The 57,671-nt window shown below is 53.1% G+C and carries 30 protein-coding genes and 4 pseudogenes (1 of these 34 running past the window's edge); 18 read left to right on the top strand and 16 right to left on the bottom strand.

All coding sequences use genetic code 11. The annotated features are described in order from the left end of the window. The 4 genes and pseudogenes from N5923_RS14645 to N5923_RS24810 all read left to right on the top strand — a co-directional run. Positions 1-1,126, top strand: a pseudogene (locus N5923_RS14645) (integrase domain-containing protein); it begins 81 nt to the left of the window's first position. Between the two features lie 1,345 nt (positions 1,127-2,471). Next, positions 2,472-7,979, top strand: coding sequence for a DUF3320 domain-containing protein (locus N5923_RS14640; protein WP_267142506.1), 5,508 nt, complete (start codon positions 2,472-2,474; stop codon positions 7,977-7,979). 134 nt (positions 7,980-8,113) lie between these two features. After that, a pseudogene (locus tag N5923_RS24715) lies at positions 8,114-8,491 on the top strand (restriction endonuclease); the annotation flags it as partial. Between the two features lie 29 nt (positions 8,492-8,520). After that, positions 8,521-8,924: pseudogene (locus tag N5923_RS24810) on the top strand (transposase). 171 nt (positions 8,925-9,095) lie between these two features. Here the strand turns inward: N5923_RS24810 and N5923_RS14630 are convergent. From N5923_RS14630 to N5923_RS14620, 3 genes and pseudogenes are all read right to left on the bottom strand, one after another. Continuing rightward, a pseudogene (locus tag N5923_RS14630) lies at positions 9,096-9,322 on the bottom strand (transposase); the annotation flags it as partial. Positions 9,323-9,435: 113 nt separating this feature from the next. Continuing rightward, positions 9,436-9,858 carry a hypothetical protein gene (locus N5923_RS14625; protein WP_267142504.1) on the bottom strand — a complete coding sequence of 141 codons (423 nt, stop codon included), beginning with the start codon at positions 9,856-9,858 and terminating at the stop codon, positions 9,436-9,438. Next, positions 9,858-10,556 carry a hypothetical protein gene (locus tag N5923_RS14620; RefSeq protein WP_267142503.1) on the bottom strand — a complete coding sequence of 233 codons (699 nt, stop codon included), beginning with the start codon at positions 10,554-10,556 and terminating at the stop codon, positions 9,858-9,860. The genes N5923_RS14625 and N5923_RS14620 overlap by 1 nt, the downstream gene beginning before the upstream one ends. Positions 10,557-11,165: 609 nt before the next feature. Between N5923_RS14620 and N5923_RS14615 the strand changes: the two genes are divergently transcribed. Continuing rightward, positions 11,166-11,372 carry a hypothetical protein gene (locus N5923_RS14615; RefSeq protein ID WP_017799460.1) on the top strand — a complete coding sequence of 69 codons (207 nt, stop codon included), beginning with the start codon at positions 11,166-11,168 and terminating at the stop codon, positions 11,370-11,372. Between the two features lie 121 nt (positions 11,373-11,493). After that, on the top strand, positions 11,494-12,228 hold the full coding sequence (locus N5923_RS14610) for a 4'-phosphopantetheinyl transferase family protein (protein WP_267142502.1): 735 nt from the start codon (positions 11,494-11,496) through the stop codon (positions 12,226-12,228). Between the two features lie 27 nt (positions 12,229-12,255). On the opposite strand, the gene N5923_RS14605 is transcribed toward N5923_RS14610, so the two are convergent. After that, positions 12,256-12,420 carry a hypothetical protein gene (locus N5923_RS14605; protein WP_267142501.1) on the bottom strand — a complete coding sequence of 55 codons (165 nt, stop codon included), beginning with the start codon at positions 12,418-12,420 and terminating at the stop codon, positions 12,256-12,258. A gap of 203 nt (positions 12,421-12,623) precedes the next feature. On the opposite strand from N5923_RS14605, the gene N5923_RS14600 reads away from it, so the two are divergent. The 5 genes from N5923_RS14600 (at position 12,624) to N5923_RS14580 (ending at position 16,926) form a co-directional block, all read left to right on the top strand. Then, on the top strand, positions 12,624-13,622 hold the full coding sequence (locus N5923_RS14600) for an LLM class flavin-dependent oxidoreductase (protein WP_267142500.1): 999 nt from the start codon (positions 12,624-12,626) through the stop codon (positions 13,620-13,622). Between the two features lie 124 nt (positions 13,623-13,746). Next, on the top strand, positions 13,747-14,688 hold the full coding sequence (locus N5923_RS14595; protein WP_267142499.1) for an ABC transporter substrate-binding protein: 942 nt from the start codon (positions 13,747-13,749) through the stop codon (positions 14,686-14,688). A gap of 10 nt (positions 14,689-14,698) precedes the next feature. Next, positions 14,699-15,211: a GNAT family N-acetyltransferase gene (locus N5923_RS14590; RefSeq protein WP_267142498.1), complete on the top strand. Its 513-nt coding sequence runs from the start codon at positions 14,699-14,701 to the stop codon at positions 15,209-15,211. A gap of 10 nt (positions 15,212-15,221) precedes the next feature. Continuing rightward, positions 15,222-16,148 (top strand): amino acid ABC transporter permease, encoded by a 927-nt coding sequence (locus N5923_RS14585; RefSeq protein WP_267142497.1) that lies wholly within the window; start codon positions 15,222-15,224, stop codon positions 16,146-16,148. Then, on the top strand, positions 16,132-16,926 hold the full coding sequence (locus N5923_RS14580; protein ID WP_267142496.1) for an amino acid ABC transporter ATP-binding protein: 795 nt from the start codon (positions 16,132-16,134) through the stop codon (positions 16,924-16,926). The genes N5923_RS14585 and N5923_RS14580 overlap by 17 nt, the downstream gene beginning before the upstream one ends. 188 nt (positions 16,927-17,114) lie before the next feature. On the opposite strand, the gene N5923_RS14575 is transcribed toward N5923_RS14580, so the two are convergent. From N5923_RS14575 to apbE, 4 genes are all read right to left on the bottom strand, one after another. Further along, entirely contained in the window at positions 17,115-17,936 is an 822-nt protein-coding gene (locus tag N5923_RS14575; protein ID WP_267142495.1) for a hypothetical protein, read from the bottom strand. A gap of 27 nt (positions 17,937-17,963) precedes the next feature. Continuing rightward, positions 17,964-19,616 carry a multidrug ABC transporter permease/ATP-binding protein gene (locus N5923_RS14570; RefSeq protein WP_267142494.1) on the bottom strand — a complete coding sequence of 551 codons (1,653 nt, stop codon included), beginning with the start codon at positions 19,614-19,616 and terminating at the stop codon, positions 17,964-17,966. Between the two features lie 204 nt (positions 19,617-19,820). After that, a complete protein-coding gene (gene alkB, locus N5923_RS14565; protein ID WP_267142493.1) occupies positions 19,821-20,462 on the bottom strand; it encodes a DNA oxidative demethylase AlkB in 642 nt (213 codons plus the stop codon). Between the two features lie 32 nt (positions 20,463-20,494). Further along, on the bottom strand, positions 20,495-21,532 hold the full coding sequence (gene apbE, locus N5923_RS14560) for an FAD:protein FMN transferase ApbE (RefSeq protein ID WP_267142492.1): 1,038 nt from the start codon (positions 21,530-21,532) through the stop codon (positions 20,495-20,497). 492 nt (positions 21,533-22,024) lie between these two features. Between apbE and N5923_RS14555 the strand changes: the two genes are divergently transcribed. From N5923_RS14555 to N5923_RS14545, 3 genes are read left to right on the top strand one after another with little or no spacing between them, the layout of a single operon-like run. Further along, positions 22,025-23,044, top strand: a complete 1,020-nt coding sequence (locus N5923_RS14555; RefSeq protein WP_267145241.1) for an ABC transporter substrate-binding protein — start codon at positions 22,025-22,027, stop codon at positions 23,042-23,044. Positions 23,045-23,054: 10 nt separating this feature from the next. Then, positions 23,055-23,819: an ABC transporter permease gene (locus N5923_RS14550; protein WP_267142490.1), complete on the top strand. Its 765-nt coding sequence runs from the start codon at positions 23,055-23,057 to the stop codon at positions 23,817-23,819. Continuing rightward, a complete protein-coding gene (locus tag N5923_RS14545) occupies positions 23,816-24,604 on the top strand; it encodes an ABC transporter ATP-binding protein (RefSeq protein WP_267142489.1) in 789 nt (262 codons plus the stop codon). Before N5923_RS14550 ends, N5923_RS14545 begins: the two co-directional genes overlap by 4 nt. Positions 24,605-24,642: 38 nt before the next feature. Here the strand turns inward: N5923_RS14545 and N5923_RS14540 are convergent, their stop codons facing one another. After that, the gene (locus N5923_RS14540) at positions 24,643-25,101 is read right to left on the bottom strand and encodes a nuclear transport factor 2 family protein (protein ID WP_267142488.1); all 459 of its coding nucleotides are present in this window, start codon (positions 25,099-25,101) and stop codon (positions 24,643-24,645) included. Positions 25,102-25,191: 90 nt separating this feature from the next. Between N5923_RS14540 and N5923_RS14535 the strand changes: the two genes are divergently transcribed. Then, positions 25,192-25,758, top strand: coding sequence for a TetR/AcrR family transcriptional regulator (locus N5923_RS14535; protein ID WP_267142487.1), 567 nt, complete (start codon positions 25,192-25,194; stop codon positions 25,756-25,758). Positions 25,759-25,778: 20 nt separating this feature from the next. Here N5923_RS14535 and N5923_RS14530 read toward each other — a convergent pair whose 3' ends face one another. The 7 genes from N5923_RS14530 to N5923_RS14500 all read right to left on the bottom strand — a co-directional run bounded on the left by N5923_RS14530 (position 25,779) and on the right by N5923_RS14500 (position 52,311). Beyond that, on the bottom strand, positions 25,779-26,063 hold the full coding sequence (locus tag N5923_RS14530; RefSeq protein ID WP_267142486.1) for a type II toxin-antitoxin system RelE/ParE family toxin: 285 nt from the start codon (positions 26,061-26,063) through the stop codon (positions 25,779-25,781). Then, a complete protein-coding gene (locus tag N5923_RS14525; RefSeq protein WP_267142485.1) occupies positions 26,060-26,323 on the bottom strand; it encodes a type II toxin-antitoxin system ParD family antitoxin in 264 nt (87 codons plus the stop codon). Before N5923_RS14525 ends, N5923_RS14530 begins: the two co-directional genes overlap by 4 nt. A 338-nt stretch (positions 26,324-26,661) precedes the next feature. Beyond that, a complete protein-coding gene (ompC, locus tag N5923_RS14520) occupies positions 26,662-27,765 on the bottom strand; it encodes a porin OmpC (protein WP_267142484.1) in 1,104 nt (367 codons plus the stop codon). Between the two features lie 604 nt (positions 27,766-28,369). After that, positions 28,370-29,539, bottom strand: a complete 1,170-nt coding sequence (locus N5923_RS14515) for an HlyD family efflux transporter periplasmic adaptor subunit (RefSeq protein ID WP_267142483.1) — start codon at positions 29,537-29,539, stop codon at positions 28,370-28,372. Further along, complete coding sequence (locus tag N5923_RS14510) at positions 29,536-31,686, bottom strand: type I secretion system permease/ATPase (protein ID WP_267142571.1); 2,151 nt, start codon at positions 31,684-31,686, stop codon at positions 29,536-29,538. Before N5923_RS14510 ends, N5923_RS14515 begins: the two co-directional genes overlap by 4 nt. A 37-nt stretch (positions 31,687-31,723) precedes the next feature. Then, positions 31,724-33,076: a TolC family outer membrane protein gene (locus tag N5923_RS14505; RefSeq protein ID WP_267142482.1), complete on the bottom strand. Its 1,353-nt coding sequence runs from the start codon at positions 33,074-33,076 to the stop codon at positions 31,724-31,726. Positions 33,077-33,603: 527 nt separating this feature from the next. Then, positions 33,604-52,311 carry an Ig-like domain-containing protein gene (locus tag N5923_RS14500; protein ID WP_267142481.1) on the bottom strand — a complete coding sequence of 6,236 codons (18,708 nt, stop codon included), beginning with the start codon at positions 52,309-52,311 and terminating at the stop codon, positions 33,604-33,606. 804 nt (positions 52,312-53,115) lie between these two features. Between N5923_RS14500 and N5923_RS14495 the strand changes: the two genes are divergently transcribed. Genes N5923_RS14495 through rcsB form a run of 3 tightly spaced genes read left to right on the top strand, consistent with a single transcriptional unit; the run spans position 53,116 to position 57,603 of the window. Next, complete coding sequence (locus N5923_RS14495; protein WP_267142480.1) at positions 53,116-54,270, top strand: MFS transporter; 1,155 nt, start codon at positions 53,116-53,118, stop codon at positions 54,268-54,270. Positions 54,271-54,293: 23 nt separating this feature from the next. Continuing rightward, positions 54,294-56,951, top strand: a complete 2,658-nt coding sequence (gene rcsD, locus N5923_RS14490; RefSeq protein ID WP_267142570.1) for a phosphotransferase RcsD — start codon at positions 54,294-54,296, stop codon at positions 56,949-56,951. Position 56,952: 1 nt separating this feature from the next. Continuing rightward, positions 56,953-57,603, top strand: a complete 651-nt coding sequence (gene rcsB / locus N5923_RS14485) for a response regulator transcription factor RcsB (RefSeq protein WP_017799486.1) — start codon at positions 56,953-56,955, stop codon at positions 57,601-57,603. Positions 57,604-57,671 lie beyond the last annotated feature (68 nt).

The following is a 57,671-nucleotide window of genomic DNA, read 5'->3' as shown; positions in this document are numbered from 1 at the left end:
GGGGACGGTCTGGAGTTGCAGGTAACATCCTAAGGCTCAAACTCTGGCGTTTTTGTTACACAAACCCTTTACTCGCAAACGAGCCATGATCAGCCTTGACTCATACCCTTCCGTTTCGCTTTCCGAAGCCCGCCAGAATTGTGAAACAGCCCGCGCTCTTCTCAGCAAAGACATCGATCCTCAAGAGTACAAAAAGGCGGAGCAGCTTCGTCAGAAGAGTGTGTGTGCAAGTACTTTTGAAAAAGTTGCAGCGGAGTGGTTTAAGACCAAAGAGGCAGCCGGATTAGCGACTCACACTCTTAACGATATCTGGCGTTCAATGAGTAAATATGTGTTCCCACATATCGGCTCTGTACCCATTTCTGGCATTACTGGCCAACAGTTCATTAGAGCCTTAGAACCCACACATGCAGCAGGAAGACTCGAAACCGTAAAACGGTTAAGTCAGCGTATCAATGAGGTTATGGATTACGCTTTGAACTCTGGCTTAGTCACTTCAAACCCAGCAGCAAAAATCGGTAAAACATTCCATAAGCCAAAGGTAAAACACCGCCCCGCCCTCTTACCTGAACAGCTACCTCTGCTTATGACAACTATCGCATTTGCAGGTATTGGCAGACAGACGCGCTGTCAGCAGCTGCTTACAATGACACGGCCAGCAGAAGCTGCTGTGACACGCTGGGATGAGATCAACTTTGAGGCAAAGGAGTGGCGTATACCTGCTGGACGCATGAAAATGAAGCGGGAGCATGTCGTTCCGTTGTCAGAGCAGGCACTTGCAGTATTGGAAGTTATGAAGCCTATCAGCCTACATAGACCGCATGTTTTTCCTGGTTACCGCAATCTGCTGGAACCAATGAACAGTCAGACAGCCAATATGGCCCTTAAGCGAATGGGCTTAAAGGATCTGCTTGTAGCACATGGAATGCGTTCCGCCCTGAATGAGAAAGGGTTTCCACCTGACGTGATAGAGGCAGCACTGACTCACATTGATACTAATGAAGTCAGGAGAGCCTATAACCGTTCTCAGTATCTTGATCAACGAAGAGAAATGATGTCTTGGTGGGGCAAACATGTTGAACTGTCAGCAAGCGGTAATTATAGCTTTTCCTCTGGCTTAGATTAAAACCAAGAGTGTAATCGAGGAATAATCCAAGGTAATCATTTAAAAGCCAAATCAAATCAGCAGTAAACGACACATGTTAATCAGATTTAGCATTAAACTAAACAGTAAAGATACTGTTAACCAAGACCTGAGGACAATAGTATTAAATACCACAAAAGGAAGTTTGCGGGCATTGCTTCGAAACCAAGACTGTGATCAAAAGGCGTTATTGAGCAAAAATGAACCGCCAACAATGCGAACTTATCTTTAATCATCTCTGTAAAACATTTTTCTACATGTAAACCAGTGAGTTAGGTAATCGCTCAATAGTTATTTTTATTGTAATATTATGGAGTTTCTGGAAAATAAAATATAAAAAAGCCCCGAAAGGCTTTTTTTATATTATGTACTTCTTAGGAACGTAACTATGGTTTGGAATTTTTACTAGGTTTTACCTTTGGGTTATTTCCCGGAGTTTTTTTGTTATCACGTTGGCGCTGATCAGGTTGTCCTGTTGAATCAGCAATTCGCTTTGGACCAGGCTTAAGTGCCATAGTAATTATCCTTTGAACGTTTAAGAGGGAAACCCTCCTATTTAAAATATGCTCAACTATTAGCTATATCAAGAGATCTTTTTTACAAACTGAAGGGTACTTGATCATTGTCTAATTATTAATAGTCTCTAGCAAGATAAACATGGATAGTACTAATGGTAAATTTCGTTTCGGCTGGGATAAGCTCTGATTACCGCGTTGCTTGTCTGTTGGATTGCACTCGCATACAGCCAAGTTTAAGTCATAGCAAATCTGAGTAGTGAACCAACATACCTAGAGTTATACGTAACTCGCTTCTAGCATCACTACCAAGTCGTCGAAATTCCTTCTCGGAATTCAACAATAAAATCATCAAGTTAATCAATAATTTGTGCAGGCTAACTTTGGTTGCATATGGAAACCTATTCTTTATGATTATCTAAAGCATTCAATAGATTACCTAAAAATGTATCTGTACCTACACTATGCATAAATTTTCTCAGCCCAATTTTCCCCACTCAATTCCTGCTCTGAACGTTATGATATGTTGATATGAGCAAAGTGCAATTCGGATGCCTAGTTTTGGACCTCTCCAAAACCAAATCATCAACCCCACTTGTGTAAATATCTTTTTATGGTAATCTCAATCTGCAGCTATACATTTAACTGTATGATTTTTAACGAATTATAAAACCCCACCTAACATTAATTAGAAAATTCTTAATTTTCATACTAAAACACTCTAATATGTATAGAAAAATTTAAGTTGCTTAACTGTCAAGGCGTAATGCACTGATAATAAAGTAAAATTCTCAATTCAAAGGTTATGCGTAATGGATGAAAATGAAGGTTCACTTTACAAAAACTCTAATCTGTCACTCAGCCAGAAACTTGAAAAGTCGCGAGCAGAATTACTCGATCTGACAGCAAGGAATCGTTTACTTCACATACCAAAATCAAAAACCACAAAATTCCTAGAAGTTGTTAATGAACGTTCAGACATCCTGTTTAAAATGCTTTTTGAAGAAGGCAAGCCGTTCACTTTTCTTCATGGTCGAGAAGATAAAAAAACAGATGAAAACAGTGAGACAGACTCAGACTCCGAAGATATTATTTTTTTAGATGACTCAGAGGCTAACCATACTGATACAAAACTTCAGACCAAGCTCACGCCCAAGACATTACAAAAAAAATTATTAGATTTGTATTACGATTCAAAAACCCTTGAAGAAGAGCAAGGCGTAAACATCCTGTTCCTATCTCTAGGATCACTTAAATGGATAGATCCCAACAATAAAGCAAACATACGCTATGCTCCTCTTTTATTACTACCAGTTGAATTAATGCGAGCTAAAGTAGGAGAACGCTTTAAAATAAAAGTTAGGGATGAGGATATTATTAGCAATCTTTCGCTTGAGACATTCCTTAATCGTATTCATCAAATTATCTTACCTACTCTAAATATTGATGACGAATTTTCCTTAACGGATTACTTTGCTGAAATTAAGCAAACCATTTCATTGAAAGTAGGCTGGGAAGTATTAGAAAATGAAGTGAATTTAGGACTTTTTTCCTACGCTAAATTCATGATGTATACAGATTTAGATCCTGATAACTGGCCCTTAGATTCAAAAATTACAGATCAGGAAGCAATAAGGTGCCTTTTGGAAACAGGGTTCTCTGGTGGAGAATTAATTTCTGACGACATTGTGATTGATTCAGTCATTCCTCCCCGTGAAATGCTACATATTTTGGACAGTGATAGCTCACAGACTCTTGCCATTCACGAAGTACGTAATGGTAAAAGCTTGGTTATTCAAGGTCCTCCAGGAACTGGCAAATCTCAGACAATAGCAAACATCATAGCTTCGGCTGTCGCAGACGGTAAAAAAGTACTGTTTGTTGCTGAAAAAATGGCGGCCCTTGAAGTAGTTAAGCGCAGACTTGATCAGGCGGGTGTCGGAGATGCTTGTATAGAACTGCATAGCAACAAAACCAACAAAAGAGCATTTCTTGAAGAACTGAAGCGAGTTTGGGAACTTGCTTCCCCCCGAGGAGAGTTTCCAGATACATTAGTCAATAATCTCTCAGAAATCCGGGATATCCTTAACACTCACCCCATAAGAATTCATAAAAAATACATGCCATTTGGGTTAACGCCATATAAGGTTATGGCACAACTGATACGTCTCAGACAATCAGGTTATAATCCAAACGATTATAACCTCAGCGGGTATGAATTATGGAGAAGCGACGATTTCGATAAAAGACATGCACTTATTGATGAGTTAATTGAAAGAATAAGTGATATCGGCATTCCTGATTCACACTCATGGAATGGTATCAATAGAACTGAGATACTTCCCAGTGAAGTTGAAAGATTGACTGCTTCATTGACAAACCTGAAATCTGAATTTTCAGATTCTATTGAAGAGTCGGCCAATCTTTCGAAACTAACAAATAAAGTCTATAGTATAGAATCATTAAATGAGTTACAGGAATTCATCCGAATTGCTGAATTAATTAACTCAGCACCTAAGTTATCACCTGAATCGTTAAGCTCATCATTATGGGCTACTTCTAAAGATGAGACAAAATCCTTGATTGAAGCCGGATTCTCGTTTAAAGAACTCTACAGCGAACTTGAAAGCCAATTACATACAGATAAATTCAACACCGAGGTTGTCAGCCTCACTGAAGACTATCGAAAATTACCTGCCGATATTAATATCATTGCTTTCAATGCTGCGTATAAACTGAAGGCACTTACACCTAAAATCTTAAAAGAGTCTTCAAGGTTACAGCAAGAGTTAGGTTCGAAAATAGGATTTTCTAATTTAAATGAGATTGAAAGTCTTATTGAGTTGGGAGAGAGTATTACTCAAGCGCCCAATGTAAGTCCAGAAGCATTCATCGCCACTGTCTGGGAGGGTGGCATTGAAAAAGCGGCAAATTTGGTTGCCGATATAAAACAACTTAGCATTTATAAAGAAAAGATCAATGTTATCTTCGTTGAAAAGGCTTGGAAAATAGATGTTGAAAGCGCCAGAAACAGCTTAGAAAATAAAACTGGTGCTTTTAAATTCCTTAATAGCGAGTGGCGAAAGTCCAAAAATCTCACTCTTTCATTAATATATGATAAAAGCTTAACGATCCCTCAGCAGGTTGAGTATCTCGAACTATTGATTAAAGCACAGAAACTAAGACAATCTATCAATGATATGAATGACTTCGGACAGTCAGCATTTAGTTCTGACTGGCGGGGAGAGAACAGCGATAGTGAGTTACTAAAATCGCTTGTTGAATGGATGCGTACCTTGCGTGGTATCAACTCTGAAGCGAGAACCATTGCAAGTCGCCTTTCCAACAAAGACGCCTTAGCATATCAAGTGAGTCAACTTAAAAAACTTATCCATGAAATTTTAGATGAAATCCGTATACTTTGGGATTCATTGGGAACCACCCCAGAAGAATATTTTGATAACTGTTACTCAGTTAAAAACATCCCTTTGGAATCCCTTTTACAAAAATCTGATTTGCTGAGCACTATCGACTCCGCATATAACGAAATATTCGTAAATAATGAATTATCAGTTTCTGATCGTATTGAACTACTGAATCAATTATCAAGAACCCAACAAAAACTCAAAGTTATTCATTCTTTTGATAGCATAGCTCAGTTAACAATGTATCCATTTTGGTTGAAAGAAAATAGTGATTGGGAGTTGTTATTCGAGGCTTATTCATGGATTGAAGCCAATAATGATCTGAGAATCATAGCGTCTAAAATAGATGACAAACAGGTTTTAGTTGATAAAGCCAGAAATTTGAGCGAGTCTATTCAAGCGCAGTTTGCCAAACTCACATCAACAATTAGTTCCCTTTCATCTTCCTATGAAGCAATTTTCAACAATGAAAACATTCATGAAATAACATTCAAATCAGTCTATGACAAGATTACTCTCTGGATAGATAACTCTGAACAGCTTTCAAAATGGGTAGCCTGGCAAAACCGTGTAGAGTTAGCGAAAAAATTCGGTATTTATCCCTTAGTCTCCGATTTAAGTAGTGGCGTTCTTTCCTCGGAACGTTTACTGGGTACTTTTGACAGGACTTATTTCGACTCGATTCTGTCTTTAATGGTCGAAGATGAGCCAGAACTGGCTCGTTTTGACGGCGATTTGCATTCAAGAAGAGTTGCAAGCTTCGCCGAGATGGATCTGCGAAGAATCAAAGCCTCTAGTTTCGAAGTTGTAAGAGCTCACCACAGAGCAATTCCTTCTAAAGTTGGCGTAGGCCCTGTGGGTGTATTGCGGGGGGAGATGGCACGCAAACGTGGTCATATGGCTATTCGACAGCTCATGATAAAAGCTGGTGCAGCTATTCAGGCCTTAAAGCCAGTTATGATGATGAGCCCTCTTTCAGTTGCTCAATTTTTAGCCCCAGGCAAGCAGTCGTTTGATTTACTTGTAATGGATGAAGCTAGCCAGATACAACCTGTGGATGCATTAGGAGCTATTGCACGAAGCAAGCAGATAGTCGTTGTCGGCGACGAACGCCAGTTACCTCCGACTTCTTTCTTTGCGAAAATGACAGGTTCAGCAGATGATCAAGATGACGATGACTCAACACAGGTGGCAGACATTGAGAGCATACTCGGGCTTTTTGTTGCCAGAGGATTGCCTCAAAAAATGCTTCGCTGGCATTACAGAAGCCGTCACCAATCATTGATTGCTGTTTCGAATAGCCAATTTTATGAAAACAAGCTTTATATAGTCCCCAGCCCTTACACACAAGAAGCAGGTATGGGGCTACGATTCCATAAAGTTGAAGATGGCGTATTCGAATCTGGAAGCAATGCAAACGAAGCAAAACGTGTAGCAACGGCAATCCTTGAACACGCAAGAAGCCACCCTAATTTATCTTTAGGTGTTGCTACCTTTTCTGTTACCCAGAGAAGACGTATTCAGGACGAGCTTGAAGTGCTTCGCAGGTTGAACCCTGAGTTCGAGGACTTTTTCTATGCGCATCCAAGCGAACCGTTTTTTGTAAAAAACCTTGAAAACATTCAGGGTGACGAACGCGACGTCATTATCATTTCTGTAGGATATGCCAGAAATCCACAAAACTACATGGCGATGAGATTTGGTCCTCTTGGAGCTGAGGGCGGTGAAAGACGTTTGAACGTTCTTATTAGTCGAGCCAAAAGGCGCTGCGAAGTCTATGCCTCTATTACTGACGAAGATATTGACCACGAAAGGGCTAAAGGCAGAGGTGTATTCGCTTTTAAACTATTCCTGCAATATGCAAGGACAGGACGCTTGTCAGTAGCAGAACAGAGTTGCCGTTCAATGGAGAGTGTTTTCGAAGAACAGGTTGCAAATGCTCTACAAAAAGAAGGCTATCAAGTTCACCCTCAAGTCGGTATCGCAGGTTTCTTCATTGATTTAGCTATTGCCGATTCTGATATGCCGGGCCGCTACCTTATTGGGATTGAATGCGATGGTATGACTTACCACTCCTCTCGTTCTTCTAGAGAAAGAGATCGTCTACGTCAGGCAGTGCTTGAGGATCATGGATGGATAATTCACAGGATTTGGAGTACGGACTGGTTCCAGCGTCCCGAAGAGCAACTTCAGAAAACTCTATCTGCTATTCAGGCTGCTAAGAAGGAGCTAGAAAATCGTTCTGAAACTTCGCTATCTCGTTCAAGAGCTGTACCTGTCGAGATAGTGACAGTGGAAAGGGAGACTGTCACAGAAATTGGTCTAGAGACAATTAGAGGCAGCTTCAATGAAGCCGCAGCATACATTGAGTCGGTTCCTGAGGTTGACACAAGATTCCAGATTCATGAGACCCCAGTTGGCGTACTCGCCAAGATAGTCGAGCAGATTGTTCTTGTTGAAGCCCCGATACATGTGAATGAGGTGATCATCCGTATTAGATCAGCATGGGGTCTACAACGTGCAGGAGCTCGTATTGAAGCCATTGTCAAAGATGCAATAAAAATTACAACCTCAAATATTTCGATTTCACTGGAAGAAGACTTTTTATACAACGATAGTCTTTCCATAAAATTGAGAGACAGAACGAATATTAAATCAGCAGGATTAAGAAAGCTGGAAAACATATCTAATAAGGAAATGGAGGCAGGAATTATTGATATTATCAATAAAAGCTTCGGTGCTACCCAAGACGAGTTGGTCAATTCTGTATCAAGGGCCATGGGGTTCAAGGCTACAAGCGGTACTTTGAAAAATATTATCACATCCATAATTGAAAAAATGGAAAGTGACAATAAGATTGTTTACAAAGAACCTATGTATCACATCGAACAATAATTTAATTGGCGGCTTACATCGTTAAGCCGCCAAGCAACACGAGAGTGGAGATAATAGACTATAATTTTCGTGTATCAATTAATAAAAATCACAGACACCCCCTTAGTTTTGACAAAAAATACGGACATAGCCTAATGATATATCAGTGTTGCTCATGCAATAAAACGTCATTTGAGATCAACTATCCTTGGTGCTCTGGAGGAGTCCCAACTGCAACGAATACATGGGGTGTGAAAACGGCAGCACCCGTAAATTCAGAACAAATGATCCCTCTCAATCCATCTTTTTATCCAGAATTGCAATACCAATCAAAAGGAATTTTGAAAGATTTGTTTGGGAAAAAGAAAGAACTATCTCTGCTAAATCAACTTTTGCAGGATGTTCTAGATAAATAAGCAGCATTTAAGGATCCATATTTTACAAACTTTATTTATGCAACCAAGTTTTCGCATGAAAATAAGTCTGAAAAAGATTTATCAAAAGATAATGGTACTTATTCTGATTTTGTGCTCCCGGTGTAGGAAAGTTGACAGCGATAGCAATGACGGCGTTTGTCGGCAATGGTCAGCAATTTAAATCAGGGCGAAATTTAGCAGCCTGGCTTGGTCTGGTCCCTCAACAGGAGGCAAACAACGTTTATTAGGGATGAGTAAGCGTGGTAATGCATACCTGAGAAAATTGCTTATCCATGGTGCACGAACCTGTGTTCTGCATTTAAACAGAACAACAAATTTTCTGGGGCAGTGGATACAAATTATGGAGGAGTGCGGGGTGCACCGCAATAAGGTTGTTGTCGCACTGGCGAACAAGATTGCCCGAATTATCTGGGCTGTCATAACACGACCAAGCACTTTTTATTTACAACAACGAGATATCAGAAATCGCTTAAAATCTTACCAGTTTGCAGGGTATGTGATGACAAAACTGTGCAATGGCGTCTTGTAAACCCGGGACAAAAAAGCGGCTTTAGCAGCCGAAGAAGCTTATTGGGAACCTGACGCGCATATTCCATCATGGCCTTGCTGCCAAAAGCAGCTGACTTGCAAGAGGCCGGATACATTAACGCAAACAGCTTTTATCATCCCGTGCTTGCAAAACGGGAGCGAACCATACATTTTTTTCAATAACGTCTTTCAGTGCGCGGCACTCAAGACTCAGATCCGCAAACATCTGTTTCAGCCGGCGGTTTTCATCTTCGAGGTATTTCATCTTTTTGATATCGGAGGCTTCCATACCGCCGAACTTCGCTTTCCAGTTGTAATACGAGGCCTCAGAGATCCCGGCTTCGCGGCAGACTTGAGAACGGCGATGATCTGGTGTTCGGTGAATCGTGCTTTGCGCATGGCGATCTCCTCCGGGGACATAATCAGTATGCCGGAAGATCTCTAAAAGTGAATGGTACGGTTTATCAGGATGCTTACAACCTGACCAGACAAAAACCAGCGATTGCTCCTGGTTAATGATTAATCACTTTAGTAAGCTCCGCCTCACCAGTAGCGGCATTAAAGTACAAGTAAAAGAGGTCACTGTTTGTCTGTGCTGGTTTTGACCATATTTCTTTCTCACCCAAACTACGCCGCTCTTTGGTGTACCCCAGACCTTTCAGATAATCTTCCAATCTGGCAATGCCCGAGGCCTGCTTAAAAATAACGGTATTTGATGGTGCATACCCGTCCCCAGGGTGAGATTCAAAGTAATAGTCATGAGATATACGGGGAGCCTTTTCAATCTCTTTATCCGTCAGACTGTGGTAATTAAAAAAATCACTTTCAGTATAAACTGTCGTCTCATCAACACCGGAAGCGATGACACGAATAAACAGCCACCCCATAAGCAGCAGTGTGAAGACGGATAAGGTAATCCACTTAAGCAACTTCATTACTTTGCGCCTCGAAACTCAAGCGATGTTCCGTTATCTGAGATTACCTTCACGACACCGGATGTAAAGTCATCCCACGGACGTAGCCACGTCATAAAATGAGGAAGATTAATGGTATACGGCTGGTGTCTTACACAGGGATTATCCGGGTCAGGAAAAATAATCGGGCGAAACCCGCTATTTTTATGTGAGCCAATAGCCCCGTAATAATCCCATCGACGGACGGCAGCATCATAACTTACGGGCTTAAGGCGATAACCATATCGCCCTGGTATAATAGCCCGGTAGAAACCGAACAGATCAGAAACCAGGTCCTCACCGCTAAAGCCACTATCGGTGTACCACGAGAACGTCCGAAGACTTTGCAGTCCTTCAAATCGGGAAGCGGTATTCATCATCATTGCCAGCATTATTCTGTTAATTTCTTCTGCACTGCGACCGCGTTTTACTTCCCAACGGGAAAACTTGCCGACTCCAAGCCGCGAGCTGAATGTTGTAAAGCGCATATCTTGACGATACATCACAGTATAGGAAGGATTGCTGCTACGCTCCCCGCTGAGGAATTGGCTTTTAAGTGAGTAGATATCATTACCACGAGCATGCCCCATATCCAACCAACCCAGGACTTCTGTATACACAAGTCCCCTGTCCAGCACGTCGAATTGCGCTCCGTGCGTTATGTCTTTTCTGGTGCTCATTCGTCAATCTCCTTATTGACCCGAGCTACCAATGTTATAGGCGATTTTGGAGTCAGTCCAGACAGCGGGCCACCAGTACCTGTCCCTTAACGCCGTAATAATTACACCCGCCGGACTGTCAGGGGGAAGCTGATTTGCATACTGATTTTTTAGGCCTGAATGTAGTCACGCAGCAAAACCACAGTGGCGGGCCAAAAATCTTGTTCTAAAATCAGTATCAGGCCAACCATAACGGGATGATTGCATGAGCAAAATCGTTGTTTCCGTAAATATAATGGCGGTAAGCGCCCTTATTCTGCTGATGAACTTTAAATACGACTGGTGGTAGACCCGCAGCTCACCTGACACCAGCGTTCAGCTGACCAGACAAAAACCAGCCATTACAGCTGGTTTTTTTATTGCCGCTCACTGCCAGCCATCACAATTGAACGCCCCTATATCATGCTGTCCGCCGCCAGGTAGTATGTAATAATGGCCGTTTGCCGCACAAAGCGTGCGCTGTATTGCAAACTATGCTGGCATTAATCTTATTTCATCGGCCTGAAATAAAATTGTCATATAAATTACTTATTCTGGCGTCTCAAAATTGCCAACACGGAACCATCAACCATGGTTGTTATGAAAGCAAAAAACGACAAAGACGCAGAAGAATTGTTGCATTCAGGGATTAATAAAGTCGAACTGGCCTATGATATTGGCAGCGACGATTTCTTCCGCCTCGCCAGCCGCTGGTGTGAAAAAGGCGCCAAAATCAGCAAGGGAAGCCAGCACTTTATTGTGTCACTTAAAGGCTTCGCCATTCCGCCAAACGACTAAGCTGTCCCCTGCTTTATGACTCAGGAGTTCGCTCCTGAGTCACCTCTCTTCCGCCACTTGATTGAATTTATCGGTTATTGCTGCTGTAATTTGCCCACCGCTTACTCACCCTGTTCAGGCCATGCTCAACGATTTCATTTCCCTGTCTTATCCGCCGACGCCATTTATCCACACTTTGCGTCAGATAACCGTGCCGCAGTTCCCGTGGCTGCGGCTGACAGAGATACGTTTTGCGCTACACCATTTCGACGATTCGCTGTTCGCCCTGCTGGCGATCGATCCCCCTGCCCATCTCGGCAAGTCGGTAAAAAAGCGCCGGGCGGAATACCTTGCCAGCCGCTATGCCGCACGCAGCGCGCTGGCCGCCGCCGGGGTTGATGATTTTCTGCTGCTGAATGATGAGCAGCGCGCGCCGATCTGGCCGCCAGGGTTCTGTGGCTCGCTCAGTCATACCTCACAGCGTGCGGTAATTATCACTGCAGCAGCACAACCGGGACGCCGGATTGGCGTGGATGCGGAACAGACGATGCAAGCGGAGAGCGCACGCGAGCTGAGCGAAATGATTGTCTCCGCCAGCGAATTGCAGCGGTTAAAGCAGTGCGGCTTGCCGCTGGCGCAGGCGCTGACGCTGACCTTTTCATTGAAAGAGAGTTTGTATAAGGCGTTGTTTCCGGTGCTACGGCAATTTATGGATTTTCACAGTGCGGAAATTGTCGGGCTGGAGGGAGAAACTGGCCGCGCGCAGCTGAGGCTGACGCGCGATTTCAGTGCCGAACTGCAGGCCGGGCGCCTGTTCAGTGGCTATTTTCAACAACAGCAGGATGAGATCACCACGTTAATTATCGATGAGCTCTGACCTGCCGTCGCCTGAACCCCGCTGCAACTAGCGAGGTTCAATATCGTCGCGCTGCGAAGGCAGCCCGTGAATATCGACACCATACAGCTCCACCATCGGCATCATTGCTTCAATGACCCGACAACTGTCCAGCGTTGCCATACCAGAGGGTACATGGAACATACGGGTAAAATGCAGCCATAAACCTTTCATCGTCACACTCCTCTGTAAATGAAGGTCCATTAAAACCCGCGTATCCGCCGCCGACAAATGCCAATTTGTGCCAACCAAATCTGCCAGCATGCAATAGTGCTAATCCCGTTTAATCGCTACATAAAGCAAAATTTGTTGTTTTACAGGAATTGTTAGCGACTTCAATAATTGCCGACACCAACAGTAATTAAGGAATCGCTATTATGGCCTATCGACTGAGCCTGCTGGATAAAAGCCCGGTTGCTGACGGTGAATCACCGTCGCAGGCGTTAGCCCGTACCCTGGAGCTGGCAAAGCGTGCTGAAGAGTGGGGTTTTCACCGTTTCTGGCTGGCTGAACACCATAATACCTCAGCACTGGCCAGCCCGGCGCCCGAAGTGCTGATTGCGTGGATTCTGGCGCACACCCAGCGTTTACGCGTCGGTTCCGGCGGCGTCATGCTGCAACACTACAGTCCGTATAAAGTGGCGGAAAACTTTAACCTGCTGGCTTCGCTGGCGCCAGGCCGCGTTGATCTCGGCGTAGGCAAAGCGCCCGGCGGTCTGCCGCTCTCCACCCGCGCGTTACAGCAGGGTTTACATCAGTCGGAAAAAGGCGATTTTGCCGCCCAGCTGGAGCAGCTCGACCGCTGGCTACGACCTGACAACAGCGCGCCCGAGCAGGACAAACTACAGGCTACGCCGCTGCCTTCACATCCGGCGCAACGTTTTCTGCTGGGAGCCAGCGAAAACAGCGCCCGCCTGGCAGCCAGTCTCGGCTGGCAGTTCGTCTTTGCTGCCCATATTAATGGCGATATTGACGAGCTGGCACGCTCACTGGAGACATACCATCGCCACAGCGATGGTAAGCGTGCTTTGCTGGCGGTACAGGTCATTGCTACCGACTCAGCGGCGGAGGCAGAACGTCTGGCCAGCGACCTGCAACATTATCGCGTACAGACCGCTGACGGCCAGAGTGTTACCGTCGGTAGCCTGGAGCAGGCAAACGCCTATATTCGCCAGTCTGGCGCAGAAGATTACCGTATTGAACCACGCGTCTCCTCGGTAATAAAAGGCAGCGCCACTGAAGTGCATCAACAGCTGGATGCTTTACAGCGCCGCTTTAATATCGATGAATTTATTATCGACACCCCCATCAGTGACGGAAAGAGCCGTATCAAATCTCTGGAATTACTCGCCGGACACCAATTAGTCACCGCATAACGATAAATAAAACCCGTCCGGGATATTTAATTATTACGGCAATGCGTTGCCGTAATCAGCGATACGCCCGGCGTAACACTATTCACCTGCTGCTCTCCCCTTCGCACAATAAGAGTCTGACATTATGAAAACGAATCCATTATTCACCCTCGCGCTACTCTCTGCATTGCTGATTAGCGGCTTCAGTGCTGCCGAAGAGGTTAATCTCAATGGCCAGGGCGTCAGCGTCGAAGCTAATAAAGCGCCGGTTAATACCGATAAAAATCCGCAGGCCATCGCCAGCATTCCGGCTGGCCACCGTTTTGCGGTGCCGGGTAAATTTACCGTGGCGATCGCCGGGCTGAACTCGCCACCGTTAACGCTGTTTTCCGATGACAATAAAACCCTGCTCGGCAGCGAGGCTGATATCGCCCGTCTGGTGGCTGACAGCCTCGGCCTTGAGCTGAATGTGGTCGCCACCTCGTGGGAGGACTGGCCGCTGGGCGTGGCATCCGGCAAATATGATGCTGCCATCACCAATGTAACGGTGACAAAAGATCGCAAAGAGAAATTTGATTTCGCCACCTACCGCAAAGATTCACTCGGTTTTTATGTCAAATCCACCAGCAAAATCAGCGCCATCAACAAGGCGGAAGATATTGCCGGGTTGCGGATTATCGTCGGCTCCGGCACCAATCAGGAGGCCATTTTGCTGGCGTGGGATCAGGCCAATCAGGCTAAAGGGCTGAAAGCCTTCACCCCGGTTTACAGCAAAGATGATGCGGCGCAAACGCTGGCTCTGCAGTCCGGCCGCGCTGACGCTTACTTTGGTCCGAATGTGATTGGCGCATGGAAAGCCGCACTGACCGGCCAGACAAAACTGGTCGGCAGCGTTGACGGTGGCTGGCCGAAAGCGGCGCATATCGCCGTCACCCTGAAAAAGGGCAATGGACTGGTGGATCCGGTCAATATTGCGCTGAATGGCGTAATTAAAAATGGCAGCTACGACAAAGTGCTGAACCGCTGGGGCGAGGGTATTGAGCGCCTCGACCATTCCGAAATCAATCCACCAGGCCTGGGCGATTAAGGGGACAACCATGAGTCAGACACAATTTCGCGAGCTGTCACCGGAAGCGGAGGAGCTGCAACCGATTCTCAGCGGTCTGTTTGGTGAATATGAAGCACGTTACGGCGACTTTTTTTCTGCACAAAAGGAGCAGGAGCTGACCGAGTGGTACCTGCCACCGCAGGGCCTGTTTATTGTGCTGGAGCGCGACGGCGAGATTATCGCCATGGGGGCTTATAAAGCGTACGACGCACAAACCGCCGAGCTGAAACGCATCTGGACGCGCCAGGATGTACGCCGTCAGGGGCTGGCGCTGGTGGTAGTACAGGAGCTGGAGCGTCGCGCCCAGCTCGCCGGTTATCAACAGATCTTTCTGACCACCGGTTTCCGCCAGCCGGAGGCGGTACGGCTCTATCTGGCACATGGCTACCAGCCACAGTTTGATATTACCCGCGACCCGGAAAGCTACGCCCTGCCGCCTTATGATGGCCGCCTGCGTTTTACCAAACCGTTAACCGTTGCGGCAAACGCCCATGCCAGTTAAGGAGCCGTCAGTGAAATCAACTGCAACCTTGCGCGTGGTGCCTGCGCGTTATCCGCTGCGCCATCTCGGCGCACTGCTGGCATTATTTATTCTCGCCGCGGTGATTCAGTCGGTGGCGCTGAATCCGCGCTGGGAGTGGTCGGTATTTGCCCGCTGGTTCTTTGATCCGGTGATCCTGCACGGGCTGGCGCAAACTCTGCTGCTGACGCTGCTTGGCACCCTGTTCAGCATTCTGCTCGGTTCCGCGCTGGCGCTGGCGCGCCTCTCGCCTTCATGGTTACTCTCCAGTCTCGCCTGGGGCTATATCTGGCTGTTCCGTTCGCTGCCGCTGATTGTGGTACTGATCATTCTGTATAACTTCTCTTACCTGTACGACACCCTGTCGCTGGGCATTCCGTTTACCCCGCTGGTGTTTGCCAGCTATCAGACCATTGATGTGCTCGGCCAGTTTCCCACCGCGGTGATTGGCCTGACGCTGGTGCAGGCGGCCTATACTGCCGAGATTATTCGCGGCGGCATTCTTGGCGTCGATGAGGGACAGTTTGAAGCGGCAATGGCGCTCGGCCTGCCAGCGCGCCGTCGCACGATGCGCATTATTTTACCGCAGGCGCTGCGCGCGATTATTCCCACCGGTTTTAATGAAGTGATCAGTCTGGCGAAAGGCACGGCGATGGTGTACGTGCTGGCGATGCCGGAGCTGTTTTACACCATTCAGATGGTCTATAACCGCACCCAGCAGGTGATCCCGCTACTGATGGTGGGCGCGGTATGGTATCTGATTGTCACCACCGTGCTGTCGGTGATTCAGCACTACGTTGAACGCTGGCTGGCGCGCAGCGCCACCCGCAGCCAGCGACCGCCATTGTGGCGTCAGATCCGTCAACGCCTGCAACGGCGCAACCTTGCTCAGGGAGTCAGCCATGTCAGAAGCCATTGATTACGCCAAAAACACGGTACGCGGTCAGATTAGCATTACCCAGGTCAGTAAAAGCTTTGGCCGCCATAAGGCGCTGGATGAGGTATCGCTGGAACTGGATCCGGGTTCGGTTACGGTGATCCTGGGGCCGTCAGGATCCGGCAAGTCAACACTGCTGCGCGCCATCAATCATCTGGAACGCGTGGATCAAGGTTTTATTCAGATCGATGGTGATTACATTGGCTATCAGCGTAAAGGCGATCGCCTGCATGAGCTGAAAGAGAAAGCCATTCTGCGCCAGCGTACCGAAGTGGGCTATGTGTTTCAGAACTTCAATTTATTCCCGCATCTGACGGTGCTGGAGAATATTATTGAAGCGCCGATTGCGCATAAAAAGCAGAGCCGCGCGCAGGCTATCGCACTGGCGTATCAGTTGCTGGACACCGTTGGCCTGCGTGAAAAAGCCAATGCCTGGCCGCGCCATCTTTCCGGCGGCCAGCAGCAACGTATTGCTATTGCCCGCGCGTTAGCGCTCAATCCACGCGTAATGCTGTTTGATGAACCCACTTCAGCGCTCGATCCTGAGCTGGTCGGTGAGGTGCTGGATGTGATTAAAAAACTGGCGCGTTCCGGCACCACCATGGTGGTAGTCACCCATGAGATTGGTTTTGCGCGCGAAGTGGCGGACCGGGTGGTCTTTATGGTCGATGGCAAAGTGGTCGAACAGGGACGGGCACAGCAGGTACTTAATCAACCGCAGCATCCGCGTACCCGCCGTTTCCTCGCCAGCGTATTGTAATTCCGCGTGTTACCGATAAAAAAGCCGGTTTATCAAGGTGATAAACCGGCATTAACCATTTGGCAAGACGACAGAAAAGTGCAGGAAAGACGACAGGCTGCTGTTGCCCGGGTCTGTATACAGCTTAGCCCTTTGCTATCTTCTTGACTAATAACAATATCTTCAAAACAAATGCATTTAACTCCAGGTTAACCGCTACGCAGCATAATACGCAGCACCGGCGCCGACTGTTCAGGCGGCAGCGCCATCACGCGCTGATAGAGATCGCTGATAATACGGCACACCTGCTGATGATCAACATCATTACGCTGCGGTGGCGCCAGCATTTTCAGATCATCGCCATACTTCTGTCCCAGCTGCTGTGCAATCTGCTGCATGCGGGCATTAGCCTGCAGCGTTTCCTGTTGCTGATTGGTCTGCGGCAGCTGATAAGAGGCGAGCAGCAGATGGTTATCGGTTTCCACCCGCTGCATTAGCACCTCTGCCGAATTATATTTAGTCGGGTCAATGCCGCCAGCAGTTTGCGGAAACAGGAACTGAAAGCACAGACTGCCGCCCTTCTGTTGCAGTTCACCAAGCTGCAACAGCGTGACCGCCATATACTGGTTAATATCGTTATCCGGCGCGTAATAAACCCGCTTACCAATCACTTCGGCGATCTCAGCCTGCAACTGGTCCAGCGCCTGATGCTTACTCATGCCCTGCTCAATCGCCGTCAGCACCGATTGTTCCAGCCTCTGACGGGTTGCCGGATCCTGTTGTTGCAGGGTGACCATCACCGGCAGTTTATCGAGGCTCTCACTGACCTGCTGGCGCATACTGCGTGCGCCGGCAGCATCGGATTTGAGATAATCACTGCGCACCACCTGGCTGCATACCAGCATCAGCGCAGTAAACAGCCCTGTCGCCAGCCATTTATCGATCTTTTTAGCGTTAACCAGCCAGCAGAGCCATGCAGCTGAAAGAGACCCTGTTGATATTAACAACACCAGCTGTTGCATATTCATCATGACTCTCCGGCAGTTAAAGCAAAAATCTTAGTGTGCAGTATCGGTGCGTTTTACCGCATCCAGCGTCGCCTGCTCGCGGTCGTGACCGGTCAGCTCACTCAGCTGGCCATCGCGCATTTCCAGCAGACGGTCGGCATGGATAAAGTAGTGATCGTCATGGCTGATGGCAAACACCGTCTTACCCATGCCCTGCAACCACGGCAGCAGCTCGCGGTAGAAGATACGGCGGAAATGCGGATCCTGGTCGGCAGCCCACTCATCCAGCAGCAAAATATCGCGCTGCTCGGCGGTGGCCAGCAACAGCGCCAGACGCTTGCTCTGACCTTTCGACAGTTGCAGATTCAGCACCTTATTGCCTTCCAGCTTCAGTTTATCCTGCATTTTCAGACGTTCCAGCCACTGTTGCACCAGCGCCGGGTCGGCAGGAACCCCCTCACGGCCAATCAGACGGTCAAACAGATGGACATCGGTAAACACCGCCGAGAACAGCTTGCGGAATTCATCGAGGCGGTCGCTGTCAATCACTTCACCATCCAGTACCAGCGCACCGGAAGCGGGCTGATACAAGCCGGTGAGCAGCATCGCCAGCGTTGATTTGCCGCTGCCATTGCCGCCAATTAAAAACACCAGCTCACCGCGCTTCAGAGTCAGGTTGATCGGGCCAACGGCAAAACCGCTGTCACCGTAATGGAACACCACATCGCGCAGTTCCAGCGTCTGCCAGTTTTTTGAGGGCGGCAATGTGCTAAACGCTTCACGGTAGTCCGCCAGCTTAAAAGTATTCAGCTTATTAAACGCCACCTGCGCGCTCAGTAAAGTTGGCAACGCGCCCACCGCCTGCAACAGCGGCGTACGCAGGAACAGCAGCGTCAGCGAATAGGTTGCAGCCACGGCGGTATCTGCCCAGCCAAGGCTGTTGGCCATAAAGAAGGCAAGACCGATCGCGCCGAGCATCATAATATTCGACCAGTTAACCGCACTCAGATGGAAAGTATCGGCACGGACGATATGATGGCGGTAGGTTTTCGCATCTTCCTGATAGACCTGTTCAAAGATCTGCTGCGCACGTTCGCGGTTCAGCGCCAGCTCTTTGCGGCCATCGATCACTGTCTGATAATCTTTATACAGACGGTCTTCGGTTTCACGCAGCTTCGCCAGATGGCTGTAAACGCGCGAGACCAGTAACCAGCCACCAACCACGGTAACTGCCACCCAGACGGAGGTCACGATCATCATTTGTGGCGACAACCATGCCAGATACGCGGCACAACCGATGGTAATAATAATCCCCTGAATCAGCTCCGGCAGACGCACAAAAGCCAGCGTAATATTACGCACATCGCTGGTTAAACCCGCCAGCAGCTGGGCGTTACCAATCTGTTCGATACGTTCTACGCGGGTATCCAGAATACGTTTAATAAATTCGCCGCGCAGACGATAAATAAAGTGATGTCCCAGCTGCGTCAGCGCCAGCTGCGCGCCAAAAGTGACTGCCATCAGCAGCAGCAGTAAACCGAGGAACTGAGGAAGCACCAGCAGCGACGAGTTAACATTGACGATTAACTCACGGTTAATAAAAGCAATCAGCCCAATGCCCAGCACTGCGCTGAGCAGGCTGAGTACCATCACCATAATAAACGGCCAGCGGTACTGCTTATAAACAACGTAAAGCAACTCCATAACAACTTCCTGTATTTTTTTAGAATAAATAGCAAAGCTGTCTGCAGTTTAATGAGAAGCGATTCGATAGCAATAATAATTCTCATTCTGCTATCGGTTTTCAGCTATGGCGGCAAATTATCGGCACAGGCGGCGAGAACGCCGCCCCTGGAGGGGTTATCGCCGTTCATACGGGTTTTACAGGGGGGCCGTTATCGGCCCCCGTCAACGGGCGCGCCGAAAGGTAATATTGTAGCGATAAGCGCCGGCAACAGGATGCACCCCGGCTTTTAGCGGCAGGATGCCATGGAAGCGCAGCCGTGACGGGCCGCCCCACACCACCACATCGCCATGCTCAAGCAGCACGCGCTGCGTGGCGTCCCCACGCTCAAAACCGCCAAACTGGAACACCGCCGGCAGGCCCAGCGAAACCGACACTATCGGCTGGCGCAGATCTTTCTCATCCTTATCCTGATGCAGGGTCAGTTTCGCCCCCGGCTCATAACGGTTTATCAGACAGGCATCAGGCTGGAAATCAGCAAACCCCGCCTGTGCGGCGGCAGCGGTCGCCAGCTGACGAAAACGTGGCGGCATCGGTGGCCAGTGTCGTCCGGTAGCCTGATCCTGTTCGCTATATTGATAGCCGCGTGCATCCGTTGACCAGCCCAGATCGCCACAGTTTGTCATCGCCACCGACATGCGGTGGCCGCCCGGTGTGATGCGGTGATGAAACGGATTCTGCGCCGCCACATCCAGCACCAATGCCAGTAATGCCGCCCCTTCATCACGCACCAGGCGACGTAAGATCACTGCGCCCTCAGCCAGCGGCTCCGACCAGGGCGCATCATCAGCGAACAGATCCAGCATGCTTTTCTCCCGCGCCGCTTACAGACGGCGCATTATTGCGTCTGAATAAAAGCCGCAAATTGCGGCGACATCCAGCTGGTGAAGCCATTATCCTGCCTGGTGATCAAATACACCGCCAGTTTTTCGCGTATCGCCAGCTGTTTGGCTTTTTCGGTGCCCAGCACCATCAGCCCGGTATCCCAGCCATCCGCTTCCAGCGCGGTAGTGGCGATGACCGTGGCCGATACCAGCTTATGCTCAATTGGCCGGCCGGTCACCGGGTCAATAACATGCGAAATACGCTTGCCGTCCAGCTCATAATAGTTGCGATAACTGCCGGAGGTACTGATACCATGCCCCTGCAAATCGACCACTGCCTGCACCGCACTCTCCTGATCGGTAGGTTTCTGGATGGCGACGCGCCAGGGTTTATCTTCTGCGTTTTTACCGCGCGTCAGCACCGCACCACCGACAGAAACCAGATAGTTGTTAATCCCCTCTTTTTCCATCAGACGCGCCAGATGATCAGTGGCAAAACCCTCTCCCATCGTCGAGAGATCGACATACAGCGCAGGCAGATCCTTTTGCAGCCATTGCCCTTCGCCGGTCTGGATCACTTTCAGGTGCTGTAAACCGGTCAGCGCGCGTGCCGCATCTATTTCCGCCTGATCCGGCGTATGGGTGGGTTGTCTGTCAGGGCCAAAACCCCACAGATTCACCAGCGGCCCCACGGTGATATCCATCGCGCCAGCGGTTTTAATGCCAATCCGCAGCGCCATAGTAACAATATGCGCCATATTGGCGCTGACCGGCTGCGGCTGCGAACCGCGATACTGATTGAAGCGGGACAATACGGAATCTGTTTTCCAGGTCGACAACTGATGATCGTCCTCATCAAGTTGCTGCTGAATCGCCTGTTGCAGCGCGGTGCCACGCGTACTGTCGACACCCGCCAGGCTAACGCGCCAGAATGTCCCCATAGTTTTACCTTCGAGCACCAGCGGAGAAACCGCCAGCGACTGGGGCTTATCGCAGGACGATACAGTTAAACATGCCAGTAACACCATCCCACGCAGCAGATACCACTTCATACTATTTCCCTATTGTTGCTCTTTGTTAACAAAAATTACCGCAGTTAAAGCATTTGTAAATCAGCCAACACCCCCTTGACCCCGGCGCTTCGTCTGCCCAGAATGGTTGCCCGAGACAGCGATCTCACTCAAGCTATTTGCGTATGACAACAAGCTATAAAGGAGACTTATATGCAAAATATCGTGCTCCTCGTAGTGCTGATTGGTCTGGTGATTTACACAGGCCAAAGATATTATAAACAGACTCGAGCTAAAACTCTTACCCGCCAACGCCATCGCTAGCATTCCATTAAGGCCCCGTTTATCGGGGCTTTTTTGATCACCGTGCGCAAGCACCATCACGGAACAGCCTGCACCAAAGCGATGCCAGCATCGTATCCGCCAGCCATCAATCCCTTATACAGCGCATACAGTAAACCTGGCACAACTTCTGCTTAATGTTTTTCATCTTGTATACAAGTGACCTTAACATTCTGCAGCCGGGAGCTGGCTATGAGCGAAAATAAAAAAACGGTAAATATTGATCTGTTACGCCGCCGCCTGATGAAGTACTCCGCCCTGACTCTTGGTGGCGTGGCGCTGGAAGGTATGCTCGGCAGCCAGCTGGCCTTCGCCGCCGAAGAAGAGATTCGCATCGGCTACTGGCCGATTGTCGGCGGCTTACCGCTGTATGTTGGCGTCGAGCGCGGACTGTTTAAGCAGGCCGGACTCAACGTTAAAGCGGTGAAGTTCGCCAGCGCACAACAAGTTGTCGAGTCGATGATTACCGGCCGCATTCACGGCTGCGCCAACGGTACCGCCACCGGCGCACTCGGACTGGGCGAAATCACCAGTCCGGGCCTGTTTAAGATTATCTGCGCCAACCCGTCCAATAAAACCATGGTGCTGGATGAGTTTTTGGTGCCACTCAATAGCACAGTACAAAGCATCGCAGAACTGAAAGGTAAAAAAATTGCCTGCGGCCCCGGCATTCAGAATGTCACCATGGCAAAGATCATTCTGGAAAAAAATGGTTTTAGCGCACCACAGGTAATGGAGTTGCCGGTCGGCCAGCACGCCCCTGCCCTTGCTGCCGGACAAATCGATGGCGTCTATACCCTCGAACCCACTGGCACCGTCGGACGCCTGAAGGGACTGGCGCGGGTACTGGAAACCGGCGTAATTTCCCGATATGTGCTGGGTGATGCCGCTGCGCCATGGTTTGGCGGCGCTGCCGCGCTGACCAGCAGTTTTATCAGTAGTGAAAACGCGCAGGCCAAAGCCTTTATCGCCGCTTATGGCAAAGCGGTGGAATTTATTCAGCAAAACCCGGATGCCGCGCGCGAAAACGTTGCGGGCTATACCAGCATTGAGCCAGCACTGGTGAAAGAGGTGCCGCTGCCGGGCTTTGTGATGTACGACCAGCTTAATGGCGACAATCTGCAGTGGTTCCAGAAATTTTATGATGTGTTTAGCGAGCGCAAAATTTTCCGCCAGCCGGTAGATGTTGCCAATATTATCTATCACGCCTGACGGAGGTTCTATGTCATCACGCTGGTCACGTCGCCTGCTGCCGTTTATCGGCCCGGTTGCCCTGTTTTTGTTCTGGCAAACGGCGGTAAGCGCCAAATGGCTTAACCCGGTGCTGCTGCCTTCGCCGGGCGAAACCCTGAGCTATCTGTTTTCGATGCCGGGCGACGCCAGCATGATGCAGGATATCGGCGCCACGCTGTATCGCACGCTGATGGCGTTCGCTTTTGCCGCGGTAATTGGCGTGCCGCTGGGCATCGTCCTGGGCAGCAGCGAAAAGGTTTATCGCAGCGTCGAGTTTCTGATCGACTTCTTTCGCTCTACCCCTTCATCAGCGCTGATTCCGCTGTTTATGTTGATTTTTGGCATCACCGACGCCAATAAAATTGCAATTGCCGCCTTTGCCGCGGTGCTGGTGATCCTGTTTAACAGCGCCTATGGCGTAATGAACGCGAAAAAGACCCGGCTGATGGCGGCGCAGGTGATGGGGATTTCGCGCTGGCATATTTTTAAAGATATTATGCTGATGGAGAGTCTGGCGCAGACCTTTGTCGGCCTGCGTACCGGCGTGTCCATGGCGCTGGTGATCGTAATAGTCGCCGAGATGTTTATCGGTTCCGAAACCGGGCTGGGACACCGCATTATCGACGCCCAGCAGGTATTTAATATCAAAGATATGTACGCTTCGATTCTGATTACCGGTGCTTTCGGCTATCTGCTGAATCTGGTTTTTCTGCTGATTGAGAAAAGTTTCGTCCACTGGAGTGGCAAAGCATGACGACAACGGAAATGATCTATCCCGCCAGCAACACCCACGTCACCATTCGCGGCCTGTATAAATCTTTTGCCGGCCAGCCGCTCTATCAGGATCTCAATCTTGACCTGCCAAAAGGCAAAATTGTCTCAATATTCGGCCCAAACGGTTGCGGTAAATCGACGCTGATGAATATGGTGGCCGGGCTGATCCCGCTTGATCGTGGCGAAGTGCTGTTTGATGGCAAAACCCTGGCCGAAACCACCATTGGCTATGTCTTTCAAAACTATCGTGAAGCGCTGTTTCCGTGGATGAGCGCATGGAAAAATATCGCTTATCCGCTGGTACGCCGTGGCATGAAAAAAGCAGCGGTACAGGCGCGAGTGCAGGAACTGGCGGAGATGTTTGATATTCGTTTTGATCTGCAGCGTTATCCGTACGAGCTGTCGGGTGGGCAGCAGCAAACGGTCTGTATTATGCGTGCGCTGGCGCCCGGCCCGGAAGTAATGTTTCTCGATGAGCCCTTCTCCGCGCTCGATTTTGAAATGACGCTGTTTATTCGCGACAAGCTGCAGGAAGTGCAGCAGGCCACTGGCGTGACCATGCTGATTGTCTCTCATGACCTGGAAGATGCGGTATTTCTCGCCGACGAGATTCTGTTGCTGACCCGGCGCCCCACCAGCGTCGCCGAAATTGTACCCTTTACGCTGCCGCGCCCACGCGGGGCGGAAGCAATGAGCGATCCGGAGTTTATTCGCGTCAAAGCCCATACGCTGGCAGTATTTAAACGCGAAATGGCAGCAGGCTAAACGATTTCAGACTCTGCCGCTGGCGGCAGAGCTGAGCACTAACAACCCAGCTCACTTAAGCCTGGATGTTCATCAGGGCGACGTCCCAGCGGCCAGTGAAACAGACGCTCGTCCGGCTGAATCGGCAAATCATTAATGCTGGCGAAACGCTCCGTCATTAGGCCTTGCTGATTAAAACGCCAGTTTTCATTGCCATAGCTGCGAAACCAGTTGCCGCTGTCGTCATGCCATTCATAGGCAAAACGCACCGCAATCACATCTTCGCTACAGGCCCACAACTGTTTAATTAGACGATATTGATGCTCTTTCACCCACTTATTTGTCAGAAAAGCGACAACCTGATCACGACCATTGATAAATTCAGCACGATTACGCCAGCGGGTGTCCGGCGCATACACCTGGGCGACACGTTGTGGATCGCGTGAATTCCACGCATCCTCGGCCATACGCACTTTTTTGCTGGCGCTGGCGCTATCAAACGGGGGAACTAATGACATATGGCCTCCTGAAGGAAGTAGACAAGATTGTCTACCTGTATTACTCTGCCGTATGTAGACAGAGTTGTCTACCCCCATTTGAGGAACCCGATGCTGATCTCTGAACCCTTTGATGCACAAGCCAGCGCCCGCGATCGAATTGTTGCCAGCGCCTGTCGCCTGTTCTATCAGGACGGTATTCGCGCGACCGGAGTCGATAAGATTATCGCCGCTGCTGGCGTCACTAAAGTGACCTTCTATCGTCATTTCCCGGCGAAAAACGATCTGGTTTTGGCTTTTTTACAGGTGCGCCATCAGCGCTGGATCGCCGCTTTTCAACAGGCGCTGGCGGCAGAAAATGGCGAAAAAAATCCTGCACGGGCATTAGCGGCAGCGCTACACAGCTGGTTTCAACAGCCCGATTTTCGCGGCTGCGCCTTTATCAATGCCGCAACCGAACTGGCCGATACGCTGCCAGAAGCGTTAGCAATCGTGCAGCAGCATAAACAGGCGATGTGCGCAGTGATTGCCGCGTATTTACCCGCAGAGCAACAGAGCCGGGCGGAGATAGTAGCATTCTTAGTGGATGGCGCGATTGTGCAGGTGCAGATGGGTAAAGATATTGAGCGAACGGTTTTACTGCTGGGCGAGACGCTGGGGGCGATACTGGGGCGATAGACGGGCGGCAACGAGCCATTTCAGAAAAGATCGCTGATATCACGGGCGCCATGCAGAACGCGTTCGATTCGTACTTCTGTCTCACCTGAACTGAAAAGAATAAGATAGCGACCATAAGCACAGCTCCTGACCTGTTTTCCCAGTTCAGGCCGCTCGCGGTAGAGCTGCGGCGTTTCGCCGATCAGGCAGCACTGCTGATAAAGCTCTCCGGTGAAGCTCAATGCTCTTTGCGGATTATCCTGTGCAATATAGTCACCAATAGCTTCGATATCCTGCTCCGCTAACGGTGAGATATTGAGTTTCATTTATTGCTTCCGTTCTCTGCTATCTGGCGATATTTCTCTGACAGGCGATCGAAAACGTCTTCAGCACTCCGACCTTTGCCACTGTTTATCCCTGCATCAACCGCAACCCGCAGCGCTTCCAGCTTCCTTTGTTGTTCTCTCTCTTCCAGCGCCCGCAGACCAGCGCGTATGACTTCACTGACATTGTTATAACGACCGCTATCAATCTGTTCGCGGATAAAATCCTCGAAATGAGTGCTAAGCGCAACGCTGGTTGTCATGATATTCCTCCGGCTCGATACTATCAGTTAATAACTATTAGTATTTCAGCTTTAGTTTTCATCATCAAGCCCAGTGTTCTGTCATTTTTAACGTAATAAAATTAACACTGCGACACAAAGTTAATCCCTGGAGAATTCCGTGTAAATTCTTAACTTTATACATTGCGAAGTTGATAGCATTATCGATTGAAAATCATAATGTTATAATTAAAAAATCAATTATTTTGTCACAAATTAACAGGCCGCTACCGGGGAGAGCGAAGATGAAGAGTCAGCAGGAGGAGTGGTGCAGAAGAAGAGAAAATAGCGGGAGCGTACTGCTACGCCCCCGTTGACACTCAGAACTGGTAAACCAGGCCCAGCGCCACAATATCATCAGTATTCACACCAGCATCCTGGGTGAACTGATTGTCATCCAGCATATTGATCTGGTAATCAACATAAGTGGACATGTTTTTGTTGAAGTAGTAGGTCGCGCCAACGTCGATGTATTTTTTCAGGTTCTGTTTGCCATAACCTTCAACATCCGTACCGCGCGAGGTGACGTAAGCCAGCGAAGGACGCAGGCCGAAGTCGAACTGATACTGCGCAACCAGTTCCCAGTTTTCCGCTTTATCCGCATAACCATAAGCGCCGGAACCGCTGCTGCCGAAACGGGTAGCGTTCCAGGACTTGGTGTACATCGCCGCCAGGTAAATATTGTTGGCGTCATATTTCAGACCACCGGTGTAAGCCGTTGCTTTATCACCGCTGCCCAGCACGCCCGGGGCATTCTGGTCGTTAGTACGATCAGATGAGAAGGTTGCGGCACCGATACCGAAGCCAGAACCCAGATCATAAGTGGTAGAGAGACCCCAGCCATCGCCATTCTGACCCAGAACATCGCGGCCATTAGGTGATTCGGTGCCATTGCCATTTTTGCCCTGGTACTGAACCGCAAAGTTCAGGCCATCGACCAGACCAAAGAAGTTGTTGTTGCGGTAAGTGGCCATGCCGTTGCCACGCTGGAACAGATAGTTGTCCGCACCGTAGGTATCGCCGCCGAACTCTGGCAGTACGTCGGTCCATGCGCCGATATCGTAAGCCACGCCGTAGTTACGACCGTAATCGAAAGAACCCGCATCACCGAATTTCAGACCAGCAAATCCAACACGGGTATAGCTGTTTTCAGTCCCTTGCGACTCCGCGTTGTTCAGCGCCGCCTGGTATTCCCACTGACCGTAACCGGTAAGCTGGTCAGAAATCTGCGTTTCACCTTTGAAGCCGAAACGAACATACGACTGGTCACCATCGCTGCTGTCGTTATCGGAGAAATAGTGCAAACCGTCGACTTTACCGAAGAGATCTAATTTGTTGCCGTCTTTGTTGTAGATCTCTGCTGCACCCGCTGAGCCGGCGATCAGCATCGCGGGGACCATCAGGGAAAGAACTCGAAGTTTCATTTTATTACCCTCTAGTTATGTGCCTTATTTGCCACTGCGTGCTGAATGTATAAAATTCAGCCGGCAAGCTATTGTCAATTTGAGGCAACTAATATGCTATCGGGAAAATGCTACTGAATCTCCGAAACTGTTTCAAAGTAAAAGATACATATTGCAAAATGTAATTTACGCGGAACTTTTACACAGCACTCATAGCTTAAAAATATAGCACTTAATGTATCAAAACAAATTAATCGCTATAAATCATACAATTACATAAAATTACATTTTAAGCACTGAATGATAAAAATATTCTGCCATCAGGTTATAGAATGTACCCGCTATCATCATTTTATTTGATTATTACCTTCATTCACCCCGAATGAGATGTTATACCGTTATTTCCCGCCGGACATTATTTGTCCGGCATTTTTTTTGGCTGTTTCCCGCTGATTATCTAATCGTCATTAAACGTAAACCTGTTTTTCACACGAAAAATAACCACCGCTTATTAGCGCATTATTTGTCTCTTTTAGCACGCAATGTTCATTTATAAGCGGCAATTATCGCCACTTATTTATTTTGTGGAAATAATCGCCGCATCAATTATCGCTGGTTCTCTTTACTACCGCTCGCGCAGCGACTCTTTAACTTTATTTAGCGGCTTAATCAGATAATCCATCACGGATTTCTGACCGGTTTTAATTTCAACACTGGCGACCATGCCCGGCACAATCGGGAAGGTGCGCCCGGCGCGGTTAGTTAACTCGGCCTTCTGCGTGCGCACATAGATGCGATAGTAGTATTGATCACGTTTCACCTCATCCTGCAGGGTATCCGGTGACACGCTTTCCACATCGCCGGTCAGATTGCCGTAGATCGACGAGTCATAAGCGGTGATCTTCACCGTCGCCGGCAGCCCTGGCCGGATATAGGCGATGTCGCGTGGATTGATGCGGGTTTCAATCAGCAACTGATCTTCAAGCGGCACAATTTCCATCAGCTTGCCGCCCGGCTGTAATACGCCGCCAACGGTAGTGACCTGGATATCTTTGACAATACCGCGTACCGGTGAATAGAGGACCGCGTGTTTTAACTGATCCTGCTTACCGGTCAGCACCTGCAACTGCGCATCAAGATCGGCGTTATTCTTGACCTGCTCTTCGCGCGCGCGCACCGCATAGTCGTTGGTCGCTTCATCGATCTTACCGCGCAGCTCAGCCACCTGGCGCTGTAAACGAATCACTTCAACCTGCCCGGCCGCGCCTTTGGCGACCAGCGGCTGCGTCATCCGCAGCTCATCCTGTACCAGCTTCATCGACTGCTGCAGATTTCTGACGGTCTCCGTCAGATTACGGCGACGTGACTGGTAGAGCTGCGTTTCACGCGCCACCAGCTCCGGCTCCTGCAAGGTTTCGGCGCTGAACTGCAGCGGTGCACCGGTCAGTTCTGAACGCAGGCGCTCGGCTGAGGCGCGCAAGGTGCGCGCTTTGGATTGTGCTTCGCCAAAGTTGGACTGAAAACGGGTCGGATCAAGCCGTCCGAGCACCTGCCCTTTCTCGACAATATCCCCTTCATGCACATTCAGTTGCTCAACGATGCCGCCATCGAGACTTTCAATCACCTGCGCACGGGTGGAGGGCGTGACTTTACCGGTGCCTACCGTCACTTCATCGAGAATGGCAAAATGCGCCCAGACCAGAAACAGCACTAAAGCGGCGGTCGAGATCCAGATAATCGCCGAGGTGCGTTTTTCATTTCGCTTTAAATCGCGGTCAATCAGAATCAGGCTCATGCGGCATCTCCCGCTTTGGCGGCGCCAGACGTGGCCGGAGTGACCGCACGCAGAATCTCGTCGCGCGGACCGTCGGCAATAATCCGTCCGTTATCCATCACCACAATACGATCAACCAGTTTCAGCAGCGCCGGACGGTGGGTAACCAGCACCAGCGTGCGCCCGGAAAGCCAGCCCTGCATCTGGCGAATCACATGCTCTTCCAGCTGCTCATCCATCGACGCGGTCGGCTCATCCATTAATACCACCTGCGGCTGACGCAGGATCATGCGGCTGAGCATCACCATCTGCCGTTGTCCGCCGGATAACCCGCGCCCGCCCTCATTAATAATGCGGTCAAGGCTGGCAGCATCCTGCTGTACCAGACTTAGCGCGCCGCTAATGCGTAGCGCCTGTAACATCTCCTGCTCGCTGGCGTGCGGATTGCCCAGCATCAGGTTCTGGCGCAACGTGCCAAAGAATAAGCGCGAGTCCTGCGATAACCAGCCCAGCTGGCGGCGCAAATCCACCGGATCAATACGGCCGATATCCACGCCATCCACCACTACTTTGCCCTGGGTAGCACTGGCCTGACCGGCCAGCAGTTTCAGCAGCGTTGATTTGCCTGCCCCCACCTTGCCGAGCAAGGCAATACGTTCGCCGGGCTTGATTTGCAGCTTCGCCACACTGAGCACGTTTTTCACGTTCTCTTCATCATAGGTGTACTGCACATTGCGCAGATCGTAGTGGCCGGTCAGGGTGGGACAGTGGGCGATTTCACCCTCTTCCGGCTGATCCAGCGGGCGTTTTAACAGCTCATCAAGGCCGTTCATCGCGCTTTTCGCATGTTGCCAGCGCGAGAACACCATGGTCAGTTGCATCAGTGGCGCGATAGTGCGGGATGACAGCAGGCTGCTGGCCACCAGTGTACCGGTGGTGATATCGCCGCTCAGCACCAGATAGGTACCAAATACCAGCATGCCGGCATAGGTTAGCTGCTGCACCGTCGATGCCCAGCCGGTAAGACGCGCGCCCCACAGTCGCTGTTTCATCCCGATCGCCGCGCTGACTTCGTGCGTTTGCTCCCACTGACGCTGGAAGTAAGGCTCAGCCTGCAACGCTTTGATATCTTCAATACCTTCAATCGTTTCTACCAGCACCGCATTGCGCAGCGCCCCTTCACGCATCCCCTCTTTCGCCAGCTTCGCCATCGGGATCTGCAACAACAGGCCAGGGATCACAATCAGCGGGATCGCCAGCAACGGAATAATCACCAGCGGGCCGCCGATAAACGCCATAATAAACAGGAACAGGATCACAAACGGCATATCCGCCGCCGCCCCGACGGTGGTGGAGGTCAGCAGTTCACGCACCTGATCGATTTCACGCAGCTGCGAGATAAACGAGCCGGTGGATTTCGGCCGCGCTTCATTGCGGATATTCATCGCGCGGGCAAACAGCATCGACGACACTTTTAGATCGATGCGTTTCCCCATCACATCCGACACCTGGGTACGCATCAGGCGGATCAGGTACTCAATCGCCGCGGCAATCAGTACCCCGACAAACAGCACCCACAAGGTCGACTCCGACTGCGCCGGGATCACCCGGTCATAGACCTGCATCGAAAACAGAATACCGGCCAGCGCCAGTACGTTGCCGACGACAGATGCCAGCGAGATCTCCGCAATACGCCGCCCCATGCCGCGAAAGTTGTGCCAGAACCAGTGCTTTTTATACGGCTGCACAAACTCGTCGATACGCGCATCGCGCCCGCGCGCCGCGACGCCGATAATCGCCACCTGCTCTTTACTTTGCGCCAGCAGCAGCGCCAGCTCGGTTTCGCGCACCACATCGCCGCCATCGCTGATCCAGTAACGTGCGTTGCCTTCCGCATCGATCGCTTCGACCACCGCCACACTGCCGTTTTCCAGAATCAGCACCACCGGCGTCACTTCCTGTCGCCAGCGAATTTTATCGCGCGGCATCATGGTCAGATGCAGGCCGAGCAGACCCGCCAGACGTTCCAGCTGCTGGCTGGCGCTCAGGTGCTCAAACCAGCGCATCTGCTGGCGCAGGGTGTGCCCTTCGGCCGGTTTACCAAAACGGGCGGCTACGCGCAGCATTGCCTCAATCCAGTTTTCGGTGCTTGCGGTTTGTGTCGTCATCATTACTGCCTTTTATTCGTGGTGCGCAGGTGAACCATTACAGCGCAGGCAGGGTTTGCCCGCTGTTCGCTTCGCGATCGATCCCCATAATATCGAGCAGATTGTCTACCGCCGCGGCATAGCGCACGGTGGCATCCCAGCCGTCATAGAGCGCAACAGTGCGCATGCTGTCGGCCTGGAAGACATCCTGCTCGACGCTGAGCAGATCGTTCAGGCTGCGTTTATTCAGTTTGTATTCATCGGCATACACCGAGCGGGTATGGTCGGCGCTGGCCAGCTGATCTTCCCCCGCCTGCTGACGCTGCTGGGCGCCAATCATATCGGCATAAGCGGTTGATGCCCGCTGGTTGATATCCAGTTTTGACTGCTCAATCGCCGCCAGTGCGGCTTCACGTTCGCCTTGCGCCGAACGCGTTTTGGCGTTGACCAAACCGCCCTGATAAATCGGCGCTTCTACCCGTAATTGCAGCTGATCGTCCCAGTAAGAGCGGTTGTCGTTTTCATAACGGGTACGCCCCGCTTCGACTTTAATTGTCGGCCAGTGATTGGACTGCGCCTGGCGGACACGATCGCTGGCCGCTTCCTGTTTGGCCTGCGCACTGCGCACTGCGGCGCTTTTTTCGTAGGCGATTTTGTCCAGCGTCACCTGCTGTTGCAGCAGACTTTGCGGCAGTTCCGGCAGATTGTCTGATACCACGCCGGTCAGCACCGTCAGCTGCGCCTGTGCCGAGCGCTGCTGCGCACGGTACTGCTCCAGCGTGGCGCGCATTCCGGCAATACGGGTTCCCGCCTGCAACACATCGGATTGCGAACTGAGTCCGGCATCGGCGCGCATCTGGGCGATCTCGCGCACATGTTCCAGCGAGGCGATATTGCTGCGTGAAGCTAGCGTTAAAGCCTGATAGCGTTTCACCTCCAGATAGGCCTGCAGGGTATCCTGCGCGACGGTGGTCATGGTGTCGTACAGACCAAAGCGGTAAGCATCAGATAACGCATGCTGTTCATCGATCGCCCCGCCGGTACGACCAAAGTCATACAACAGCTGACTGAGCGTCAGACCACCGGAGGCATTATTATTCAGGCTGCCAGCCGAGTCGGTCTGGTTAGATCGACCGCCGCTGGCCTGTAGTGAAATTTGTGGATACCAGGCGCTTTTTGCCGCATCCAGATCGGCTTCACCAACATGAATCTGCGCAGCGGCTTCAGCAATTTTGGGGTTACGCGCAAAGGCGCGCAAAATCGCCTCGCGCAATGTCAGGGTGGCAATCTGCTCCTCGGTGGGAGCCGCTCGCCAGTTAAATTCTGCCTTCGGTTCTGCCGCCGCAACGGCATGCTGTGTCGACAGGCTGCAAAACGCGCCCAGACACAACGAAACCAACACTCTATTCATGATTAACACCACAGTTTTAGCGTTTGTTGTTGTCGGCTGTTGCTGTTAACCGTATGGCCTGTCTCAGCAAAAAGGGGGGCAGCGAGGTTTGCATTATGCCTGGTTCCTTATACAGCGATAAGTCCACAACGGACGGGTAACAAGGTATCAAACGCATCCATTCGATAAATTAAATTAACTTTTCATTGTCATTCCCCTGTCTCGGGGAATTTTCACTACCATTAAATTAATAGAACAGTTTGGCCATTTTTTCCTGCTCAAACAGCCGGTTATTTTAATAACACTCGCATCCAAACAGCATTAAGCCGCCCGTCACAGGGCAAAAACAGTGGCGTTTAGCGCTAAAATTCAGCCACTGGCGGTTAAATCAGACCTGTTAACCAGTTCTCCCTTGTTACGGTTTATTCTCTGCCCCTGCTTTTTTTGTGCATGGCGTAAACAGTTAAAGCAGATTCATCAAAGCTTATGGACATGAAGAAAAAAAGGGCCACGCCTGGCGTGACCCTGTTGGCGACTGCATCAGTTCATCAGACGACATGAACCTGCAGGTTATGTTGCACCAGCACATCACCGAGGCTGTTATCGCTGGTCAGCGCTGAATTGTGATAAACATCAAACACCTGGCCATCGACAGTACGTTGCCCTACCGTCGCCCACACGCCGCCATCGGTATTGCTCAGCGTCACCTGGCTGCCATCCGCACCTTTGATCAGCAGATCCTCATTTTGCGTATCGGTCAGTTTCAACGCTTCATTCAGATCCAGCTTGACGCTGTTGGTACCCGATAACCCGAGATCCAGCACTTCGATATTTTCCACTTTCAGACCCAGCGCAGTCAGATCCAGCGTCATATGCTCGCCGCCCAGCACCAGGGTATCGGTGCCCGCCCCGCCATCGATATGCTCGAAATTGAGGTTGTTAACGGTGACGGTATCATCGCCGAGACTACCGGTTACCGTTGCCCCTTCCTGCGTCGAGCCATCCGCCAGCGTAATCACCACTCCGCCGATGGTGTAACTGCTGTCATCAGCTGCCGTACTGGCGGTTTCGTCAGTAGTGGCGGTGGTGCTTTCGCTGCTGGTGGCCGTTGCTGCGCTGGTTGCGCTATCCGCATCGGTGGTCAGCGTCGACTCAACCGTGGCGGTGGCCGAGGTTTCGGTGCTGCTGCTCGCTTTAGCGGTTTCCTCATGGCTGGCCGCCGTTGCGGCTAACGCATGCGTATCGACAGAGGTCGCATCATCCGCTGCCACCGAGAACAGCGCCAGCGACGAGGTTGTCGCCGCGGCAACCGGCAACAGTGAACCCAGCAACAGGGTGGTGGTGGTCGATGCCGGGTTACCCGCCACATCCACCGCCGTCACTGTTACAATCGAGTTCAGATTCAGTGCCGTGAGCAGTCCGCCGGCAAATTTCACGCTGTAGCGACCCAGCGCATCAGTGGTGGCCTGCATGGTTGAACCATTCAGGGTCACATTTACGCGCGTACCCTGCGCCAGATTCAGTGTGCCGCCGGAAATCGTCAGGCCATTCAGCAGCACATTGACCAGCGCCAGCACCGGATCGACCCCGACAATCGGCAGATCGTGGGTTTTCGCGGTAAAGCTGCTGCCCGCCACCGAGGTATTACCTACCGCATCGGTCAGCGTCACCAGTACCGTATGACTGCCATCAGAGATACCGCGCAGTGTTGCAGACGGTACATTGACGCTCCAGCTGCCATTCGCCTGCACCGTGGTGGTATACACCGTGCCCGCCACATCGACCGAGACCCGGCTGCCAACAGCGTTACTTGATGTGCCGGTGATGGTTTCAGTGGTTGAAGCCTCCGACAGATTCAGATAGCCATCGGTGAACAGCACTCCCAACGCTACCGATGGCAGGGTATGGGTAATCACACTGGCGCTGCTGCTGCCGCTACCGCTATTACCAGCGGCGTTAGTCACCGTCGCCGTGACGTTTTGCGTGCCATCGGCCAGCGCGATCAGGCTGGCTGACGGCACCGAGACGCTCCAGCTGCCATTGGCGGCAACAATGCCGGTCAGCGTTAACGCGCTGCCGACTTTTACCGTTACCGTCGACCCTTCAGCATTAGTGGTGGTACCGGTGATGGTCTGTGCGCTCTGCGCGTCGGTCGCATTCAGCAGGCCATCGCCAAATACCGCGCTGATGCTCACTGTTGGCGGGGTATTGGTAATCACACTGACTGAACCACTCTTCGTCGCCACATTGCCGTAAGCATCGGTGGCCGAGGCATTGACGGTCAGATTACCGTTGCTGAGCAGCGCAAGATCCGCTTTTGACACGCTGATGGACCAGCCGCCACCGCTGGCCACCAGCGCGCTGTAGCTTTTACCCCCGAGAGTCACGCTGACCGTTGAGCCAGCCGCCAGATTATTGCTGCTGCCGCTAATGGTTTGCGTCGAGTTAAGATCGGCGGCGCTCAGTACGCCATCGCCAAACACGGTATTCAGCGTCAGGGTCGGTGGATTACTGATACCCACCTGCACGCCCGCGCTGACCGCGGTGGTGTTACCCACCGTATCGGTTACCGACACGCCGACCGTCAGGTTACCGTTCAGCAGAGTGCCGAGAATATCGGGCGCCACCGCCGCACTAAATTTACCGTCGCTGCCAACCGTGGCGGTAACCGTGGAATTACCGATATTGATTCTCACTGTCGAGCCAGCTGCATTGCTCACCGTACCGGTAATCGTCTGGGTCACCAGCGATTCCACCAGGTTCAGAATGCCATCGCCAAACAGCGGATTAAGCGTAATCACCGGCAGATTATGAATACCGATCACTGCACCGGCAGTGGCGCTACCGGTGTTACCGGCGCTGTCGGTAACCGCCACGCCCACCGTCAGATTACCGTCCAGTAATCCCTGCAGAATCGCTGGCGTCAGCGCCAGGCTGAAACCACTACCGGTAGTGGTGGTGACAAACTGCTGTCCACCGATAGTAATCACCACCCGGGATCCGGCTTCCGCACCGGTGACCGTACCGGTGATAGTCTGGGTTAACAGCGCATCGGCCGCATTCAGCAGTCCGTCGCCAAACAGTGTGGCAAGGTTGACCACCGGACGAATAACGTCGACCACCAGTCCCTGCGAGGCGGAGGTGGTATTGCCCGCCGCATCGGTCACACTGGCGGAGACAGTTAAATTACCGCTGGTTAAGGTACCAAGAATATCCGGCGAGACGGTGGCGCTAAAGGCGCCATTGGCCCCTACCGTCGCCGTCACCGTATTGCTGCCAATTCCCAGCGTAATGGTGCTGCCCGCCGCCACATTATTCACCACACCGCTGATAATCTGGCCGGTAGCGAGGTCGGCAATATTCAGAATGCCATCGCCAAAGATTGGACTCAGGGTGATGGAAGGCTGCGCGGTAAAGATACCGACATCAACCGAGGTGGAGGTGGTATTACCCGCCGGATCCACCACTTTCACCCCCAGCGCGAGGGTGCCATTGGTCAGTGCGCCGAGATCCAGTGGTGGAATTTTGACACTCCATTCACCCAGCGCATTGACCGTCGCTGCGTAAGATTTACTGCCAAGCGTCACCGTGACCGTTGAGCCGGTCGCCGCGGTGACGACCCCTTTCACCGTCTGCTCAGTCGCGGCTTCGACAATATTCAGCAGACCATCACCGCCAAACAGGCCGGTCAGATTGCCAATCACCGGCAGATTATCAACAATCGCGGTAAAGGCTTTATCGACAACGCTGGTGTTGCCCGCGGCATCGGTCAGCGTCACTTTCAGCGCCAGGTTGCCATCATCAAAGATCTGCAACAGGCTCGGCGGCACGATAATCGCCCATTTACCATCCTGACCGACATCGGCGGTTAAGGTGGTGCCGCCAATGGTTAACGCGACTTTCGCGCCAATGCCTGCCGAGGTCGTGATACCACTGATGGTTTGCGCCACACTGGTGTCGAGAGCATTCAGGAAGCCATCACCAAACAGCGTATCAACCACCAGGTTCAGCGCGCTGTTAACCACTTTATTCACGGTTAAGGTGGCGTCAGTCTGGTTGCCTGCTGCATCGCTGACGCGCACGCCGAACACCAGCGGCCCTTCCGCCAGGCTTCCCAGCACCTCTGGCGACAGATCGATGCTAAAGGTGCCATTGTCGCTGACCACGCCGGTGGCAATCGGCGCACCATCGCCGAGATAGATGCCAATCGTCTGTCCAGGCGCGCCGGATACGGTACCGGTTAAGGTCTGGGTTAACAGAATATCGGCCGCATTCAGGACATTATCGCCAACCAGCGCATCCACCTGCAGCAGCGGCGCACCGGTATCAACCGAAATAATATGGCTGGCGGTTCCCGGATTGCCCGCCGCATCAGTGAGGGTAGCGGAGATGGTTTGCGTGCCCTGGCTCAGCGCCTGCAAATCTGCCGCCGGCACCGCCGCCGACCAGCTGCCATTGGCCTGCACCACCGCGCTGTAGTTTTTGCCATTCAATGTCACCGTGACGGTACGGCCCGCTTCGCTCACCGATGCAGTACCGGTGATGGTCTGGGTGGCTGCCGCTTCGGTGCTGTTTAACACATTATCAGTGGTGAAGTTACCAATGGTCAGCACTGGCGGCACACGATCTACTACCACCGTTGAAGTGGAGGTGGCGGTACCATCCAGACCAGTAGCGGTAACCCGTACAATCGCATTGCCATCAATAAAGCTGGCGTTAGGTACGCTGATGCTCCAGCTGCCATCATCGGTTGATACCACGGCTGTACCGGCCGCAACGCCATTAATGGTGACGGTAACGTTACCGCCCAGCGTACCAATATTGCCGTAGGTACCGCTCAGCGTCACATTACCGGTACCATCGGCGACATTGATAATATTATCGCCGCCTACCGGCGTCAGCGTAACCAGTGGCGCTGGCGGCGGCGTCAGGTCAACGGTTACCGTTGCGCTGGCATTGCCGACGTTACCGGCAAGATCGCTAACCGAAGCACTTATAGTGCCACTGGTGGTACCGAGCTGCACCATCGCCGCTGGCGTCACATTCACCGTCCAGTTGCCATTTGCCTGCACCACGCCGCTCAGGGTGGCGGTGCCAATGGTTACCGTCACCACCGAGCCAATGCTAGCGCCGGTGGTGGTGCCGCTCAGAGTTTGGGTGGTTAAACTCTCCAGATAAGTCAGCGCGTTATCGCCGGTAAATGGCGTAATGGCGATGGTCGGCAGCTGGGTATCGACCGTAAAGCTGCCATTAATCGCCCCAATGTTACCGGCACTGTCGGTGGCCTGCACCGCTACGCTGGCCGCCCCCTGCCCCAGCGCTGACAGCACGCCGGTGCCGACATTCAGCGTCCAGTTACCGTTAGCATCAACCGTAGCGCCGGTATAGGTGGTGCCGGCAATCGTCACGCTGACTGACTGGCCCGCACCGGTGATGCCGGTTTTACCGCTTAACACTCCGCCGGCCAGCGCTTCGGCGGCATTGAGATAACCGTCAGTAAATGGCAGATCCAGCGTCGGCACCGGCGCCGTCAGTGAGGCAGTAAAGTTCAGGCTCTCGCTGTTGGTGTTCCCGGCACTGTCGGTGACCGTGACATTAATGGTATGGGTTCCGTTAGTTAAGCTACTTAATGCCCCTGCCGGAATATTTACCGACCAGTTGCCACTGGCATCAACGCTGCCGGTATAGCTGATACCGTTAACATCGATGGTCAGCTGCACACCCTGGTTAAGTCCATCCACCCCGGTTCTGCCGGTCAGCGTCACCGCCGCACCCGCTTCGGCAATATTCAGCACGCCATCGATAAACGGTGTGTTGATAACCGGTTCCGGCAGGGTCAGCGCGGTGGTGACATTCAGCGTCTCCACATCACTGTTCCCCGCCGCGTCTCTGGCAGTAACTGTGATGGTATGGGTACCATCCGCCAGCGTCGCCAGCTGGGTTGGTGTGAGTGATAGCGACCAGTTGCCATTAACATCCACCGTAGCGGTTACCGGGTTGTCGCCATTGAAGCCGCTAATCACTACGCTGACGCTTTGACCGGCGCCCACGACCCCGGTTTTACCGCTAATCAGCTGACTCAGCGCCGCTTCGTCAATATTCAGCGCGCCATCGCCAAAGGGCAGATTGATGGTTGCATTCGGCAGCGTATTCACCGCTACGGTCAGCGAACCACTGGTGCTACCGACGTTACCTGCCGCATCGGTGACCACCACGCTGATCGGCAGGTTGCCGTCCTGCAAGCTCTGCAACAGGCCACTGGTCAGCGGCAGGCTCCATGCGCCCGTGGTGACATCCACGGTGGCGTCATAAGTAGTGCCATTCAGCGTGACCGTGACGCTTTGCGTTCCGGTGATGCCGGTGGTGCCGGTCAGTGCACCGTTGACAGCCGCTTCGGCCGCATTCAGGAAGCCATCCACAAACGGCGTTGCCAGCGTTGGATCAGGCAGGCCGGTAATAATGGCGCTAAATCCAAGCGTTGTGTTATCGCTGTTCTGCGCACGGTCGGTAACGGTGACGTCAATGGTATGCGTCCCGTTGCCGAGCGCCGCCAGTTGCGTTGGCGTCAGCGTGGCGCTCCAGTTGCCATTTTGATCGACGGTGGTGGTAAAGGTGGTGTTATCAATTTTCAGCGTTACGGTCTGGCCGCCGCCGGTGATGCCGGTGGTGCCGCTAATCAGCTGATTAACACCCGCTTCCGCCGCATTCAGTAAACCATCAACAAATGGCGTCAGAATGGTGGCATCCGGCAGCGTATTGATCAGCACATCGGCGCTGACCGTAGCGGTTGCCGGGTTACCGGCACTGTCTGCCGCACTGACCTCCACCTGCAACTGCCCGTCGCTCAGAGCGGCCAGACTGCCCGCCGGAATATTCACGCTCCAGACGTTGTTCGCATTGACCGTGCCATTAAAGGTCAGTCCGCCAATGGTGACCACCACCGCAGTACCCACCGCAAGATTGCTGGATGTGCCGCTGATCGTCTGCGCAACCAGCGATTCCGCCGCGTTTAACAGACCATCGACAAACGGGGTGGTAATGTTCAGCACTGGCAGCGCATTAATCAGCACATCAAGATCGACCACTTCGGTACTGGTGTTACCCGCACGGTCAGTAACCGATACGCCAACGCCCAGTTCGCCATCCTGCAGCAGCAGCAGATCGCCAGATGGAATGGTCAGACTCCAGGCGCCATTAGCATCCGCCGTCGCGCTGTACTCTTTATTGTTCAGCGTTACCGTGACGGTTAATCCCGCATCGGTTTGACCACTGACCAGCAGTCCGGCCAGTGCTTCCGCCAGATTCAGCACATCACCGGCATCCAGCGTGACGCTCAGCAATGGATCTACTGTATCAACGGTAAAGTCATGGCTGGCATTAGCCGGGTTGCCGGCGACATCGGCCGCACTGGCGGTCACCGTATTATTGCCCTGATCCAGTTCGCGCACATCAGCAGCCGGCACCGTAGTGCTCCAGTTACCGTTGGCATCCACCGTGGCGTTATAGGTTTTACCATCCAGCGTCACCAGTACCGTGTTGCCAGCCGGTAAGCGCTGGCTGGTGCCGCTGATAATCAGATTACTGTTGGTTTCCTGCGCATTGACAATGTCATCGCCGCTGACCGGATTAAAACTCAGCGTTGGCTGTTCCGCCGCCGCCGCAATCACCGTGACGTTATGGGTATTGCTGGCCGGATTGCCTGCGCTGTCGGTCGCCGAGGCGGTGATGGTTTGCGCACCATCGACCAGCGCACCCACATCGGCGGCCGGTACATTGGTGGTCCAGTCGCCGTTGGCGCCGACCGTCGCGGTATAGGTTTTGCCATTCAGCAGCACGCTAACCGTACGACCCGCTTCCAGATTGGTGCTGGTGCCCGAGATCGCCAGAATCTGACCCGCTTCAGCCTGATTAATATAGTTATCACCCGACACCGCACTGATGGTCAGCGTCGGCAGGGTAGCCGGGCTGGCATCGATGGTAATGGTCTGATTGACGCTGGTGCTGTTCAGCGCTTTATCACTGAGTTCAGCGCTAACCTGGTAGCTGCCATCGGCCAGTCCCTGCAATGCCCCCGCGGGCAGGTTGACGCTCCAGCTGCCGTCACTCTGTACCAGCGTCTGATAAGTGACGCCATTAAAGGTTACTGTCACCTGCTGCCCCGCCTCGCTCACCGAGGCGGTACCGCTGACTGGCACCACCTGCTGGTACTCGGCGGCATTGATAATGTTATCGCCAGCAATGGCGCCGATGGTCAGCACCGGTGCCTGGAAATCAACGCTGGCGGTGCTGTCGATCACCCCCTGATTGCCGGAGGCATCGGTTACCGTCACCACAATCGGCAGATTGCCGCTGCTCAGATCCTGTAGCGTGGCGGGCTGTAACACCAGTGACCAGTTACCGCTGGCATCCACCTGCGCGCTGTAATCGGTGCCGCCAATATTGAGCACTACTGATTGTCCGGCGCCGGTGGCACCAGTGGTACCGCTCAGCGTCTGCGGCTGCTGAGATTCGGCGCTGTTCAGATAGCCATCGGTAAAGGGAGTATTAATCGTCGGCACCAGCGCGGCGGTTTCCACCGTCACCGCACTGCTGCTGCTGGTCGGGTTGCCTGCCGCATCTGCTACCGTCGCGGTCAGGGTATAACTGCCGTTACTGATGCCCGCCAGCGCGCCAGCAGGCAGATCCAGAGACCAGATACCGCTGGCATTCACAGTGGCGGTATAGCTTTGTCCGTTAAGGGTGACGGTAACAATCTGCCCCTCCTGCGCCGTAGTGGTACCAGAGATGGCAATAGCCGCCACCGATTCCGCCGCATTGACCCGGCCGTCACCAGCAATAGTATCGATGGTTAAGGCTGGTGGAATGCGATCGACATTAAATGGCGCGGTGATCTGATCCTGGTTACCCGCAGCGTCAGTGACTGTCACCACCATGCTGCCGGTGGCCAGCGTCTGAAGTACCGCCGGTGACAGACTGACCGTCCAGTTGCCATCGCTGTCCACCAGGCCGTCGTAGTCAACGCCGTTAATCGTAACGCTGACACGCTGTCCGTCACCCTCAATGCCGGTGCTGCCACGCAGGGTTTGCGTGCTGCCCGTTTCTGCCGCATTCAGGATGCTGTCGCCAAACGGCGGCAAAATAGTGGCATTCGGCAGCTCACTGACCTGCACATTCAGCGTGGCATTACCCGATACCTGATTGCCTGCCGCATCGGTGGCGCTAACGCTGACGGTGGCCGGACCATCCGCCAGACCCGCCAATGCGGCCGGCGGGATCGCCACGCTCCAGACGCCATTTGCGCCAACTTCAGCGGTAAAGGTCTGGTTATTAAACTCAATGGTGACCGTGCTGCCGGTCGCCACATTTTGCGACGTACCGCTGATCAGCAGATCCTGACCCGCTTCAGCGGCATTCAGATAGCCGTCGCCGCTAATCGGATCGACGACCAGTCCGGATGCCGCATTGTTAACGTTAAAGTCGAGGCTGTTGCTGACGCCATTACCCGCGGCATCACTCACTGCCACTGTCAGACTGTTGTCGCCATTCGCCAGATCCAGTAACGCGGAGGCAGGAATCGAAACGCTCCATGCCCCGCTCGGCTGCACAATGGCGGTATAGATAGCGCCATCGAGGGTAATGGTAACCGTCTGACCCGCTTCGACATTGGTGGTGACACCCGAAAGGATCTGCGCCGTTTGCTGCTCGGCGCCGTCCACCACATCATTGCCGGCAAAAGGATCAAAGCTGATGGTTGGCAGTGAAGCGGCGTCGGCTTTCACCGTAAATGAAGTCGACTGCTGCGTGCTGTTGCCCGCGCTGTCGGTGGCGGTCACCGTCAGATCGTAGTTGCCGTTAGTCAGATCGCTCAGGGCAGTCGCCGGGATATTGAGCGTCCAGTTACCGTCAGTATCAACCGTGGTGGTATAAGGCGTGCCAGCAAAGTTGACCACAATGGTCGCGCCATTTTCACCGGTGCCGCTGACTGCCAGCGGCTGCCCCAGTTCGGTGGCATTGACTACGCCATCACCCGACAGCACACCCACTTGCAGATCTGGCGGCAGTGTATCCACCAGCACGCTGCCGGTGCCGGTGGCGGTATTGCCTGCCACATCGCTGACGGTAACGGTAAAGCTGGTGGTGCCCTGTTGCAGATCCTGCAAGGCTGCGGCTGGAATGGAGATAGTCCAGCTACCATCGCTGGCGACCGTGCCAGTGTAAGTCGCGCCGCCAAAGCTGACGCTGACCGTCTGGCCATCACCGGTAATACCGGTGATGCCGGTTAACGTGCCGTTCGCCGCGATATCATCGGCATTCAGTGAGCCATCACCAAACGGCTGATTAATGGTTACCGTCGGCAGGGTATCGGCCAGCACCGTCACGCTGCTGGTGCTGGTGACCGGATTACCGGCAGCATCATTTACCGCCGCACTGATCGCTAACGGACCATCAGCAACCGCATTCAGCGCCCCCGCGGGCACCGTGGCCGTCCAGCTGCCGTCGGCATTAACCGTGGCGTTATAACCCACGCCATTCACCGTCACCACCACGATACTGCCCGCGGTAACATTAGTGCTTTGGCCGCTGATGGTCAGCGCTGCCCCTTGTTCGTCAGCATTCAGATAACCATCGCTGACCGGTGCAATCGCCAGGCTGCTGCCGCTGGTGTTGATGCTGTAGCTGTCGGTGACGCTGGTGCTGTTACCGGCGGCATTGGTGACGCTGACTGCCAGCGTCTGGCTGCCATCATTTAAGCCCGCCATCGCCCCTGCCGGGATGGTGACGTTCCACGCACCACCCGCCAGCACCAGACCGGTGTAGCTGATACCATTAAGCGTTACCGTCACCGTTTGTCCTGCTTCGGCATTGGTAGTACCGCTCAGGATCTGATCTACCGCCCGCTCTGCGCCATCAACAATGCCATTACCGGCAAAGGTATCAATCGCTACAGTCAGCGTTGGCGCGGTGGTATCCAGCGTCAGGCTGCTTTCTACCGTAGTGGTGTTACCCGCGCTATCGCGGGTGGTAACGCTAAGCGGATTAGCTCCTTCGGTTAATGCCGCCAGATCGACGGCAGGCACTTCCAGTGACCACTGGCCATTTACGCCAACCGTTGCCTGGTAAGTTTTACCGTTAAGGCTGACGATGATGTTGTCGCCGGATTCACCGCTGCCGTTAAGCAGCAGCGGTTGTCCCTGCTCGGTGCTACTGAGAATGCCATCGCCGGAAGGCGGATTTAAAGTCAGGGCTGGAGGAGTAATATCTACCGGCAGGCTGACCTGTTGCGTGGTGCTGTTGCCTGCAGCATCGCTGACCGTGATGCTGACCGGATAAGAACCATCAGTCAGGGTGGACAGATCGGCAGCCGGAACGTTAACCGTCCACTGACCATTTTCCCCGATGGTGGCGCTGTAGCTGTTGCCATTCAGCGTCAGGCTGACGCTGTCACCGGCGGTGCCGGTACCATTGATCGTCAGCGGTTGTCCCTGCTCCGTAGCATTCAGAGTGCCGTCACCGGCAATCACCGCGACGGTAAAGGCTGGTGTGCTGGTATCCAGCGTGACCGGCGTCAGCACTGTGGCGCTGTTGCCATTGGCATCGGTGGCGGTGACGCTGATATCGTATTTGCCGTCACTCAAATCCTGCAACGCGCTGGCCGGAACCGTGGCGCTCCAGCTGCCGTTGGCCGCGACGATTGCCGGATAAGCGATGCCGTTCAGGGTGACGACCACCGTGCTGCCCGCTTCGCTGCTACCGCTGACTGTCAGCGGCTGTCCCTGTTCAGTCGCGTTGATAACACCATCACCGGAGACAGGGTTAAGCACAATATCCGGCGGCGTGCTGTCCACCACCACCGGCGTGGTTAAGCTGTCGCTGTTGCCAGCCACATCGCTGACCACCACCACCACCACATTGGCGTTGCCATCTGGCAGATTTTGCAGCGTGGCGGCCGGAATGGTCACATTCCAGTTACCCTGGCCATCAACCAGCGCCGCATATTCAACACCGCCTACCGTAACAAACACTTTCTGACCATCAGCAATTACGCCGGTGGTGCCGCTTAGCGTCTGCGGATTCTGCGCTTCTTCCGCACTGAGCACGCCATCACCAAACGGCGTATCCAGCGTCGGTTGCGGCAGGGTATTGATCGCCACATTAAGCGTATTTTCACTGGTGATCGGGTTATTGTTGATATCAGTGCTGGTGGCGGTCACCGTCAGCGGGCCATCTGGCAGATTCTGCAAATCGGCGGACGGCACGATGATGTTCCATTTGCCATCTGCGTCAACGGTGCCGGTGTAAGCAATGCTATTTACGGTCACCGTTACGGCGGTACCCTCAGCCACATTATTAGTACTGCCGCTGATAGTAAGATCGGATTGCGCTTCGGTGGCGTTCAGATAATCATCGCCGCTGATAATGCCAATCGCCAGTGCGCTGAAGCTGTTATCGACGGTAAAGGTCTCACTGCCGGTGGCGGGGTTACCCGCAAGATCACTGACACTGACATCAAAGGTTTGTGTACTGTTTTGCAGGCCGGCAAAAGCGCTCGCCGGGATATTGACCGTCCATGCGCCACCGGATTCAACTTCGCCAGTATACTGCTGGCCGTTAAGAGTCACCGTCACCAGCTGTCCGGCCTGTACATTGGTGGTGGTACCGCGCAGAATCTGGCTTTCACCCTGTTCAGCGCCATTCAGCTGACCATCACCGGTAAACAGATCGACGCTGATGGTCGGCAGATTAGCCGGATCGGCAGCGACGATTAACGGACTGGTGGAGGTGTTAGTGTTACCCACCGCATCCACCACCGTCACGCTGACGGTGTATGGACCATCCGGCAGCAACGCCAGCACATCGGACGGGATTTGCACTGACCAGTTACCGTCACCGTCTACCACCGCCGGGTAATCGACATTATTCAGCGTTACCGTGACATTATCTCCGCTGTCGCCGGTGCCGTTAATCGTCAGGTTTTCAGCGCTTTCCTGATTATTGAGGTAACCACCGGAGACCGGCGCCACGGTTAACGCTGGCGTAGCGGTATCGAAAGTCAGATTACTGCTGGTGGTACTGGTGTTGCCGCTGGCACTGGTGGCGGTCACGGTTAGCGGATAAGTGCCATCGGCGATAGCACCCAGCGCGGAAGCCGGAATACTGGCGCTCCACTGGTTATCATCGCCAACGGTGGCAGTGTAGTTCTCACCATTCAGGGTGAAACGAATGGTGTCACCGGCGTTGCCGCTACCGCTAATCAGCAGCGGCTGGCCTTGTTCACTGGCATTTACCGTACCGTCAACCGCAATCGTATTCAGTTCCAGTGCTGGTGCAGCGGTATCGACGATCAGATTGGTGCTCTGGCTGCTGGTATTACCGGCCGCATCGCGCGCCTCCACCGTCAGCGGATTATTGCCGCTGGCCAGATTGGCCAGATCTGTGGTCGGTATCGTCACCGCCCACAGGCCGTTCTGACCCACAACCACATTATATTCAACCTGATTCAGGGTGACGGTAATCGTATCGCCCGCCGTGCCGCTACCATTGACAATTAACGGCTGCGTCTGTTCGCTGGCGTTAAGCACACCATCAACGGCAACCGGATTGAGCGTGGCGACCGGCGCGGTGGTATCAATCACCAGCCCGCTTTGCTGCGAGGTACTGTTGCCTGCGGCATCAGTGACGGTGACCGCCACGGTGTAGCTGCTGCCATTATTCAGCGCGGCCAGATCGCCGGTTGGCACACTGACCGACCATGCGTTATTGCCATCGACAATGGCGGTGTTACTTTTACCATTCAGCGTGACCCGCACGCTGTCACCTGGCGTGCCAGTGCCGTTAAGCTCCAGCGGCTGCCCCTGCTCGACGCTGTTAAGCGTGCCATCACCGGCGACCGGTGCGAGGGTAAATACCGGCGCGCTGGTGCTGAGAATAATGCTACTCAGTTGCGTGGTGCTGTTGCCGGCGCTATCGCTGGCGGTGACGCTAACCGGGTAAGTGTCGTCAGCCAGCCCCTGCAGGACCGTAGCCGGAACATTTACCGTCCAGTAGCCGCTGGCATTAATGGTCGCCGGATAATCGACGCCATCGAGGGTGACGGTGACCGTCGATCCCGGTTCCGCGAAACCTTCGATCAGCAGTGGCTGATTCTGTTCAGTGCCGTTAATCCGCCCATCTTCGGCGATCGGTTCAATCTCCAGCGACGGTGGCAGCGTATCCACCCGCACGGTAGTGGTTGAAGTGTTACTGTTGCCCGCCGCATCGCTGACTGCGACCACTACGGTAGTCGGGCCTTCCGGCAGATTCTGTAAGGCAGTCGACGGCACCAGCAGGCTCCAGCTGCCATCGGTGGCTACCTGAACCGGATAATCGATGCCGCCAATGGTCACCGTAACCGTCTGTCCGTCACCGGTGGCGCCAGTGTTACCGGTCAGCGTCTGATCGCTGCGCGACTCATCGCCGCTTAAGATAGCGTCAGCAAATGGCGTATCGATATTCGCCTGCGGCAGATCGTTGATCGCCACATTCAGCGTGCCGTCAGCGCTAAGCGTGGTGCCGTTAGCGCCCGGAGTGGTGGCGGTAATGGTGAGCGGGCCATCAGCCAGATTCGCCAGGGCGGCGGATGGCACCGTGGTGCTCCAGCTGCCATTGGCCTGCACGATCGCGCTATAGGTGGTAGTGCCAATGACAAAAGTGACGGTACTGCCCGCTGCCACGTTGTTTGAGGTGCCGCTGACGGTTAGATCGCTTTCCGCTTCCAGCGCATTGAGATAGCCGTCGCCACTCAGCGGATCAAAGGCTATTGCAGCGAGGGTGTTATCAACGACAAAACTGCCATCGTCACTGGCATTGTTACCCGCCGCATCATCGACGCTGACGGTAAAATCTTGCGTGCCGTTAGTCAGCCCTTCCAGTGCGCTGGCCGGGATAGCGACCGACCAGGCGCCGCTGGCCTGCACTACGCCGGTATAGCTTTCGCCACCCAGCACCACGGTCACTACCTGCCCGGCCTGCACATTAGTGGTGTTACCGGTGAGGAACTGTTCGGTTTGCTGCTCTGCGCCATCCAGCACCCCGTCGCCGGTCAGCGGATCGATAGTGAGAGTGGGCTGATTAGCCGGGCTGGCAATGACCGTCAGCGGGCTGTTCACCGTGGTAGCATTGCCTGCGCTATCGGTGGTGGTGATCGCTACGTTATAGCTGCCATCACCCAGCGTGTTAGCCGGGACGGTCACCGACCAGTTGCCGTCGCTGTCTACCGTTGCGGGGTAATCCACCTGATCGAGAGTAACGACGATGCTTGCGCCCGCTTCACCGTTACCGGCAATAATTAACGGCTGGGCCTGCTCCTGCGCATTCAGATAACCATCGCCGGAAATTGGCGTGGTTAGCGCCAGCGGCGGCAACTGGGTATCCACCACCAGCGGCGCGGTGCTGGCAGTGGTATTGCCTGCTGCATCGCTGGCGACAATATCGACGGTATAACTACCGTCGGCGATATTCGCCAGATCGGCCGCCGGAATGGTGACCGTCCACTGTCCCGTGCTATCGACGGTGGTGGCGTAGTCAACGCCATTCAGCGTCACCACAATCGAAGCATTGGCTTCGCCGCTTCCTGCAATCTCTAACGGCTGGCCCTGCTCCTGCGCATTCAGATAGCCATTACCGGAAATCGGGTTGTCGAGTCCCAGCGTCGGCGCCGCCGTATCCACCAGCACTGGCGTGGTCGTGGTGTTGCTATTTCCTGCCGCATCGGTGACGACTACCACCAGCGGATTATTGCTGCCCTGCGGCAGACCGCCGAGATCCGCCGCCGGGATAGTCACTGTCCAGCTGCCGTCGCTGCCCACCAGCGCGCTGTAATCGTTGCCGCCAAGGGTGACCAGCACCGTCTGACCTGGCGCACTGACGCCGGTATTACCGCTGATGGTCTGATCGTTGCTGACTTCATTGCCGTTCAGTGCGCCGTCACCGCCAAATGGCGGATCGATAGTGGCTGCCGGTTGATTAGCGATCACCACATTCAGCGTGCCGTCAGCCGAAAGCGTCGTGCCATTTGCGCCCGGCGTGGTGGCGGTAATGGTCAGCGGGCCATCCGCCAGCGCCCCGACAACACTGGCCGGAACCGTAGTGCTCCAGCTGCCATCGGCCTGCACGGTCGCGGTATAGGTGGTGGCGCCAATCACAAAACTGACCACGCTACCGGTTGCCACATTGCTTGAGGTGCCGCTGACAGTCAGATCGCTGGCCGATTCCTGCGCATTGAGATAACCGTCGCCACTCAGCGGATCAAGCGCAATCGCGGCGACAGTATTATCAACGTCAAAGCTGCCATCACTGCTGCTGGTGTTGCCCGCCGCATCATCGACGCTGACGGTAAAGTTTTGCGTACCGTTGCTCAGCCCCTCCAGCGCGCTGGCCGGAACGGTGACTGACCAGTTGCCATCCGCCTGCACAATGCCGGTATAGCTGGTATTGCCCAGCGTGACCGTAATGGTCTGCCCCTGCGGCGCATCAGTGGTACCGGTAATAAACTGTTCGGTCTGCTGCTCCGCGCCATCAAGTATACCGTCGCCGGCAAACGGATTAAGGGTGATAGTGGCGAAATTAGCCGGATCGGCGATCACCGTCAGCGGACTGTTGACCGTGGTGGTATTGCCTGCGCTGTCGGTGGCGGTGATGACTGCCGTGTAGCTGCCGTCAGCAAGGGTATTCGCCGGGACGGTAACCGACCACTGGCCAGAACCGTCCACGGTTGCAGGGTAGTTAACACCCGCCAGCGTAACCACAATGGTGGAGCCGGCTTCGACATTGCCGCCAATAATTAACGGCTGGGCCTGCTCCTGCTGGTTAAGGTAGCCGTCAGTGGAGATTGGGCCGTCCAGAGTCAACGTCGGTGGCACGGTATCCACCACCAGCGGCGTCGTAGAGGTGCTGGTATTCCCCGCCGGGTCGGTGACCACCACCACGATCGGATTGCTGTTGCCCTGTGGCAGGTTAGCCAGATCTTCCGCCGGGATGGTGACCGTCCAGCTGCCGTCACTGGCGACCGGTGCGTTGTAGTCGTTGCCGCCAATGGTGACCACCACCGTCTGGCCCGGACCGGTCGCGCCGGTATTGCCGCCGATAGTCTGATCGGTACCGGCTTCATCGCCGTTCAGCGTGCCGTCGCCGCCAAATGGTGGCTCGATAGTGGCATCCGGTGGATTATTGATCAGTACATTCAGCTGACCACTGTTAATGACCAGATCGCCATTGCTGTCGGTCACGCTGGCGTTAATGGTCAGTGCGCCATCAGGCAGGCCGCTAAGCGCCGAAGCAGGAATCGTGGCGCTCCATGTCCCATCGGCATTGACGGTAGCAGGATAATCAGTGCCGTTAAAACTGACGGTTACGATACTGCCAGCGGTGACGCCAGTAGTGGTGCCGCTAATCACTAACCCGGCGGCCACTTCGCCGGTGCCGAGATAGCCATCGCCACTAATCGGTTCCAGCGCAATGCTGCCGGCGGTATCCGGCTGAACCACCAGTGAACTGCTGTCGCTGGCGCTAGTGCCTGCGGCATTACTGACGCTGGCGCTGATGGTGGTGGTTCCCGCCGCCAGCGCTTCCAGTGCAGCGGACGGCACCGATACGCTCCAGCTGCCATCAGCCTGCACCAGTGTGCTGTAAGTCAGGCCACCCAGGGTAATGGTGACGGTGCGGCCAGCCTCAACATTGGTGGTGGTGCCGCTCAGCAGCTGATCGATCTGTTTCTCTGCGCCATCAAGCACATTGTCGCCGGCAAAATCGTTCAGGGTCAGTGTCGGTGGCTGATTGTCACCGCCGATCACCGTAATATCCTGGTTGTCGCTGGCGGTGCTGCCCGCGCTGTTGCTGACGCTGGCATTGATGGTCGTGGTGCCTTCGGCCAGCGCCTGTAATGCCGCGGCAGGAACGTTAACGCTCCAGCTGCCATTGGCGGCCACGGTGGCGGTATAGGTCACGCCGCCCAGCGTAATGGTGACCGTGCGTCCGGCTTCAACATTGGTGGTGACACCGGAAATCGCCTGACTGCTGCCTTTCTCATCGGCATCAAGAATATTATCACCGGCGAAATCACCAATGGTGATAGTGGGAACCTCCACGACCGGACCGGTGACGGTAATCGCCTGCGTGTCGCTGGCGGCTGCGCCCGCCGCATCGGTAACGCTGGCGGCAATGGTGGCGCTGCCGTTAGCCAGCGCCTGTAATGCCGCCGGAGGCACCGAGACGCTCCAGCTGCCATTAGCGGCAACGGTGGCGCTATAGCTGACGCCGCCGAGGGTAATGGTTACCGTACGGCCCGCTTCAACATTGGTGGTGGTACCGGAAATTGTCTGGCTGCTGGCTTTTTCACCGGCATCAAGGATATTGTCACCGGCAAAAGCGCCGATGGTAATCGTCGGGACAGTGCCAGCCGCGGGAGTGACGGTAAAATCATGGCTGTCGGTGGCGCTGTTGCCAGCGCTGTTAGTGACGCTGACCGCGATCGACGTGGTGCCATTCGCCAGTGCCTGCAACGCGGAGGCCGGGACATTGACGCTCCAGCTGCCATCAGCGCCAACCGTCGCCGTGTAAGTCTGCCCGTTAAGGGTGATGGTGACAGTCTGCCCCGCCTCCACCTGAGTGGTGGTACCGGAAATAGCCTGACTGTTCTGTTTCTCGCTATTATCCAGCACATCATCACCGGCAAAGGTGTTGATGGTAATCGTCGGCTGCACCGGTGTTGGCGTAGTGTCATCGCCACCGCCACCACCGCCACCACCGCCAGCCGCACCGACCGCCAGCCCAACCAGGCCCAGCGCACCGATACCGGCGGCGGTAATCACGCCACCGGAAATTTCGTTATCCGCCAGTAGCAGCGGTTCAAGGTTACCCAGTGACTCGTATTCCGGCGTAATCGCCATCGCGGTAGTCGCATCAGTCATCTCAGTGGTGACCGGGAACAGCGCATGCTCAGGGGGATTTACGCCATCATCGAACACCAGTTCGCTGTGTGAACCGTCGACATCATCAAAAAAGAACTGCTGGTAACGCACTACGCTGCCATCGCGCATATGCAGGATCAGATCGTTTCCCTGTCGCTCAAACTCCACGACCATCGCACGAGTGCCGTTTATCTTCACTACGCTCGGCTCGGTAAGCATTACCGTATGGCTTGCGCCGCCACTGGCCTGAGAGATAAGCGTTCCGTTATCGCGTGAGATAATATCGACGCGGCCTTCATTGAGCTGTGCCATCTAAGTAACCCCTTACACACCAGTTGGGTAAACGCCACGCAAGAAACTACAGAAAATCTGCAGAGTTTTGGTGGTTACGAAATTGTTAACTTTCACTATCGTGAATGTTTATCAACCTGGTGCTTATCAGAGAAAAAAAGCAAAAAAAGTCGTGCAAATGGCTTAAATAGTGCTATGAGGTGTTATTTCCTCTTTCTTTCATTATCCAGATATAAGCAATAAAGCGGCACTGAGTCGTGATTAATATTTATCTTATCGATAAGTTAATTTAATTGCATAGTTTAGAAAAAATTACCTTATCGCTCCAATTATTTCTGAAAAAATAATTAACTAGCCACCTAATGATTTGATTTTAATCAGGCTGGCGACGATGACTTAACGCAGAATGAGGAGAGGCCTGATGGTGAAAAACACCAAAAACCTTGTAATTTACAGGGGAAAATAATGAATATAATTCACAAGAATTTGTGATTGTTAGCACAAGTGGAGGCTGAAATGAGTGGGGGAAATTTAACCAGCTCAGGCGAAGCGCGGGAGTGAATTAAAAACAAAGGTTTTCAATAGCTGACTTATTATTTTGATCTCGCAGTCCGGCACGCTCCATACCAGGAAATATCTGGAAATTGGCCTTAGTGCGGCGATTTAAGTTAACACTGCCGTTTTTATCGGTTACTTACTCTCTGGCTGGCATAAAATGCCTGCTGACTGCCGGTGACAAAAGGTTCACTTCGGCTGTTTACATTCTAAACGCGCCATTTTTATGGTAAAAAGAGCACCTGAATAGTTGAAAATAAAAGCATATTAATGACCAGCACGGATTCAGCCGCCCCAGGGGAACAGACGCCAGCCACGCAGCTGGCGACACGCGTGATTTTTTTTATTGCCGGGTTGGGTATGTCAGCCTGGGCGCCACTGGTTCCCTACGCTAAAACCCGCATTGGCCTGAGCGACGCCTCGCTGGGCGCGCTGCTGCTGTCGCTGGGCTTCGGCTCGCTGGTTGCCATGCCGCTTACCGGCAAGTTAGCGGCAAAGTATGGCTGCAAGGCGCTGATTGTTATCGCCAGCCTCACGGTAATGCTGGTACTGCCGCTGCTGGCCACGCTGCCGACGGCAATTGCGCTGGCGGTCACGCTGATGATTTTCGGCGCCGCCATTGGTGTCCTGGATGTGGCGATGAATATTCAGGCGGTCGAGGTGGAAAAAGCCGCCGGCCGCGCCATGATGTCAGGCTTCCATGGCTTCTTCAGTATTGGCGGCATCGCCGGTGCCGGTCTGGTCAGCGCCCTGTTGTGGGCCGGTTTACTGCCGCTGCAAGCGGTACTGATGGTGGCGGTACTGATTTTTCTGTTGCTGCTAAGCAGCCAGAAGCATCTGTTAAGCCAGCGTCTGCATCAGCCTGATACGCCGTTACTGGTGCTGCCGCGCGGCTGGGTGCTGTTTCTCGGTATCCTGTGCTTTATTCTGTTTCTTACCGAAGGGGCCATACTCGACTGGAGCGCGCTGTTCCTGACCAACAGCCGCGACCTGCCCGCATCACAGGCCGGTCTGGGCTATGCAGTGTTCTCCGTGGCGATGACCATTGGCCGCCTGACCGGCGATCGCACCGTGAGCCGCTTCGGCAGCACCACGATTCTGTTATGTGGCAGCCTGGGCGCCGCGGCGGGGATTTTCCTTGCGGTCAGCATTAACGATGTAACAGTGACATTACTGGCGCTGTTTCTGGTAGGACTTGGCGCGTCAAATACGGTACCGATTCTGTTCAGCGCGGCCGGAAAACAAGATATCATGCCGGTCAACCTGGCGATTTCGGCCATGACAACCATCGGATATGCAGGTATTCTGGCAGGTCCGGCACTGGTCGGGTTTGTTTCCCAGTGGTTTAGCCTGACGACGGCCTTTACAGCCATCGCGGTACTGCTTTTAGCTGTTGCTGCCAGCGCCCGGCTGGTTACACGATAATTTGGGTGTCACGTTACGCTATGGTGCCATATAAGTTTCCCCTCACCTCAGGCAATGTCACGCGCTTCTTTGTGATGTTTATTCTGGTGTTACTGCTGGCGTTAGGATTTATGATCCATAACGCGGTTAACGCGTGGCTGACGGAAAAGCGCTATGCGATGTCCGATATCACTCACAGTATGCAAAAACGCATCGACACCTATCGTTTTGCCACCTGGCAAATCTATGAAAACCTTGCGGCCAGCGCCGCCGGTACGCCGCCGAACAGTCTGCAGGAAACACGGCTGCGCCCCGATGTCTATTATCTGGAAAAAACGCGCCGTAAAACCGAAGCGCTGATTTTTGGTTCTCACGATAGCAGCACGCTGGATATGACCCTGCGCATGTCCAACTATCTCGACACGCTGTGGGGCGCCGAAAACAGCACCTGGTCGATGTATTTCCTCAATGGTCAGGACAACAGCCTGATTCTGATCTCGACGCTGCCGTTAAAAGATATGGCGACGCGTTATAAAGAGAGCGCCATCAACAGTATTGTTGATGCTCGCCGCGCGGAGATGCTGCAGCAGGCTAATGCGCTGGATGAGCGCGAAAGCTTCTCGCCACTGCGTCGCTTTACCTGGCAGAACGACAACTATTTCACTGTGCGCACGACCTTTAATCAGCCTGGTCATCTGGCGACGGTGGTGGCATTTGATTTGCCGGTCAACGATCTGATCCCGCGTAATATGCCGCTGGAGAATTTCCAGCTGAAGCAGGACAGTACCGTTACCAGCGAAGGCACGCAAAATGATGATGATGCGCAGAACACCCGTATCTCGCTGGTCAATCCCAACGTCGAGATTGCCTCCTCGCTGACCAGCACCCCGCTCCAGCTGGTGTATCGCGTGCCGATTACCAGCCTGGTGTTCGATACCTTGCGTAATCTGATGTGGCCACTGCTGGCCAACCTGCTGCTGCTGCTGATGTCACTGGCCGGGCTGTTTCTGCTGCGCCACCAGTCGCTGCGTCCCAGTGAGAATCAGAGCGCCGAACTTGATGCGCTGCGGGTGCTGAATGAAGAGATTGTCGCCAGCCTGCCGGTCGGCCTGCTGGTGTATGACTTTGCCAGCAACCGCACCATTATCAGCAACAAGATTGCTGAGCACCTGCTGCCGCACCTGAATCTGCAAAAAATCATTAATATGTCTGATCAGCATCAGGGGGTGTTGCAGGCGACGGTCAATAATGAAGTGTACGAGATCCGCCATGCGCGCAGTGTGGTATCGCCGCATACTCAGCTGTTTATGATGCGCGATCAGGACCGTGAGCTGCTGGTGAATAAAAAGCTGCAAAAAGCGCAGCAGGTGCTGGATAAGAATCACCAGATGCGGCAACAGCTGTTGCAGAATCTTGGTCATGCGCTGTATCGCCCGTTGGGCAATGTGGTGGAGCATATCCAGCAGCTCAGCCTGCACAGCGACGATGAAGTACAGCTGGATATATTGCAGGAAACCCAGGCGCTGCATCGTCTGGTCGATGATATTGTGCTGCTGAACCGGCTGGAAACCCACGACTGGACGCCGGATGCCACCTCCTTCAATCTGCAAGCACTGCTGGATGATGTCGCCTTAGAGATGTTGCCACTGACGCGCCGCAAAGGTCTGACGCTGCTGGTACGCAACCGCCTGAGCAGCGACGAGATGCGCTTTGGCGATCAGCGCGCTATTCGCAAAGTGCTGTCGACACTGCTGCACTACTCGCTGACCACCACCAACTGGGGCAAGATTTCACTGGATATCGACTCACCGGCAGAGCGGCCCGATCGCCTGACGATTCAGATCGTCGATACCGGCGCCGGTTTAACGGTGGATGAACTGGGCAACACTGACTTCCCGTTCCTTGGCGAAACCTCGCAGGATCGCTTTGGACAGGCTTCCGGCCTCGCCTTCTTCCTGTGCAAGCAGCTGTGTAAGCAGTTGGGCGGCCATTTGGAAGTTCATGCCAAACCGGATATTGGCACCCGCTACAGCATCAATCTGCATATGCCGCTGGAAAATCAGCAGCCGCAGGAAGAGAAGCTGCTGGAGGGTCTGACCGCCTTAATCGAAATTACCGTTGATGACGTACGCAAGATTGTCTGTCATCAACTGGAAAACTGGGGCGCCAACTGCATTACGCCGGATGAGCGCTTCTCCGGCCAGGATCATGATGTTCTGGTCACTGACGACCCGGCGCGTTTAACGCCGTGGTCACTGTTACTCACGGATGATGAGATGGGGTTCCGGGCGATTAGCGATAATCAATACCGGGTTAACTTCAATATCAGTAGCGCGGTGCTGGATGCATTGTTGCAGCTGATAGAACAACAACTGGCGCAGGATGTGCCTGGTGAGGAGCCTGTTGAAGAACAGGATGCCACACCGCTGCTAAATAGCGGTTATTACCAGCTATTTGTCGACACAGTACCGGATGATGTAAAGAGATTGTATAATGAGTCGGCGAACGGTGACTACAGTTCGCTTGCTCAGACAGCGCATCGCCTGAAAGGCGTGTTTGCCATGCTCAATCTGGTGCCCGGCAAGCAGCTTTGTGAAACGTTAGAACAGCACATTAAAGAGTGTGACGATTCAAACATTAAAAATACCACCAGTAACATCGACGCTTACGTCAATGAACTGCTGCAGCAAGGTAACCAATAAGATGAATAATTTGAATGTAATTATTGCCGATGACCATCCGATTGTTCTTTTTGGCATTCGTAAGTCACTTGAACAGATTGAATGGGTAAACGTTGTTGGTGAGTTCGAAGACTCCACAGCATTGGTTAACAGCCTACCTAAGTTAGATGCAAATGTACTGATTACCGATTTGTCGATGCCAGGCGAGAAATATGGCGACGGTATTACTCTGATCAAATACATCAAACGTCACTACCCGGATCTGTCAATTATCGTTCTGACGATGAACAACAACCCGGCGATCCTCAGCGCAGTACTGGATCTGGATATTGAAGGGATCGTGCTGAAACAAGGCGCGCCAACCGATCTGCCGAAAGCGCTGGCAGCCCTGCAGAAAGGCAAGAAGTATACGCCGGACAGCGTGGCGAAACTGCTGGAGAAAATCAGCGCGGGTGGTTATGGCGATAAACGTCTGTCACCAAAAGAGAGTGAAGTTCTGCGTCTGTTTGCTGAAGGTTTCCTGGTAACGGAAATCGCTAAAAAACTGAACCGCAGTATCAAAACCATCAGCAGCCAGAAGAAATCAGCGATGATGAAACTGGGCGTGGAAAACGATATTGCGTTGCTGAACTACCTCTCTTCAGTCAGCTCAATGCCGGTCGAAAAAGACTAAGTTCTGATTCTGATGATGGCGGGCGGCGAGAACGCCGCCCCTACATACAGCGTTCCGTAGGGGCGGCG

Origin of the sequence: Winslowiella arboricola, from assembly GCF_025527015.1 — a bacterium.
GTDB classification, from domain to species: domain Bacteria; phylum Pseudomonadota; class Gammaproteobacteria; order Enterobacterales; family Enterobacteriaceae; genus Erwinia; species Erwinia arboricola.
The sequence above is the reverse complement of the archived record's forward strand: the minus strand, read 5'-3'. Positions and strand labels throughout refer to the sequence as shown.

Excerpts from the sequence above, each read along its gene's own strand:
- N5923_RS14590 (WP_267142498.1), top strand. The coding sequence starts at position 14,699 with ATGAGTCAGACACAATTTCGCGAGCTGTCACCGGAAGCGGAGGAGCTG.
- N5923_RS14515 (WP_267142483.1), bottom strand. The coding sequence starts at position 29,539 with ATGAGCCTGATTCTGATTGACCGCGATTTAAAGCGAAATGAAAAACGC.
- N5923_RS14500 (WP_267142481.1), bottom strand. The coding sequence starts at position 52,311 with ATGGCACAGCTCAATGAAGGCCGCGTCGATATTATCTCACGCGATAAC.
- N5923_RS14640 (WP_267142506.1), top strand. The coding sequence starts at position 2,472 with ATGGATGAAAATGAAGGTTCACTTTACAAAAACTCTAATCTGTCACTC.
- N5923_RS14600 (WP_267142500.1), top strand. The coding sequence starts at position 12,624 with ATGGCCTATCGACTGAGCCTGCTGGATAAAAGCCCGGTTGCTGACGGT.
- apbE (WP_267142492.1), bottom strand. The coding sequence starts at position 21,532 with ATGAAGTGGTATCTGCTGCGTGGGATGGTGTTACTGGCATGTTTAACT.
- N5923_RS14540 (WP_267142488.1), bottom strand. The coding sequence starts at position 25,101 with ATGTCATTAGTTCCCCCGTTTGATAGCGCCAGCGCCAGCAAAAAAGTG.
- N5923_RS14525 (WP_267142485.1), bottom strand. The coding sequence starts at position 26,323 with ATGACAACCAGCGTTGCGCTTAGCACTCATTTCGAGGATTTTATCCGC.
- ompC (WP_267142484.1), bottom strand. The coding sequence starts at position 27,765 with ATGAAACTTCGAGTTCTTTCCCTGATGGTCCCCGCGATGCTGATCGCC.
- N5923_RS14620 (WP_267142503.1), bottom strand. The coding sequence starts at position 10,556 with ATGAGCACCAGAAAAGACATAACGCACGGAGCGCAATTCGACGTGCTG.
- rcsB (WP_017799486.1), top strand. The coding sequence starts at position 56,953 with ATGAATAATTTGAATGTAATTATTGCCGATGACCATCCGATTGTTCTT.
- N5923_RS14510 (WP_267142571.1), bottom strand. The coding sequence starts at position 31,686 with ATGACGACACAAACCGCAAGCACCGAAAACTGGATTGAGGCAATGCTG.
- N5923_RS14495 (WP_267142480.1), top strand. The coding sequence starts at position 53,116 with ATGACCAGCACGGATTCAGCCGCCCCAGGGGAACAGACGCCAGCCACG.
- N5923_RS14555 (WP_267145241.1), top strand. The coding sequence starts at position 22,025 with ATGAGCGAAAATAAAAAAACGGTAAATATTGATCTGTTACGCCGCCGC.
- N5923_RS14625 (WP_267142504.1), bottom strand. The coding sequence starts at position 9,858 with ATGAAGTTGCTTAAGTGGATTACCTTATCCGTCTTCACACTGCTGCTT.
- N5923_RS14615 (WP_017799460.1), top strand. The coding sequence starts at position 11,166 with ATGGTTGTTATGAAAGCAAAAAACGACAAAGACGCAGAAGAATTGTTG.
- N5923_RS14545 (WP_267142489.1), top strand. The coding sequence starts at position 23,816 with ATGACGACAACGGAAATGATCTATCCCGCCAGCAACACCCACGTCACC.
- N5923_RS14610 (WP_267142502.1), top strand. The coding sequence starts at position 11,494 with ATGCTCAACGATTTCATTTCCCTGTCTTATCCGCCGACGCCATTTATC.
- N5923_RS14535 (WP_267142487.1), top strand. The coding sequence starts at position 25,192 with ATGCTGATCTCTGAACCCTTTGATGCACAAGCCAGCGCCCGCGATCGA.
- N5923_RS14530 (WP_267142486.1), bottom strand. The coding sequence starts at position 26,063 with ATGAAACTCAATATCTCACCGTTAGCGGAGCAGGATATCGAAGCTATT.
- N5923_RS14550 (WP_267142490.1), top strand. The coding sequence starts at position 23,055 with ATGTCATCACGCTGGTCACGTCGCCTGCTGCCGTTTATCGGCCCGGTT.
- N5923_RS14605 (WP_267142501.1), bottom strand. The coding sequence starts at position 12,420 with ATGAAAGGTTTATGGCTGCATTTTACCCGTATGTTCCATGTACCCTCT.
- N5923_RS14580 (WP_267142496.1), top strand. The coding sequence starts at position 16,132 with ATGTCAGAAGCCATTGATTACGCCAAAAACACGGTACGCGGTCAGATT.
- alkB (WP_267142493.1), bottom strand. The coding sequence starts at position 20,462 with ATGCTGGATCTGTTCGCTGATGATGCGCCCTGGTCGGAGCCGCTGGCT.
- N5923_RS14505 (WP_267142482.1), bottom strand. The coding sequence starts at position 33,076 with ATGAATAGAGTGTTGGTTTCGTTGTGTCTGGGCGCGTTTTGCAGCCTG.
- N5923_RS14595 (WP_267142499.1), top strand. The coding sequence starts at position 13,747 with ATGAAAACGAATCCATTATTCACCCTCGCGCTACTCTCTGCATTGCTG.
- N5923_RS14570 (WP_267142494.1), bottom strand. The coding sequence starts at position 19,616 with ATGGAGTTGCTTTACGTTGTTTATAAGCAGTACCGCTGGCCGTTTATT.
- N5923_RS14575 (WP_267142495.1), bottom strand. The coding sequence starts at position 17,936 with ATGATGAATATGCAACAGCTGGTGTTGTTAATATCAACAGGGTCTCTT.